Annotated in this window: 34 protein-coding genes and 21 pseudogenes; 35 read left to right on the top strand and 20 right to left on the bottom strand. The window is 38.4% G+C overall.

Going from position 1 to position 57,671, the window contains the following annotated elements:
- Positions 1-151 precede the first annotated feature (151 nt).
- Positions 152-1,426, bottom strand: a pseudogene (locus AAZO_RS20375) (IS701 family transposase).
- A 417-nt stretch (positions 1,427-1,843) separates the two neighbouring features.
- Positions 1,844-3,082 carry a bifunctional sterol desaturase/short chain dehydrogenase gene (locus AAZO_RS20370; protein WP_013192665.1) on the bottom strand — a complete coding sequence of 413 codons (1,239 nt, stop codon included), beginning with the start codon at positions 3,080-3,082 and terminating at the stop codon, positions 1,844-1,846.
- A gap of 252 nt (positions 3,083-3,334) precedes the next feature.
- Here AAZO_RS20370 and AAZO_RS20365 point away from each other — a divergent pair, with 252 nt between their 5' ends.
- Entirely contained in the window at positions 3,335-3,529 is a 195-nt protein-coding gene (locus AAZO_RS20365; RefSeq protein WP_041641605.1) for a sensor histidine kinase, read from the top strand.
- Between the two features lie 46 nt (positions 3,530-3,575).
- Here AAZO_RS20365 and AAZO_RS39530 read toward each other — a convergent pair whose 3' ends face one another.
- From AAZO_RS39530 to AAZO_RS39520, 3 genes are read right to left on the bottom strand one after another with little or no spacing between them, the layout of a single operon-like run.
- A complete protein-coding gene (locus AAZO_RS39530; RefSeq protein ID WP_228371323.1) occupies positions 3,576-4,190 on the bottom strand; it encodes a transposase in 615 nt (204 codons plus the stop codon).
- Between the two features lie 57 nt (positions 4,191-4,247).
- Positions 4,248-4,457 (bottom strand): hypothetical protein, encoded by a 210-nt coding sequence (locus tag AAZO_RS39525; RefSeq protein ID WP_228371322.1) that lies wholly within the window; start codon positions 4,455-4,457, stop codon positions 4,248-4,250.
- Complete coding sequence (locus AAZO_RS39520; RefSeq protein WP_228371321.1) at positions 4,458-4,865, bottom strand: IS110 family transposase; 408 nt, start codon at positions 4,863-4,865, stop codon at positions 4,458-4,460.
- 483 nt (positions 4,866-5,348) lie between these two features.
- Here AAZO_RS39520 and AAZO_RS20355 point away from each other — a divergent pair, with 483 nt between their 5' ends.
- Complete coding sequence (locus tag AAZO_RS20355; protein WP_013192664.1) at positions 5,349-5,606, top strand: hypothetical protein; 258 nt, start codon at positions 5,349-5,351, stop codon at positions 5,604-5,606.
- A 451-nt stretch (positions 5,607-6,057) separates the two neighbouring features.
- On the opposite strand, the pseudogene glsA reads toward AAZO_RS20355, so the two are convergent.
- Positions 6,058-6,992: pseudogene (glsA, locus tag AAZO_RS20345) on the bottom strand (glutaminase A).
- A gap of 775 nt (positions 6,993-7,767) precedes the next feature.
- Here glsA and AAZO_RS20335 point away from each other — a divergent pair.
- The 5 genes and pseudogenes from AAZO_RS20335 to AAZO_RS31590 form a co-directional block, all read left to right on the top strand.
- The gene (locus tag AAZO_RS20335) at positions 7,768-8,871 is read left to right on the top strand and encodes a septal ring lytic transglycosylase RlpA family protein (protein WP_013192661.1); all 1,104 of its coding nucleotides are present in this window, start codon (positions 7,768-7,770) and stop codon (positions 8,869-8,871) included.
- Positions 8,872-9,125: 254 nt separating this feature from the next.
- Complete coding sequence (locus AAZO_RS20330) at positions 9,126-10,745, top strand: bifunctional pantoate--beta-alanine ligase/(d)CMP kinase (RefSeq protein WP_013192660.1); 1,620 nt, start codon at positions 9,126-9,128, stop codon at positions 10,743-10,745.
- A gap of 730 nt (positions 10,746-11,475) precedes the next feature.
- Positions 11,476-12,075 (top strand): superoxide dismutase [Fe], encoded by a 600-nt coding sequence (gene sodB / locus AAZO_RS20325; protein ID WP_013192659.1) that lies wholly within the window; start codon positions 11,476-11,478, stop codon positions 12,073-12,075.
- A gap of 349 nt (positions 12,076-12,424) precedes the next feature.
- Positions 12,425-12,505: pseudogene (locus AAZO_RS31595) on the top strand (element excision factor XisI family protein); the annotation flags it as partial.
- A 79-nt stretch (positions 12,506-12,584) separates the two neighbouring features.
- A pseudogene (locus AAZO_RS31590) lies at positions 12,585-14,859 on the top strand (efflux RND transporter permease subunit); the annotation flags it as partial.
- Positions 14,860-15,159: 300 nt separating this feature from the next.
- Here the strand turns inward: AAZO_RS31590 and AAZO_RS20315 are convergent.
- Together AAZO_RS20315 and AAZO_RS20310 are read right to left on the bottom strand one after the other, a co-directional pair.
- Entirely contained in the window at positions 15,160-15,429 is a 270-nt protein-coding gene (locus AAZO_RS20315; RefSeq protein ID WP_081462843.1) for a helix-turn-helix domain-containing protein, read from the bottom strand.
- 620 nt (positions 15,430-16,049) lie between these two features.
- A complete protein-coding gene (locus tag AAZO_RS20310) occupies positions 16,050-16,457 on the bottom strand; it encodes a universal stress protein (protein WP_013192658.1) in 408 nt (135 codons plus the stop codon).
- A gap of 87 nt (positions 16,458-16,544) precedes the next feature.
- On the opposite strand from AAZO_RS20310, the gene AAZO_RS20305 reads away from it, so the two are divergent.
- From AAZO_RS20305 to AAZO_RS39515, 3 genes and pseudogenes are all read left to right on the top strand, one after another.
- Complete coding sequence (locus tag AAZO_RS20305; protein ID WP_013192657.1) at positions 16,545-17,747, top strand: phosphoglycerate kinase; 1,203 nt, start codon at positions 16,545-16,547, stop codon at positions 17,745-17,747.
- 661 nt (positions 17,748-18,408) lie between these two features.
- A pseudogene (gene hpnA, locus AAZO_RS20300) lies at positions 18,409-19,392 on the top strand (hopanoid-associated sugar epimerase).
- A 310-nt stretch (positions 19,393-19,702) separates the two neighbouring features.
- Positions 19,703-19,930, top strand: a complete 228-nt coding sequence (locus AAZO_RS39515) for a helix-turn-helix domain-containing protein (protein ID WP_228371749.1) — start codon at positions 19,703-19,705, stop codon at positions 19,928-19,930.
- On the opposite strand, the pseudogene AAZO_RS31580 reads toward AAZO_RS39515, so the two are convergent.
- Positions 19,878-20,981 (bottom strand): annotated as a pseudogene (locus AAZO_RS31580) (IS630 family transposase). The gene AAZO_RS39515 and the pseudogene AAZO_RS31580 sit on opposite strands and share 53 nt — an antisense overlap.
- On the opposite strand from AAZO_RS31580, the gene AAZO_RS34325 reads away from it, so the two are divergent.
- Both AAZO_RS34325 and AAZO_RS34320 read left to right on the top strand, forming a co-directional pair.
- Complete coding sequence (locus AAZO_RS34325) at positions 20,975-21,175, top strand: hypothetical protein (RefSeq protein ID WP_144031342.1); 201 nt, start codon at positions 20,975-20,977, stop codon at positions 21,173-21,175. The pseudogene AAZO_RS31580 and the gene AAZO_RS34325 overlap by 7 nt on opposite strands.
- On the top strand, positions 21,145-21,297 hold the full coding sequence (locus AAZO_RS34320) for a hypothetical protein (protein ID WP_144031415.1): 153 nt from the start codon (positions 21,145-21,147) through the stop codon (positions 21,295-21,297). The genes AAZO_RS34325 and AAZO_RS34320 overlap by 31 nt, the downstream gene beginning before the upstream one ends.
- 503 nt (positions 21,298-21,800) lie before the next feature.
- Here the strand turns inward: AAZO_RS34320 and hemW are convergent.
- Positions 21,801-23,006 (bottom strand): radical SAM family heme chaperone HemW, encoded by a 1,206-nt coding sequence (hemW, locus tag AAZO_RS20285; RefSeq protein WP_013192654.1) that lies wholly within the window; start codon positions 23,004-23,006, stop codon positions 21,801-21,803.
- A 261-nt stretch (positions 23,007-23,267) separates the two neighbouring features.
- On the opposite strand from hemW, the gene AAZO_RS20280 reads away from it, so the two are divergent.
- Positions 23,268-24,344 carry a PIN/TRAM domain-containing protein gene (locus AAZO_RS20280; protein WP_013192653.1) on the top strand — a complete coding sequence of 359 codons (1,077 nt, stop codon included), beginning with the start codon at positions 23,268-23,270 and terminating at the stop codon, positions 24,342-24,344.
- Between the two features lie 485 nt (positions 24,345-24,829).
- On the opposite strand, the pseudogene AAZO_RS20275 reads toward AAZO_RS20280, so the two are convergent.
- The 4 pseudogenes from AAZO_RS20275 to AAZO_RS39490 all read right to left on the bottom strand — a co-directional run.
- Positions 24,830-25,072: pseudogene (locus tag AAZO_RS20275) on the bottom strand (response regulator); the annotation flags it as partial.
- Positions 25,070-25,282: pseudogene (locus tag AAZO_RS35740) on the bottom strand (C4-dicarboxylate ABC transporter); the annotation flags it as partial. The pseudogenes AAZO_RS35740 and AAZO_RS20275, both read right to left, overlap by 3 nt.
- A 115-nt stretch (positions 25,283-25,397) precedes the next feature.
- Positions 25,398-27,028: pseudogene (locus AAZO_RS44115) on the bottom strand (IS1634 family transposase).
- A 509-nt stretch (positions 27,029-27,537) separates the two neighbouring features.
- Positions 27,538-31,127: pseudogene (locus AAZO_RS39490) on the bottom strand (response regulator).
- A gap of 335 nt (positions 31,128-31,462) precedes the next feature.
- Here AAZO_RS39490 and AAZO_RS31555 point away from each other — a divergent pair.
- From AAZO_RS31555 to AAZO_RS20205, 8 genes and pseudogenes are all read left to right on the top strand, one after another.
- Positions 31,463-32,256, top strand: a protein-coding gene (locus AAZO_RS31555; RefSeq protein ID WP_085940219.1) for an IS5 family transposase whose coding sequence is annotated in 2 segments (ribosomal slippage) — positions 31,463-31,811 and positions 31,811-32,256 — 795 coding nt in all. Because the reading frame shifts where the segments join, the coding sequence is not laid out codon by codon here.
- A 496-nt stretch (positions 32,257-32,752) separates the two neighbouring features.
- Positions 32,753-32,956 (top strand): universal stress protein, encoded by a 204-nt coding sequence (locus AAZO_RS42840; protein WP_338026947.1) that lies wholly within the window; start codon positions 32,753-32,755, stop codon positions 32,954-32,956.
- A gap of 131 nt (positions 32,957-33,087) precedes the next feature.
- Positions 33,088-33,540: a bidirectional hydrogenase complex protein HoxE gene (gene hoxE, locus AAZO_RS20225; protein WP_013192650.1), complete on the top strand. Its 453-nt coding sequence runs from the start codon at positions 33,088-33,090 to the stop codon at positions 33,538-33,540.
- A pseudogene (locus AAZO_RS20220) lies at positions 33,527-35,134 on the top strand (NADH-ubiquinone oxidoreductase-F iron-sulfur binding region domain-containing protein). Before hoxE ends, AAZO_RS20220 begins: the two are co-directional and overlap by 14 nt.
- Positions 35,135-35,171: 37 nt before the next feature.
- A complete protein-coding gene (gene hoxU, locus AAZO_RS20215; protein WP_013192649.1) occupies positions 35,172-35,852 on the top strand; it encodes a bidirectional hydrogenase complex protein HoxU in 681 nt (226 codons plus the stop codon).
- Positions 35,853-36,137: 285 nt separating this feature from the next.
- Positions 36,138-36,440: pseudogene (locus AAZO_RS31550) on the top strand (DUF3122 domain-containing protein); the annotation flags it as partial.
- 39 nt (positions 36,441-36,479) lie between these two features.
- Positions 36,480-37,036: pseudogene (locus tag AAZO_RS20210) on the top strand (NADH-quinone oxidoreductase subunit B family protein).
- Positions 37,037-37,077: 41 nt separating this feature from the next.
- Positions 37,078-37,662: pseudogene (locus AAZO_RS20205) on the top strand (CP12 domain-containing protein).
- Positions 37,663-37,841: 179 nt separating this feature from the next.
- Here the strand turns inward: AAZO_RS20205 and AAZO_RS31545 are convergent.
- Positions 37,842-38,650, bottom strand: a protein-coding gene (locus AAZO_RS31545) for an IS5 family transposase (protein ID WP_228371318.1) whose coding sequence is annotated in 2 segments (ribosomal slippage) — positions 37,842-38,314 and positions 38,314-38,650 — 810 coding nt in all. Because the reading frame shifts where the segments join, the coding sequence is not laid out codon by codon here.
- 91 nt (positions 38,651-38,741) lie between these two features.
- Here AAZO_RS31545 and AAZO_RS20190 point away from each other — a divergent pair.
- Both AAZO_RS20190 and AAZO_RS20185 read left to right on the top strand, forming a co-directional pair.
- Positions 38,742-40,115, top strand: a pseudogene (locus tag AAZO_RS20190) (Ni/Fe hydrogenase subunit alpha); the annotation flags it as partial.
- A 271-nt stretch (positions 40,116-40,386) separates the two neighbouring features.
- Positions 40,387-41,292, top strand: a pseudogene (locus tag AAZO_RS20185) (IS701 family transposase).
- Between the two features lie 669 nt (positions 41,293-41,961).
- On the opposite strand, the gene AAZO_RS20175 reads toward AAZO_RS20185, so the two are convergent.
- The gene (locus AAZO_RS20175) at positions 41,962-42,357 is read right to left on the bottom strand and encodes an Alr5209 family pentapeptide repeat protein (RefSeq protein ID WP_013192644.1); all 396 of its coding nucleotides are present in this window, start codon (positions 42,355-42,357) and stop codon (positions 41,962-41,964) included.
- A 646-nt stretch (positions 42,358-43,003) separates the two neighbouring features.
- Here AAZO_RS20175 and AAZO_RS20170 point away from each other — a divergent pair.
- From AAZO_RS20170 to AAZO_RS35730, 3 genes and pseudogenes are all read left to right on the top strand, one after another.
- The gene (locus AAZO_RS20170) at positions 43,004-43,525 is read left to right on the top strand and encodes a hydrogenase maturation protease (protein WP_013192642.1); all 522 of its coding nucleotides are present in this window, start codon (positions 43,004-43,006) and stop codon (positions 43,523-43,525) included.
- A 21-nt stretch (positions 43,526-43,546) separates the two neighbouring features.
- Positions 43,547-46,321: pseudogene (locus tag AAZO_RS20165) on the top strand (bifunctional acetate--CoA ligase family protein/GNAT family N-acetyltransferase).
- A 107-nt stretch (positions 46,322-46,428) separates the two neighbouring features.
- Complete coding sequence (locus tag AAZO_RS35730; RefSeq protein ID WP_013192641.1) at positions 46,429-46,575, top strand: hypothetical protein; 147 nt, start codon at positions 46,429-46,431, stop codon at positions 46,573-46,575.
- Positions 46,576-46,754: 179 nt separating this feature from the next.
- On the opposite strand, the gene AAZO_RS20160 is transcribed toward AAZO_RS35730, so the two are convergent.
- The 4 genes from AAZO_RS20160 to AAZO_RS39475 all read right to left on the bottom strand — a co-directional run bounded on the left by AAZO_RS20160 (position 46,755) and on the right by AAZO_RS39475 (position 51,113).
- A complete protein-coding gene (locus AAZO_RS20160; RefSeq protein WP_013192640.1) occupies positions 46,755-48,014 on the bottom strand; it encodes a dihydroorotase in 1,260 nt (419 codons plus the stop codon).
- A 173-nt stretch (positions 48,015-48,187) separates the two neighbouring features.
- Positions 48,188-49,531 (bottom strand): histidine phosphatase family protein, encoded by a 1,344-nt coding sequence (locus tag AAZO_RS20155; RefSeq protein ID WP_013192638.1) that lies wholly within the window; start codon positions 49,529-49,531, stop codon positions 48,188-48,190.
- A gap of 717 nt (positions 49,532-50,248) precedes the next feature.
- A complete protein-coding gene (locus AAZO_RS42835; RefSeq protein ID WP_476691484.1) occupies positions 50,249-50,437 on the bottom strand; it encodes a WCX domain-containing protein in 189 nt (62 codons plus the stop codon).
- 391 nt (positions 50,438-50,828) lie between these two features.
- On the bottom strand, positions 50,829-51,113 hold the full coding sequence (locus tag AAZO_RS39475; RefSeq protein WP_228371317.1) for a hypothetical protein: 285 nt from the start codon (positions 51,111-51,113) through the stop codon (positions 50,829-50,831).
- 504 nt (positions 51,114-51,617) lie between these two features.
- On the opposite strand from AAZO_RS39475, the pseudogene AAZO_RS44110 reads away from it, so the two are divergent.
- The 9 genes and pseudogenes from AAZO_RS44110 to AAZO_RS44660 all read left to right on the top strand — a co-directional run bounded on the left by AAZO_RS44110 (position 51,618) and on the right by AAZO_RS44660 (position 57,513).
- Positions 51,618-53,251, top strand: a pseudogene (locus AAZO_RS44110) (IS1634 family transposase).
- A gap of 115 nt (positions 53,252-53,366) precedes the next feature.
- Positions 53,367-53,582 (top strand): annotated as a pseudogene (locus AAZO_RS42830) (C4-dicarboxylate ABC transporter); the annotation flags it as partial.
- A gap of 739 nt (positions 53,583-54,321) precedes the next feature.
- Positions 54,322-54,606, top strand: coding sequence for a hypothetical protein (locus AAZO_RS41695; RefSeq protein ID WP_266886399.1), 285 nt, complete (start codon positions 54,322-54,324; stop codon positions 54,604-54,606).
- Positions 54,524-54,886: a type I-D CRISPR-associated protein Cas7/Csc2 gene (gene cas7d, locus AAZO_RS41690; RefSeq protein WP_266886396.1), complete on the top strand. Its 363-nt coding sequence runs from the start codon at positions 54,524-54,526 to the stop codon at positions 54,884-54,886. Before AAZO_RS41695 ends, cas7d begins: the two co-directional genes overlap by 83 nt.
- Before the next feature lie 38 nt (positions 54,887-54,924).
- Positions 54,925-54,993, top strand: a pseudogene (locus tag AAZO_RS42825) (hypothetical protein); the annotation flags it as partial.
- A gap of 117 nt (positions 54,994-55,110) precedes the next feature.
- Positions 55,111-55,275: a hypothetical protein gene (locus tag AAZO_RS39440; protein WP_228371313.1), complete on the top strand. Its 165-nt coding sequence runs from the start codon at positions 55,111-55,113 to the stop codon at positions 55,273-55,275.
- Between the two features lie 56 nt (positions 55,276-55,331).
- Positions 55,332-56,755, top strand: a pseudogene (locus tag AAZO_RS31530) (IS66 family transposase).
- 303 nt (positions 56,756-57,058) lie between these two features.
- A complete protein-coding gene (gene cas5d, locus AAZO_RS39435; RefSeq protein ID WP_228371312.1) occupies positions 57,059-57,391 on the top strand; it encodes a type I-D CRISPR-associated protein Cas5/Csc1 in 333 nt (110 codons plus the stop codon).
- Entirely contained in the window at positions 57,364-57,513 is a 150-nt protein-coding gene (locus AAZO_RS44660; protein WP_476691483.1) for a hypothetical protein, read from the top strand. The genes cas5d and AAZO_RS44660 overlap by 28 nt, the downstream gene beginning before the upstream one ends.
- Positions 57,514-57,671: the final 158 nt, after the last annotated feature.

The raw sequence follows: 57,671 nt of genomic DNA, 5'->3' as shown, positions 1-57,671 counted from the left end.
GTCTCATATTTTATAACACCCTGTGTCCCACCCTCAACTTTTTCTTTTTTTCTCTTACCCCTACTTATTCCGCCGATAGATACAATATTTTATTGAACAATTTTCTAAAAATGCTGAAGGACAATGGGTATTAACGGGACGTAAATAAAAATCAAGGCCAAATGTAGCCCAAACTGGCTCTATTAGAAGGAAACACGTCCGGATTCCAGTTGAACCAATCAATAAATAGAAAAGATATGGCTGTTCTCAACCCTTCTAAAGCTGCAGTAAAAGTATTCAAAGGTTTCTTAGCCCACCTTGGTCTTAATCCTCCAGTCCACTGATGGCAAATAATAAAAGTGTAGGCACAGAAAACCAAAATAAAATGGCGCAGTCAACTGCTATTATCTCCAACTTGATCTTCTTTGAGTCCTAACCGTCCCTTGGCTTCCCTGTAAACAAGTTCTACCCAATTTCTTTGACAATATGTATCAACTATCCATTGGGGTGTGACAATTGATGAAGAAATATTGGTAATCAAGTAGTCAATATCAGTGGCTTGAGAGAAAGTAGAAGCCTTGATGACGATAGCAATATTTCCCTTTCCAGTTAGTTAAGGCTGATATTTCTACTTCTTGAGTTACTACCCATAATGTTTTGGGTTTATCTAACTCCAGTTGAATTTCTGTAACAGCCTCTTGGGGTAAACTTTCTGCTAATTTATCTAACCTAATTATTTGTGGACTATCCTCTTGGTCACTGGCAAGGACTTTGGGATTTTTAGCTAATCCTCCTCAATACTTTCAATTCCGATTTTCTATCTTTAATAAGAAAGATGTATCTTAGATATGTGGCCATATCCAGGATCTATAATTACTATTCCTGGTTGATAACTACGGCTTAAGGTCAGATCTATTAATTTAATTCCTAACTCAGGATTTATTCTCAAATAGAGGGTCTTGTTTCCCTTTGCGTCAAGAATCACCGTGGTGATATAACTCTATATGTAATGGTAAGCTTTTACTGCCATCATATAGATGTGTTGTTACTACTACTATTCCATTATCCGTGTTCCCAATTTCTCCAATATATTGTCTTCCTACTCCATCCCTAAAATTCCCCCTTTTTCTATGGACAGAATCATCAATTATTAAGCTAAATCCTCTGGTGACTCTCCTCTGACTACACTTGTTCATAATCTCTAACCGACGGTCATTGACTTGGGAACTGGACCAAGGTACTGCAGTTAAAAAGTGGTGTAATCGCTAGTACGTCACCCCTAGGGCATTCTCTGCCATTTGAAATAGGTTTTTTCTCTGACTTTCACCCAATCATCCCCCTAAATAATGTCTAAACTCTCTTTTTTCTGCTTGATGAGTAAATACATCATCAAATGACACCATCTTTCAAACCATGGTCCCATTGCTGGGGCAGTGGTTTCTTTCATCAGCTTCTTTGAACGTGAAAGCTACACCGAAATCCCATTATACTCCTCTTTACTCTTAACTTTTGTTTAAGTCCCGTTAACTGAGTATTAATCAGTAAATGATATTTTATCATTAAAATCAATAAATTTTCAAATTGCCTTTAGTGATATTTATGAAGGTGTGGATTTTAATTCGCAAGTATGACTCAAGTAAGGAAATACACTATTATTTCTTGTCTCTGAATCAGGATTTGCAGGACTAAAGGATGAACAAGATGAATAAGAAAATTTATCAATCTTGTAGACTTTGCTCATGGAAAGTGTCTGAAATCAGGACGGAAAAGATGAAAAGATGAACAGGATAAATAATCGAGTTAATTTCTTCCATCCTGTAAATATTCAAATCCTGTAAGTCCTGATTCAGTCAATAAAAGACTTTCAACCCTGTTCCCTATTCCCAGCTATAACTGATTTACTAAAAATGTGATAATACAGCCATGTACTAAATTCCTTGATAGGAAACACTAAATAAATTAGCGGATTCATTGTGACAATAATATTTCTAAAATCCCTTTTAGCTAAAAACAAGATTCCTCTTGCAACTTGTGTTGCAGACATCACACCATAAGGATTTAGTGGACTCTTAAATGGACCTAAAATTAATTTGCGAATTACACAAACTTTATCTAAACGATTAAGGGTAATAATATTACCTAAAGCTCTTTTGCTGAGTTCATACAAAGGACTCAATGCTGGAAAAACTTCTGCTTCTGAGGTGTTAACCCAAATTTCCTTTGTGGCTTTGGCATTAGGTCCTGTGATAGTTGCACAGAACATATCTATCAATCGCAATGCTGAAAAAGTGTTAACTTGGTAGGAATTGTTAATTGCGTCTGTAGTGCGATCACTATAAACATTCACTCCATGATTGATAATTAAAATATCAACTTTCTTGAGGCTTTCTTGCAGATTATCTTCATTCCCTAATTCCCAATAAAGCACTTTTAATCCATTTTGTAACCGTATTTTATCAGGATTGGTGCTTAATGCAATCACTTTGGTATCATGCTTGAGTAACTCTGCTACTAATGCTTGTCCTAATGCCCCTGAAGCACCAGTTACAGCAACAGTTTTACCTTTGAGAGATAGTCCTGTTCCTAGTATTTTATCTACAAAAGAAAAGACACCACTATAATAAGCATTAACATCATCAAAATGATGTCGCCAATGATAAGTTCTATTCACAAACCAAACAGAAGGAATAGTTTCTAATGGTCCTGGTAAATGGTTATAGTCTGTATCAACAGTCCCTTGGAAATAGCGCACAGATGCACCATACAAAAAAGTAACAGCATAGATGACTCCCAACCATAGGCCCCATTGATGAAAAACTAAGGCTACTATTGTTAGTAAAACCACCAGTATGACCGATTCAACTATGTCGTGATACAACTGGGAATCTAAATAAGCTTGTTGGGAAACTAAGGTTAAATCCCGCCGATAGGCTCCATGATGTTTATTATGCCATTTAGCCAGCCAATTGATTTGGTGACACAATGCATGATAGGTATCTCTAAGGATTTCCGCAAGTAACAGTGAACAAAATCCCCAAGTAGCAAACTGTAAACAGGTTTTTATTAAAACCCAATCAATTGTTAAGTTTTCAGCAAGTCCCATTACATTTTCAATCACACGACTTAGTAAAAATGGTATATTACTAAACGGCTAAAATCCAGAAAACTCTCAAAACTTTAAAGAACTAAAGCGGGGAAAATTAGAACCATGTTGGGTTCAGTAGAAGTGATTGAACTCAATGGACAGTGATGCGCCATAATTATTGCCAATAATATCACTGAACGCAAACAAATTGAAGCTTCTCTTCCTAAAAGTGAACAAACTACCCGCGCTAAAAGTGAATTTTTAGCAAAAATGACTCATGAATTGCGAACACCCCTGAACGCCATTTTGGGATTTACTCGACTAATGCAGGGAGATCAGACTATCAACACTGAACAACAAGAGAATTTAGATATTATTATTGCCAGTGGTGAACACTTACTGTCTTTAATTAAAGATGTTTTAGAGATGTCAAAAATTGAAGGAAGCAGGAGAAATCACATTTAAGAAAACTAATTTTCATCTTCTGACGCTGCTTGATTCCCTTCAACTCCTAAGAAACACATTGCGTTGAGTCAGAAATAGGGATGAGTTCTAAGCCAAAAGCTTGAGCTTTTATCTTCAGGTTTTTAAGTATCCGGTCTCGATACTGTTGTTCGTAAGCATCAATACCAGGGTCAGTATAGTGTTCGCCAGATGTCCAAAGGCGATAAAAAATACGTGCCAATTTATGAGCGGTAGCAGTAATGGCCTGGAGAGCGCCCATTCGTGATTGCATACGACGGTAATATGCACCCAAAGCAGAATGACTGCGACATAGAGTTTGTGCCGCCATGCGAAAAGCAGTCGCGCTGCGACTGGCAATAGGGCGAGTTTTGGAACTTTTAACTTTACCGCCAGTAACACGACTACCAGGACATAGGCCTAACCAAGAGGTAAAGTGCTTAACACTCTTGAAGCGTTTTGGATCTAAACTAACTTCAGAAAGCAGTACCAGTACAGTTAAAGCACCCAAACCATCAACAGCAGTAAAATCTACACCACTGATGCGATATAAATGTGTACGTAAATCAAACTGTGGTGCATTACCTGGTTGCTTTTTCCCCCGACGCTTGGGTTTAGCTAAAGGCTTTTTTTCAACATCAACTTTATCAGTAAATGAAGCCAAACATTGCTCAATTTGGTTATCGCACTTTTGGATTTGAGCTTGATAAAACTCGTAAAGTTATAATTCTTGCTCAAGGATAAAAACTAATTCTGAACGATAGTCTCCAGTTAAAGAAGCAGCTATTTCTTCCAAGCTGGCTTTAATACGCCCATCCTTCAAACTGGCCAATTTTACTGGGTTTCGTTCCCCAGATACAATTTCTCTAATAATGCTCAGTCCAGTAGTGCCTGTAATATCATTGATGAAGCAATGTAATTTTATATTCATCTATATTAACGCTTTTTGCATCCTCTGTACATGGATGGAGTCACTTTTAATCAGATTATCCCTTTGACGTATGTAACTGCGAAGCTTACATATTTGGTCTTCGGGACGGAATGAGCCGGACAGTAAACCGTAAGTATGTAATTGTTGTAGCCACTGACAATCTAATACATCGGTTTTGCGACCCGGTACAGTTTTAACATAGTGAGCATTGACGAGTTTAACGTCAAAACCACGACTCTCCAAAATCTGGAATACAGGTATCCAATAAACCCCTGTAGATTCCATTGCCACGGTCTCAACACCGTACTGCTTTAACCATTCTGCCATTGCATAGAGGTCGCCAGTAAAACAAGCAAAACTGCGTATATTTTCCTCTTTAAATTGGGTGTACCATGCCTGGGTGGGCAAGTAAATCTAGTCTCCTAAAAGGCATAGTAGCTTTAACTACTTCACCAATACCATTGCCAATAACACCCAGAACCACGCTCACATTCGGATGAATACTGTACCGGTGTAATAACGGCTTTGACTGTCATGATACTTTTTCAGTGTATAAGTTATTAGTCGTAGAAGTCTTGTTAACTGTGTTTCTTTCATTTATTACGGGCGTGTAATCGCGCCCAAGGGGCGCTCACATCTTGCACCTACCGAATAAACCCAGAAATAGGAGATACAGATTACAAAGAAATAACACTATATAAATGGTAAGTATCGAGAAGTCTGTAGTAATTAAAATAACGAATTAAATAGTAATATCACATAAGGGAAATAAAATGTGGAGCGCAGCGCCTTCTTGCGATCGAGGACATTGAATCAATGTCAGGGTTTGCAGTTAAGACTCAAAACATGAGAGAAAGGGCGTGAAATATCATTCGTTTAAAAGCTAGAACAATGCTTGCCCACACCCAGGAGCTAGTCTACACCCTATCTGAGTTGATGCCTACGCATTATGAAAAACAGAACCAAGAAGCGATGTTTGGTTTATTCTTGGAGGCACAAGGACATCCGTTACCAGAACACTCAAAAACTAAGTCAGCAAGCGCCGGACAGCCGATTTCTCAACATTCAACCCTAGTCAACAAGGGAAAAGATACGGACAGGTCTATTATGCAATTAAACATGAAGTTAGTAAAGGAGAATGTAATATAGTTGCCCAACATAAAATTCTCACAGTTCCATCTGACATTTCAGTTAGATTAAATAGTAGTTAAAGAGTTTTTTAAAAATTTCAAGCAACTTATAAAATTGCTTTTACCTGAACTATTAGACCCTATAAAAATATTGAGTTTATCTAACTCTACTGGCTGAGGTGGCTGAGGTAAAGACAAATCTTTATAAGTTTGAGTAACGATAAATTGCAGAATAGCTTGATTCATAATTTTTTAAACTTATCTCTATCTCAATGTACTGATCTAACTACTTACCTAACTACTTGTACACAAACTTACCTCTTATCTGCCTTTCTCCCTCTAGAATATGGTAAATAAGGCTGGTTGTTTCCGTCAAAGATATCTCCTTTCAGATAGAAGCACGGGAAATCTTTAGTTTCCTTGCCCATCCTCCCATCCCCATCTCTATCTATATAGATGTAATTTCCCCTTCACCCCTTGGAACAGTTAAATAGATGTAACCCCAAGCGTTGCGACAACTCCTCGTACACCTTCACCCCCCGTACACTGTTACCCCACCCACACATCTAATGGCCAGGAACAACAGCAATAATTCCCCCACAAAGGCCGCTTTTGGCTGGAATTCCCACTTTATAAACCCATTCACCTGCAAAGTTATACATCCCACAGGTGTACATCACACTCAATATATCTTTGATATAACAATTATCCACCGCTTTTTCCTTTGTAATGGGGTTAATCCTTTTATTAGCCAGTGTAGCTGCCATAACTGCCAAGTCTCGACAATTAACTATTACAGAGCATTATTGAAAATATAAATCCAGATATTCTTCTATATTTTGGTCAATCATGCCAAAATTAAGCATCAAATGGGCTGTAGCACGGTTACAGTGTCCTGTGCTGCGTTCGGAAGTATATACCGAAATATCCACAAACACATCCCGACCAATATAGCGCGGATACATATCTAATAACCAATTCAGTCGTTCAGTAGGACCCAAAGCTTCGATTAAGCTGGTAATAGCTATAGCCCCAGCATTTACCATTGGATTATATGGGCGTTTTGATTGTTCATTAAGGATAATGGGGTTAAATGCGTCTACTGTCCGTTCTATCCCTACTCTAGTTAACACATAATCCCGTCCAGGATCTTCTAAAACTTGTCTATATACAAATACTTTGGAAATTGACTCAATTGTAAATAGTTGTTCATAATCGCCAACTTCGTAAATTTGACCATCTACTGTAACAATACAAATGCTAAATAAGTTGGGGTTTACCTTAGCTAGTTCAGGAATATAGTTCGCTACTGTACCTGCTTGCAGAGATTTGTACTGGTATGCAAATCTTTGAGAACTTCTGAAAATGGTGGTGAAACTATTTCTAAGTCTCCTGAGTTTACCATGAAGCTGATAACTTGCTAATAAATAGCATACTTGATCGATGAGTGGGGGCACAAGGACTACTGAGTTATATTTATACAGAGACGAATTGCTCTTTCAAGTTTGCGAGTCTTTTTTATTGTCTCATGAATTATTTTTTTGTGAAGAGATAAAATGCTAATGGGGATAAAGACTGATTTGGCAATAGAATAACTACTACAGTAAAAACTATTTTCTATACAAAAGTTCTGCGTAACTTCCATAAACCTAACTAAATTCTACTTATTCAAAAATCAATGCTTTTAAAATTGGATGATTCTGCCCATAAATCAATTAAATATGATTATTCTGGGAATTGTAATAAGTATTTTTCAACTCTCTGAAATCGGAAAAAAAGTTAATTTTGACCAAAACAAGTATCAACTCGAAGTTAAATCAATTACAGAAGAAGTAGATCTCATTACTGAAATATCAAGATATTACTCACCTTAAACAAATCTGACTTTATATTAAACCTTCATAAAAAATTATTGATATCCCGAAAAAAAATGTTACAAAGCCAGAAACCTGATTTGAAAAAGCTTTGACCCTAGAAATGTGAATGGAAATTTGAGAGCCTGACTCAAGACTTACGCTAAAACCCTGATCCCCAACCCAAAAGGTTCGTGTTACTCTGTTGCAGTTATAAACAAAAAGTGAAAGCGGAACAAGTTCGAGTTTTCCGGGCTATCACTATCACTAGTGAAAAACCCACACATTATAAAACTTAAGTTCTACAGTCGCTTTAAAATCGGACGCATGAATCAAAGACATTTGTGGACTATTGTCGCCCTGTCTGTGGCTATTTCAGGTTTACCTTCAGTGGGTCGTACTCAAACCGCTAAGGACAACCCTCCCGTTTCCCAAGCATCTGTTATGGCTGATGCAGTGAAAGTAGGAGAGTATCAATCCCCTGAACAGAAACCTACCTTGGATGCTGTGAAGACAGAGATTCATCCTCACAGCGTTGAAGGCAATCAGGCCGCAACCCTTTACATCCGGGATATTCCCGTTCTCACTTTTCTGAGTTCTACCCCAGTTGCTAACACAGATACAAAAATGGCAGCAATTGGAAAAGCTGGAGGCGTAAATTCTTATGCCCTTGTTGCTAGTAATTCACCAAAGGCCCCAAGCATGGGAAATATCATGGATCTGGGCAAATCTTTCAGCCCCATTGCCAATGATCCAGTTCAAAGAGCCAGCGTAGTAGCGTCTAGAATTAATCAGCTGATTCGCGAAAACGCAGACGCAAGCCAAATTACCGTCAGCTGGAAAACAGAGGAAAAATCTTCAGTTAACAATAAAGCCCAAGATAAAGGCTCCTCTGTTATACAGCAATTAGATCGCTACACCATCAAAATTGACGGTAAAGAATTGGTGGAAGTCAATGAAGGTACGCGATTAGCAGATACTACCAGAAATCTTGCCCAAGATGCCCTGCAAGCAACTAATCGTCTGCGGAGACTGATAGGTAATGCATATCCCATCAGCGAAATTGCTAATTTACCAGCAAGTACATCAGGATCAATAACAAAGCTACCCCAACAGATTGCGATTGGTGGAGTAAAAATTAACTTCAAAGGCATGGCTTCTTGGTATGGCTATGATTGGTCTGGTAATAAAACTGCCAGTGGTGAGAGATTCAATCCCGAAGCAATGACAGCAGCCCATCGCAGTCTACCTCTGGGTACAAAGGTGCGTGTTATTAACACCCGTAATGGTCGCTCGGTAGTTGTGCGAATTAATGACCGAGGTCCATACATTGGTGGTCGAATTATTGATCTTTCTGCTGGTGCAGCACGACTTTTAGGGATTATTGGCAGTGGTATTGCGCCAGTGCGGCTTGAGGTGTTGGGAAGATAATATTCAGGAGTATGGCTTGCGCCACCCTGGGCTATCAGAAGGCAAAAGGCAAAAGGCAAGAGACAGAAGGTAATAAATACATTTTTTTCCTCTTATCCCCTACTCCCCCCCATACCCTACAACTTACACCCATACCCTTCTAAAATCTCTGCTCTTTTTTCGCTTTTCACTTAAATACCCCTAGTCGATTAATCCCTAACCCCAGTTTCAGATATAAACTAACGGGTGAGAGGATCAAGAACTAGGGGTATTTTGTGCGCCTGCTGACTACAGTTGCAGCTTTACGCTGTTATTTAAATCAACGTCGTTGGGAGAGCAATCTCAAGCTTTCAGACGAGTTATTATTTGACGATAACACTACTTGGTATCCCGCAGAGATTGGTCTAGTACCGACTATGGGAGGGTTACATCAAGGTCATCTTAGTCTGATTGAAAAGGCTAGGCAAGAGAATTCTACGGTGATTGTGAGTATTTTTGTCAATCCTCTGCAATTTGGACCGCAGGAGGATTATCAACGCTATCCCCGGACTCTAGAGCAGGATCAGGAATTGTGTGTACAAGCTGGAGTTGATGCGATTTTTGCCCCTACTCCGGAAGAAATGGGAATTCCTCAGAAGAATATACAAGAAACTCAAGTTACACAAGTAATCCCTCCATCTGGTATGATAAGTACCTTGTGTGGTAGATATCGGCCGGGTCATTTTCAAGGTGTGGCGACAATTGTCACCAAGCTTTTCAATTTGGTACAGCCTGACCGAGCCTACTTTGGTCAAAAAGATGGCCAGCAACTGGCAATTATTAAGCGTCTGGTGGCTGATTTAAATTTGCCAGTTGAGATTGTTGCTTGTCCAACGGTGCGGGAAGCGTCTGGCTTGGCTTTGAGTTCTCGTAATCAATATTTGAGTGCAACAGAAAAAGAGCAGGCAACAGTGTTATATAAAGGCTTGCAGCAAGCTGAAGCGGCGTTCCGTGCTGGCGATCGCAATAGCAGCCAGCTGATGGCATTGGTGTGGCAAGAAATCGCAAATATCAGCACTATCTATGTTGAATATATTGAATTGGTGGAACCAAATACATTGATGTTTTTAGCAAAAGTTGAGGAGGAAGGAATGCTGGCGATCGCAGCCCGTCTTGGTTCTACACGGTTAATTGATAATACCATTTTGTGCGATGTCTACGACGGGCTACGCCAACCTATCATCGCTATTGATGGGCCAGCTGGTGCTGGTAAATCTACGGTAGCTCGCCAAGTGGCAACCCAGTTAGGTTTAGTGTACTTAGATACCGGTGCTATGTACCGTGCAATCACCTGGCTGGTGCTGCAAAAAGGCATTGCTATTGATGATGAATGTGCGGTCGCTCAATTAGCCACTCAGTGTAAAATCGAACTTACTCCCAGTCATAATCTGGAAATTCCTGTGCGAGTGTGGATTAATGATACAGATGTGACTCAAGAAATTCGCACCATTGAGGTAACATCACAAGTATCTGCGATCGCTGCTCAAAGTGCAGTCCGCAAAGCACTGGTAAAACAACAGCAAAGCTGGGGTAAACGAGGTGGTTTAGTAGCTGAAGGAAGGGACATTGGTACTCATGTTTTCCCTGATGCAGAAGTCAAAATCTTCTTAACTGCTTCTGTTGGGGAACGTGCACGCCGTCGTCAGCAAGACTTTACAAAACAAGGTCAACCTGAAGTGAGTTTAGAGCAACTTGAACGGGATATTGCAGAACGCGACTACAAAGATAGCACTCGCAAAATTTCTCCCTTGCAAAAAGCAGCAGATGCGGTAGAAGTTGAAACCGATGGACTTAGCCCCTCTGAAGTAGCAATGCAAATTGTTAATTATTACCAAAAGTGTGTATCTCAGTTGTAATTGCAATAATTTCTTGTTGGTCTAAAATCTGAATAGGCAGGAAGCAGGAATTTTGAATTGTTCCCTATTCCCTGCTCCCTGTTGTAGATATTCAAATGGACATAATATCAGGTTAGAATTAGAAACATTCAATAGCCTATAAATAAGTGTTGTATTCAACAATACAGAGAGTTTGAATCATCCTTCATCTAACCAAAGATAGATGAAGAAAATTCCCAAAATCAGCAACTATAAATAAGTCTCCATCATATAAGTTGCGATTAACTATCAAACATTCAATTCCTTCCTAAAGTTGGTAAAATTCCAAAATAACAAGAATGTGTTTTTGCTCTTTAATTAATTTTTAACCTATCCTTGGGAAGAAGTGATTATACTGGATATGTGCATTTCTGGAAATCATTATTTATGAATAAAATCCTGCAAAAGGCTAGTTGACCGTGCCAATTTTGGATTCTATCCCAGCTGGAAAAAAGAGATCAGCAGATTAAAAACCGCCAACCCTAATGAAATCGTACTCTCTCAATCATTAAGGATGTAAAACTGCTTTTAATTTTTAATTGGTATTGAGATTTTAGATTGAGGTGGTTCAATTTAGTAGTAAAATAACCATGTTAAGTTTGATATCCCAGCATTCATTAAGGATGTAAAACTGCTGAATACAAAACCTGTAATTTCCTGAATTTCGACAATAGCTTTAAATTGGAAAACAGTAAAGAGAGGACTTCAAAACATGGCATTTACACAGCTTCCCCTACCCTTTGATTTTAATGCTCTAGAGCCTTATGGCATGAAAGGTGAAACCTTTGAGTATCACTATGGTAAGCATCACAAAGCTTATGTAGATAACCTCAACAAACTCACCGATGCTACAGAACTTGCTGATAAGTCCCTCGAAGAAGTAATCCAAATTTCCTTCAAAGACTCCTCTAAAGCTGGTATCTTCAACAACGCGGCTCAAGTTTGGAACCACACCTTCTTTTGGAACTCACTCAAACCCGCAGGTGGTGGCACACCCACAGGCGAACTGGCTGCTAGGATTGACAAAGATTTTGGTAGCTTTGACAAATTCAAAGAAGAATTTTCTACCGCTGCTACAACCCAGTTTGGTAGCGGTTGGGCTTGGCTGATTGATGATAGTGGCACACTCAAGGTGATCAAGACACCCAACGCAGAGAACCCCCTAGCCCATGGTAAAAAGGCACTTCTCACCCTAGACGTTTGGGAACACGCCTACTACATCGACTACAGAAATGCTCGTCCAGCATTCATCAAAAATTTCTTAGATCAATTGGTTAACTGGGAATTTGCTGCTGCAAATCTAGCTGGTTAATCCACTTTTGATGTAAGGCTATCCATTTACAGTCCCCATGTCTACCCAGGCAGGGGATTTTTCACTCTGGTACAATTTAGGAACTGCAACTATACTAAAAACGGTTTAAAAGTGTCATTCTGAACGTTTGCGGAGCGTCTCTGAAAGAGATAGTGAAGAATCTCCAAGATACTAGAGCCTACGGCACACTCCGCGTTCACGCACTGTCCCGAAGGGATACGCTTTAACCTCTGTGTTTCTTTTTGATTCTCTTCAATGTAGTTCAGTATAGCACTCATTTTTGGGTGTTAAAAATCTATCCTCATTTCCTTTTACCATAGATAGATTATTACTATTTTGGTGATGTCTAATGGGTGTTCCCAGAGAAGATATTGTATTGGGTTTACATCCACCTTATAAAGGTCCATACACAGATTATGGTGTGGCTTAAAATTTTTAAACTTGGGTCAATTACTGTAGCATGGATGACTAAATGATTGTGTCAGCCGCACCATAATGGAATTTCCAAGATGGTACAGACTAATAGCTCAAAATCCCCACGCGAACGTTTCAATATTTCCAAATTGGCTATTGACTTTTCGTGGTTGATGGTATATTTTTGGCTAGGTGTAACGGTAGCTGGAGTTTTGGCCTTCAGTTCCCTCAAATATGCTTTGTTTCCAGATATTACCTTTCCGGTGGTGGTGGTAAACGCCCAAGCACCCCTGACATCAGCCCTGCATACAGAGAACAAACTCACTAAACCAATAGAAGAAAGCCTAAAATCACTGGCAGGACTAGACAATATTCGTTCTTCAAATTATCCTGCTCAAACTGCCGTTAGCTTGTCATTTGCTGTAGGAACGAATTTAGAAACATCGACTAGCAACACTGAAAATATAGTTAAGCAGTTGAAATTGCCTAAATGGGCAAATTATAAAATAATTCCTCTGAACTTGAATGAGTCAGCAGCTGTTAGCTATGCGATTGAGAGTAAATCAGGAAATTTAAATGATTTACAGAAACTGGCAAAAGATAAAATAGTGCCAGCGATCACACAAATACCAGGAGTCCTGAACATCTTCACTGCTAGGAGATGGGAATAGCGCACCTCCACCTACAGCTACGGCTGGACTCCCATCAGTAGGTACATTAATCAGACTTAACACCAAAGATACCCTAGCATTTCAAGTCATTATAAAAGGTAATGCTAACACATTAGAAGTGGTGAGTCGGGTAGAGAAAGAAGTGCAGGAACTCAGGACTAGCCTCAAAGATTTCACCCTCACACTTGCTGCTACTCAAGCTAAATATATCCGCAATGCTACCCATTCCACCATAGATGCACTGATCGAAGCAATGATTTTATCTGTGGTGGTGATATTTCCATTTTTGTGGAACTGGCAAGCTACTCTAATTTCTGCTTTAGCAATTCCCATTTCTTTTATCGTCATGGCGATCTATGGCTTTAACTTAGAAACAATTACCCTTTTGGCTTTAGCTTTGGTGATTGCTTCTATTGTCAATGATGCCATTGTTGATGGGGAAACTCCGTGCCAAGCAGCCCTGATAGCTAGCTACTAATGAGATTAGCTTAACTGTCACCGGAGCCACTTTCACAGCAGTTGCGGTATTTCTGCCTATTCGTTTGATGGGTGGAGTGGTTGGCCAATTCTTCAAACCCTTTGGCATCAGTATTTCCGTAGCCATGCTCACCTCTCTATTAGTGGTGCGGACTTTATCCCCTGTACTGGCAATTTATTGGCTCAAACCCTCAAAATCTAACTCTCCTCGGCAGGAAAATAAGCTTGGGGTGCGATTTGACCAAATTTACTGCAACTTACTCCCCTGGTCATTAAACCACTGTTGGCTAGTTGTCGGTTTAGCCGTTCTCAGTTTAGTTGCTGGTTTAACCCTGATCCCCCTAATTCGTAAAGGCTTTATTCCCAAACTTGACCGAGGCGAATTCAATATTGTCTATACCTCTCCCTTGCCTAGTGTTCCTGATCCCCGACAATTGGCGCAAGCAGGACAAGGACAACTACCAGAACCAGGAAGGCTAACGGGACAAGGAGAAACGAACATAAGAGGACAAATAAATTCCTCTGCTTCTGCTGCTTTCGCTGCTTTATCATCTCCAATTCCTATTCCTAATCCTTTAAATCATTCTCTGGATGTTGCTAAGAAACTGGAAGGAGTGGTGAGAAAGTCTCCTGATGTGGAAACTGTGTTTACTACTGTGGGTTCTCGTGAAGGTGAGCGGAATAAAGGGACGTTGTATCTCAAGCTGAAAAAAGAACGTCAAATCTTGACTTCAGCTTTGCAGGATCAACTGCATTCTGATTTGCCTAATCTACCTGGTGTCACTACAAGTGTAGAAGATATTCAACTTGTTGATACTGGTGGGTAGAAAGCTTTACAGTTGGCTTTGCAAGGTGATGATCTGGCAGCTTTAAATAAAACCGTGAAGGAAATTAAAGCACGAGTGGAGAAATTACCAGGTTTTGCAGAGTGACTGTGACAGGTGAGGCTAATCAAAAACGTAATGTTTTTAAGATTGAACGGTTGAATAATCAAAGGGTCGCTTATATCAGTGCTAATCTGGGTGCAAATTTAACTTTGGGTGATGCAACTGATCAAGTGGTGGCTGAAGCTAAAGCTGTGATACCTGCTGGTGTTTCTTTGAATTTGGGTGGTGATTCTGCTCGTGACAGTGAGGTATTTGGTAGTTTTGGGAGCACTTTGGCTTTATCTGCTTTGTGTATTATCGGTGTATTAATTTGGCTGTTTAAAAGTTGGGTAGACCGATAGTTATTAGACACGTTCGAAAATTTAGAAAGGAGTATGTGTCTAGCTTTCCATAGTGTTAAGATGAGGAAAGAGCCAAGGAAAGAATCAGGGTTGGGAATAGTTACGGATAGTTCCTATCCATGAAGATATTGATGACTAATTCATAACTGACCTCATATCCATAACATTTATGAAATGGGCAACACTCATGAACCAGTTCTTAATGTGACTAAACCACAAATAGTAAGAATTACTTGTAAGTAAATTGGGTAATTCAGGGGAAATCTTTGTTTAGGTAAGGTACCCGGAATGTTTTTACAAGTCTAATGACCTATTCAACAAAAATACCCTTGGTGGAAAACTCTTTGTTTCCTGCCTTTTGTTCTGAGTGGCCATGGCATAATCGCTATCATGTTTTTCTACCTGTTCACGGAGACTAGGAGGGAAAACATCTCGTAATATTTCTAGCCAGTAATGAAATGTGTCCTTTGCTTCCGTTTTCCATATACCGAAATGCAAACCTAAAACCTCAAATGTTGGTATTTTCCTCCAATAGAACAAGGATAGACATATCTGTTCTTTTATCTCTAGTTTCCCTTTCCCCCCTCCTCCTTTCTAATTTAGACCTATGTTTTTACTTTCTATCTCCCCTTGCAGTTTTTTATGCTACATTTCAGTTCTGGCTAACAAGTCTTGAAACTGATAGTTAGTTATTCCCTGTATTTGCTTTGTAGGATGTGGATACTCTTGAATATAGTTAATTTAGTGGATTTTTCATTTTGGTAGACGGTCAAAATTTCCTTCTACCATTTTTTTGACACCAAGTTAATTTTCCTGACAGGTCTATTTAGTTGTGACACGGAACTACCATCGGTTTCATCATTCACAGCTAATACAAGCTACTAATAGTAGTTATGCAAGTATTTCGACTATATGGGATGTAATTTTTCAATCCCCCTATTATCATAATTTTCCACAAACTATAAAATTAGGTGTAGCGCAAGAAAATAGAGATTTTAACTTTATCAATTTATTGAAATTGCCATTCGTTACAGTAGGGAACAGGGAGTAGGGAACAGGGAGTAGGGGGAAAAATTAATTTTTTCTTCTGTTAGCGTAGGTTGGCCTAAGCCATACTCCTGTAACTCCTGTAACTCCTGTAACTCCTGTAACTCCTGTAACTCCTGTAACTCCTTGTTTGATAGCTAAGGCACAATCAAAACTGGACAAGGGGAAAGGTTAATGACGCGACTAGTGACGCTATCAGTTGCACCCTCATCAGTTAAGCCTAAACCCCGACAGCCCATAATAATTAAACTGGCCTCAATTTCATCAGCCACATCACAGATAGTAAAGGCTGGTTTACCTTGTCTTTCGAGGACTTCGGCTGTAATACCCTGGTGAGAAAATAGAGCTTGGGCATTTTCCAGAAGTTTAGCAACGGCCTCTGGAGACATCATGGGATCAGCATTAGGCGCGTCTGGGGCTGCTTCTTCCACAACAGACAGTAGAACCAAGCGACTGTTATATTTCTGCACGACGTTGGTAACTACTTCAGCAGCTTCCCTCGCGGCGCGACTTTGATCAATTGGAAACAGAACTGTTTTAAACATAGATCACCTCAGCACCCCTCACTCCGGTAAAATCTTGATAGTTATATTCCAAAACAATAACAAAAAGGCAATCAGGAGAGTTTGGCTGTGTCGAAAAAAAGTTTAGCAAGTTTATCTGCTGCTGATATATCTGGAAAACGCGCTTTGGTGCGGGTTGATTTTAACGTTCCTGTGGATGATCAAGGCAGTATTACTGATGATACCCGCATTCGGGCTGCTGTGCCAACTATCCAAGATTTGACCAAAAAGGGCGCGAAGGTAATTCTAGCAAGCCATTTTGGCCGCCCCAAAGGTGTAGATGATAAATTGCGTTTAACTCCTGTTGCTAAACGCCTTTCTGAGTTGTTGGGACAAGAAGTTGTCAAGACTGATGACTGTATTGGTGATGATGTAGCTGCTAAAGTTGGCGCGTTACAAAATGGCCAAGTGCTGTTATTGGAAAATGTCCGCTTCTACAAGGAAGAAGAAAAGAATGATCCTGAATTTGCGAAAAAATTGGCAGCAAATGCTGATTTCTATGTAAATGATGCCTTTGGTACTGCACACCGCGCCCATGCCTCAACTGAAGGTGTAACTAAGTTCCTCAGTCCTTCTGTGGCTGGTTATTTGGTTGAGAAGGAATTGCAATATTTACAAAGTGCAATTGAAGAACCTAAACGTCCTTTGGTGGCTATTATTGGCGGTTCTAAGGTTTCTAGCAAAATCGGCGTAATTGAAACCCTATTAGAAAAGTGCGATAAGCTGATCATCGGCGGTGGGATGATTTTCACTTTCTATAAAGCCCGTGGTTTAAGTGTTGGTAAGTCTTTGGTAGAAGAAGACAAGCTGGAATTGGCTAAGGCTTTGGAAGCTAAAGCTAAGGAACGCGGTGTGGCTTTGTTGCTACCTACAGATATTGTAGCGGCTGATAAGTTTGCTCCTGATGCGAATGCTACTACAGTCAGTATTGACAATATTCCTGCTGATGGTATGGGTTTAGATATTGGTCCTGATTCTGTGAAGGTTTTCCAAGCGGCTTTGGCTGATTGTAAGACTGTAATTTGGAATGGACCTATGGGTGTGTTCGAGTTTGACAAGTTTGCTGCGGGTACGGAAGCGATCGCACATACTCTAGCAGAAATCGGCAAAATCGGCACAACTACCATTATCGGTGGTGGTGACTCTGTAGCAGCAGTTGAAAAGGTAGGTTTGGCTGATCAAATGAGCCACATTTCTACCGGTGGTGGTGCTAGTTTGGAGTTGTTAGAAGGTAAGGTTTTACCTGGTATTGCAGCTTTAGATGAAGCGTAATTAATAGGGTGAAGGATGAAGTTTTAGACTTTGTCCTTCATTCTCCTAGAAGGGATACCCACGATAAGTTCCGCTAACTCACATTCTCGCAAAAATGAAAGATTGAACCCCTTCAAGACTCTCCCTCTATCTCTTCATCTTCCATATCTTTCGTCAGCCCAGTGATCGCAAAATCGCTAATTTATAGTCTCGCACAACAGGCTCAAAAAATATGGGTGCGGGTAAGGATGTCCAGGATTTAAGGATTTTTACGATGTTTGTCGTCAGATTTTCTTATCTGAATGCTGACTTTGGCGTTCTCAAGTTTCCAAGGAAATTTCAAAAATTAAAAAAAATTCGTTTTTTAGGGTCGAACCCCATTGATTTTTCCTTCTAAAGCTGATATTCTTATCATTGAAATATTATAGCTTAAAAAATTTTTTCTCACAGCCAATTTGATTTGATATAAATACTTTACCACCTTCGCCGCGAGCTCAATCCCAAAAACAAGATTTCTTTTGAAAAAAATTTATTTAAAATAGCCTAAAAAATAATTTTTAATTATTAATGACCGAAGACGAATCGGTTGTTTCAGGCATCCTGTAAATCCTGATCCAGACAATCATATTTGATCGGATGTAATCAGCAATAATCAAATATTGAGGAGTTAAGAGGTGATTAAATGCAGGCTTTTGTGACTGGTGGTACAGGTTTTGTTGGTTCTCATGTGGTGCGATCGCTATTAGAGTCAGGATACAAAGTTACGGCTTTGGTACGTCCGAGTAGTAACCTGGGAAATTTACGGAGTTTAGAGATATATATTGTCAAAGGCGATTTAAATGACCCGCATATCTGGAAACAGATGCATGGTTGTAACTACCTGTTTCATGTCGCTGCCCATTATTCCCTCTGGCAAAAAGACCGCGATTTGCTCTATCCTCATAACGTGGAAGGAACGCGCAATCTGTTAGCAGCAGCCCAAAAAGCGGGGATTTCACGGACGGTTTATACCACTTCAGTAGCAGCTATTGGATTGGGGAAATCTGGTCAAGTGGTTGATGAAACTCATCAGAGTCCTGTTGAAAAGTTAGTGGGAGACTATAAAAAGTCTTAGTTTCTAGCTGAACAAGTAGCGATCACATCTACAAAATAAGGTCAAGATATTATGGTAGTTAGTCCTAGCAGTCTGATTCGATCTTTGGATATTAAACCCACAGCAACCTGGGATATTATTCTGCGGTTTTTGCGGCGACAGATGCCAGCTGATGTGGATACAGGTTTAAACTTTATTGATATGCGAGATGTGGCCAGAAGACATTTGCTGGCTTTAGAAAAAGGAAGATCAGGCCCTCGCTATATTCTCGGACATCAAAATCTTAGCCTCAAACAACTTCTAGAAATACTATCTGAGATCACAGGATTGAAAGCACCGCAAATATCCGTTCCAGCTTTTTTACCATTAAGTGTGGTTTGTGTAGAAGAAAAAATTCTTGCACCTATAGGAAAAACCCCCAGAGTTCCCATAGATGGTGTCCGCATGGCACAGCAACCAATGTATTATGATGCTTCCAAGGCCGTCCGCGAGCTTAGTCTACCTCAGTCACCTGTGAATGTAGCACTAAAAGACACTGGTGATTGCTTTGTGTCTAATGGTTATGTCAAATAATTGCTAATGGGTAACGGAGAATAGGTTTTTCCAATCACCAATTACCAATTAGACCTGTCAGGAAAATTAACTTGGTGTGAAAAAAATGGTAGAAGGGAATTTTGAGGGTGTACCAAAAGGAAAAATCCACTAAATTAACTATATTCAAGAATATCCACATCGTAGAAAACAAATACTGGGGATAACTAACCATCAGTTTCAAGACTTGTTAGCCCAAGGTGAAATGTAGCATAGAAAACTGCAAGGGGAGATAGAAAGTAAAAACATAGGTCTAAATTAGAAAGGAGGAGGGGGGAAAGGGAAACTAGAGATAAAAGAACAGGTATGTCTATCCTTGTTCTCTTGGAGGAAAATGCCAACATTTGAGGTTTTAGGTTTGCATTTCGGTATATCCAAAACGGAAGCAAAGGACACATTTCATTACTGGCTAGAGATATTACGAGATGTTTTCCCTCCTAGTAGTCTGCCAAGGCAATTTTGCTGGGTTAAATACTCGGATATAAACGCTGCATTTTTTTACGTGCATCCTCGGTTTTAAAACCCAATAAACACTGGGTTTTCGTTGATTACGCTGTGACTCCGAAATAGCAATTTCAGAAGATAATATTTCTACATTAGGAATACCTAGTTCTAAGCATTGGCGAGATAAAACTGATAATTCAATTTCTACTTGATTCAGCCAAGAAGCGTGTTTAGGAGTATAGTGAAACTCTAATTATTGAATAATGCGGCGTGCTTCTTGTGGAGAGAAAACTTCATATAAAACACTTGGAGTATGAATATTTAGGTTATCAACAAGTAAAAATATCACATCAGCTTGGGGGTAATAAACATCTACTAAATCTTTTAATTGTTTAGCAAAATCAGCTTTTGTCCGACTTTGTGTAACTTCAATATGCCTCCACCCGGCTATTGGTTCAAAAAAGCCAAATAAATTTACAACACCATTGCGTTTATACTCACAATCATAACCTTCAGGCTGATGTGGTTCTGGTGGCAAAGGAAGTCTTACTTCTTCTAGTAATTGATATGGGCGTTCATCTAGGTAGAGTGTAGGTTTTTTCGGATCATATGGCTCATTGTACAAATCCAAAACATCTTCCATTCTTAACACATACTCTGGGTTAACTTCGGGAATACACCACTGTTGTTTTAACCACGGTTTAATTTCATTTTTTTTAGAGTTTGGCGTATTGTTTCGTCTGAGATTCAATCTATGATACCAACCTTCACTAAATGCTCCGCTAATAATTGCATTGTCCAACGCACTCTTCCCTCTGGCAGATTAGAACAAGCAGTCGCAATCAAAAATGCTTCTTGTTTTTCATCTAATTTTTTGGGTTTTGGTGGATTTTCCCCATCCTTTAAAGCAAACTCTAATCCACCAATTACAAACTTTTCTCTTGTCCTTTCCACCGTAGCAACATGAACTCGAACTGCGGCAGCGCCGTGTCCGTTTCTCCCTCAGATGCCATTCAAAGAATGTTTGCACGGGTTATACTTCTTGCTTTGTGCTTTCCTTTTTCGAGGATTGCTTGCAGTTGTAAAACTTCCTCTTCGCTTAAATCTACAACATACTTTTTTGCCATGGTCAACCCCTTTTTTGACTAGTTTATCAATTAGAGGGGCTTACCCAGCAACATTGCCTTGGTGGACTACTAGTCTCCGTGAACAGGTAGAAAAACATGATAGCGATTATGCCATGGCCACTCAGAACAAAAGGCAGGAAACAAAGAGTTTTCCACCAAGGGTATTTTTGTTGAACAGGTCATTAGACTTGTAAAAATATTCCGGGTACCTCAACAAAGATTTCGCCTGAATTCCCCAATTTACTCACAAGTAATTCTTACTATTTGTGGTTTAGTCACATTAGGAATTGGTTCATTATTTTTGCCCATTTCATAAGTGTTATGGATATGAGGTCAGTTATGAATCTGTCATCAACATCTTCATGGATAGGAACTATCCGTAACTATTCCCAACCCTGATTCTTTCCTTGGCTCTTTCCTCATCTTAACACTATGGAAAGCCAGACACATACTCCTTTCTAAATTTTCGCCCCTCTCTTTTGCCAATTGGCAATTCACAACTGCGGATGCCCGTATCCGTCTCCAGCGTCTTTATACACAAATAGAAAATTGACAAACCAGTACCTTTGCTTTGCTTGAGCAATCTCATAAAAATGGAAGATTGATCCCGATCAGAGTTAATCATATTGATAACAACTAATACTTCTGCTCCCGTAGACCCATGCTCATGATATTTCTTACAGAAATAATATTGATATAATTTATTTAGCTTTGAAGCTTAATTGCATATAGGTTGCAAACAGTGTTTTCTTTCTTCTACACCAAGGCTTGCAAGTTTTTCGGAAAGGTTACGTAAGAAAATAACTCAATAACCACTATTTATTCCCCCAACTTCTCAAACAAATGTGCCAACACCATATTAGAAAACAAAAACCCATCAGGATCAGTTAAACGCAACCTTTCCTCCACAACTTCCACCCAACCCTGCTTAAAATAAGGTTGCAAACATTGTGTAATTTCCTCAACCTTTTCTTTTCCAAACTTCTCCACCAACACCGTCAAACTCAAACCTTCTGCTAACCGCAACCCCAGCATTAAAGTTTCTAACAATTCATCCTCTAAAGGTGTGACTTCACAATCAATCAATGCACCATTTTGCAACCATTCGTAATATTCTTTAGTTTTCCGAGGACGAGTGAAGCGTTTACCATGCACATAACTGGCTGCACCCATACCAAAACCATAATAAGAGCGATTTTCCCAATAAACTCGATTATGTTTACATTGATGTCCGCTTTTAGCATAGTTGGAAATTTCATAATGTTCATAACCTGCGCCAGTTAAGACTTTTTGCCCTAGTTGGTACATTGTGACAGTGGTTTCATCTGTCGGTAGGGGATTATCTCCCGGTTTGTAATAACGACCAAAAGCTGTCCCTGGTTCAATGGTTAAATCATAGATAGATATATGAGTGGGGGCAACTTCTACCGCTTTAGTTAGGGAATCTTCCCACTGAACTAAAGACTGATGTGGCAACCCAGAAATTAGGTCTAAGCTAAATTGGGGTATCTCGACTTGGTTGATTAAATCAATAGCTGCAAAGATATCATTAACTGAGTGCGATCGCCCAGCAACTGTTAGTAATTCATCTTGAAAGGCTTGTACACCCAAACTTACCCGGTTGACACCTGTACTGCAATAACCTGCAATCTGTGCCAAATCATAAGTACCGGGGTCCATTTCCATGGAAATTTCCACGCCAGCCGCAATGCCAAAACGCTTCTCTAACGCTGTTAATATACATTGCAACTGTTCTGTCGATAACAGCGAAGGAGTACCACCACCAAAGAAAATAGTTGTTACTGGTTGACTAAAAGCTAGTGAGATGCTGATTTCGTGACACAGTGCGTCAACATATTGGGAAATTGTACCAGATGTTTTACCCTGTGAGCGGTAGCTTGGCTCGCCGTAGGTATCGCCCACCACAAACACCGGAAAGTCACAATAAAAACACCGCCGCCGACAAAAGGGGATATGTACGTAAGCCGCACTAGGAACTTGAACAGCAATATCTTTTTGACTCATTATGATCAAGAATTAAATTAATTGAATGGACAATTACAAATAAAGAAAATGAGTAGTTTTTTTACAACTTTCTATCTTTTTACAACAAAAATTAAGAATAATTATGCAGAGAAAATACTTTGGTTATAATGTTTGCATATAAAATTGTATTTATTACCTAAAGCCCTAGGGTAAGTCCATATTTCTTAATCAATCTGACCGTTGAAATAAAAAATACCTTACTCTATAGGGTAACTACAGTTGTAGGAAAACAGCACAATCATGCTTGATATCATCATCATTCTCTCGTTTATTTTGGCAGCATCGGGAATAGGTTACTTTAGTACCGATCTACTCCCCCCTGGAACACTAGACGGGGTAACAAACCTAAACGCATTGCGGTTAATTGTTGCTGTATTTGCCGCTATTATTGGTGGTGCAATTGGGCTAAGTTTCCAGACCACATACCGTCGCTTAGAAACACAAGTCCGAGAAATGCCCCTCGAAGTCATTTTAACTCGTGCCATTGGCTTAGTCATTGGGCTCTTACTAGCCAATTTAATGTTAGCCCCGCTATTTTTACTACCCATTCCCCCAGATTTTGGATTTATTAAACCTCTAGTAGCAGTTGTCGGCAGTATTATACTTGCTGTCACAGGCATGAATTTGGCAGATACTCATGGACGCGGTTTATTACGCTTAATTAATCCCAACACTGTAGAAACAATGGTAGTTGAAGGAACTCTTAAACCTGCAAACACCAAAGTTTTAGATACCAGTTGCATTATTGATGGTCGTATTGAAACCTTATTGGAAACTGGTTTTCTAGAAGGGGTAATTATTGTCCCACAGTTTATTTTACAAGAACTGCAACAAGTAGCGGATGCCAGTAAAGACCAAAAGCGAGTTAGAGGAAGACGCGGATTAGAAATCCTCAACCGGATTAAAGAGGCTTACCCAGAACGCATTTTAATTAACGCGGCTGATTACGAAGATATTGCTACAGTTGATGCTAAATTGGTGCGATTTGCCCAGGAAATTAATGGGACTCTATTAACTAATGACTACAATTTATCTAAAGTTGCTAGTGTGCAGAAAGTTCCAGTTTTAAATATCAATGATTTGGTAAATGCAGTTCGTCCATCTTATTTACCTGGTGATAATCTAGATTTGAAAATTCTCAAAGAAGGTAAAGAACCAAGTCAAGGTGTTGGTTATTTAGACGACGGCACAATGGTAGTAGTTGAGGAAGGAAGCAGTTATGTAGGTGGTGAACTGCGGGTAGTTGTCACCAGTGCTTTACAAACCTCAGCGGGGAGGATGATTTTTGCTAAACCCCAAGCTTCCGCATTAGCGTGAGGGAAATGTTGCGGAAAACAGAATCAATCCTGAAAATCGGTGTAGGAAACTGCACGGATTTTATATTGCGTTTGTATTGGGTGATTATATCTCTTGCAAAAGTCCGAAAATGATATTATTATATTATATTTCATTCTGAATGAAATGAAGAATCTTCAGGACCACATAACATACTCATTAGTTCAGATAAACTTTGTTGTTGCTCACTAGACCTATCTTTAAAATAAATTGTATGAGAGAATAAACAGATTAGATATAAATGTCAGTATCAATAATGACAAGCCCCTTAAAAAGAATAGAATCATACCCAGAGGAATCAAAAGAGTAGAGTTCAAGTAATTACAGAAAATACCACATCAGAATAGCGAGAAGATTTGTATCGAATGACTGCTACAAACTCCAACCTCAAACGGATGCAACTTGAGTAGCTAATTTAATTCGAGAGGATTAAAGGGTTTAGCGATCGCACTTTTCATTCCTAATTAGGCATAGCGACGAAGGTCAGCAGCTTGGATCTTGGCAGTTAATAAAACCACTGGAATCTCCTTTGTCGCTGGATTTGGTTGTAATTGCTCAAAAGCAAGAAGTCCATCCATATCCGGCATCATTACATCTAGTTGGTCATTTTCAGCCTGTATTATACCCTCTTTCCCAGAACTAGCAGTCAGAACTTCCCAACCTACAACAGTTCCCAAGCAAACTTTTTTTACTTCTTGAATATAATCCACATTCCGCACCCTAAACTGCCACAGAGATAAATTACGGAGAGAAAAAATCCAAGGGAGCATAAAAACAAACAGATGCAGTGAAAAAAGGCATTGGAGAAACAGTAAAGCACCAAAAATAGGATCAAAAGCTATTCTCAATAAGGAGCAATAAGAAAGAACACCGCCAAGAGAAGTCAACAGATAAATGAAGATATTCAAGAGATAAATCATAACTTAGACTAATAGATTGAAGTAAAAAAAGAGATTATGGACATAGTAAAATAGAGCTATAAATCAAAGACATTAGGTTATTTTCTCATAGAAATTAAATTAATAGAGAGAAAAATTAGGTAAGTAATTGATAGTAGGGAAAACAATGCTCTGGTAAAAGATTCACAATGAAATCTCTCTCTTGAGTCCAGTAACAGATATGTTTTTCTTGGTTAAGTGTAACTAAATAAATAGACTGAAAGCATGGAGAAATACAGCGTAAAGTGGGGCGGTCAGTTGGTTTACCCAATTGATTTTTACTGTTGATTTAGACTCTCTCGAAGGGGTTCTAATTTGTCGTTCTCCTAAAGTATAAACCAGCAGACATAAACCCATAATCATTCCCAGGGACTCTATTCTCTCTGGACTTTTTAGGAAAATACTGTCTGCAAACAATAATGGGTCTTTGACAAAAGCAAACCCTCTCTGGCAAGACTGTTGAGCTTTCTTTATATTCACTCAAGATGGAGTCATGGGTAAGTTCATTGGAATCCAAAAGGTTTGTAGCAAAAATAAAAGGACCTGTCCTCAGAAATTCTGTATTAATTTTACTTTCATTCTGGGAGAATGTAACTGATATCTCATTATGATATCTCTCCTGAACTATCTTTTTTCTTAGATTTGATTTGAGTAACGTTACTCTGGTTAATTCGGTGATATTTGAATTGTTTGAATAGTTTAGATAACCCCTTGATAGCATCAGCTTCACAAGCAAATTCTTCTGGTGATAACTTTTTCAAATCTTGCACAGCTTTTGATTGTGCCTTGGTAATTTTTTGTGAGAGTTTACCTAGGTCTGATTCTCTTCTTTCTTGACTGTCCACTACTAAGCATCTTTGTTCTATGCCTGCATAATTTACTGTTTTTGAAGCTAGTTTATATCCGGGTAAGTTACTATCAACAAATTCTGGTTCTGGTAATGTTGATATTAATGATTGTGCTGATTTTACGCTTAATGGCACTGGATATAACCAGCTTAAATCTGACATCATTTTCAGATTTGATTCTGTATATAAGGGCCAGTCTTCTACTATGAGACTGTTAACTTTTAATTGTTTTTGGTACTCTACTGCTATTTTACCAAAGCATGATGAATCTGCTTGGTTTCCCGATGCTAGTTTTAAAAATATATATTGGTATGTCTCCATCTCCTGAACATATCATTTCTATGATGAACTGTTTTAACTCCGGTCTATGGTCACCAGAATAACCGTAGGTGATGGTTATTTCTTTTGGTGATTTTACTGCTAATTCTTCTAGTTCTTGATTATTTCCTACTTTTTGACTCTCAAATATTACTTCTGGTAAGCTGGTATTATATTGCCAATGTATGTGCATTTATGATGAGTCTAGATACCCTACTCATAGGGATACTCCAAATTTTGGGGCTGCTTTTAAGGCGACAAGAAAAAATATTCTATCCAATCCTTTTATAAATAGTTTATCCATGACTCTCCCCAGTTTATCGTCTTTGAGATATTCTGGTGTTACTCCTGGTCCTATTAGATGCTCACAGGGGATTATTTCAAAATCTTGGGGAAACATATATAAGGGTTTTTATACAAATCCTAACCCGTTGATTATCATGGCTTTTACTACATGACCCGGACTTACTTTCTCTCCAATTTCAAGGATTATTTCTACTACTCCTATGGGGTCTATTATTCCTCCTACTATGCCTAAATGGTATAGGTTTTGAATTTCCATTTTTTGAAGCTTTGATTTCACAACAGAATTATCCAAAACTCCTGTTGTGATTAAATCATTTCTTCTTCTGTTCTAATTTAATTTTTAAATCATTAAATTTTCTTTTCTCTTATCTTCTTTACAAAACTTTATTCTCTCACTCTATTCCCATTTTAATGATACTATTCTCATTAAGCCTTTTCTTCCTTGCAGGAGCTTTAGTTATTGTGTACTACTATCTGTGACAGTAAGGGTACAGTTAGGGTGCGGAAGGTGGGATATATTGTTCATTATCAACTACTAAAATCCGCTTTCTTTCCATAATCCTATCCTCTCATTTTTAAGTTTTGTTTTTTAAGTTTTGTTTTTTAAGTTTTGGGGTAAGGATTCAGCTAATGCCTAACTGCACGCTAGGCCAACAGCAGTCAGCTTTTTTAGGCTAACTCCAAAAATACCTATTTGATAAATGACTAATTTCTCAAACATTCTGACTCCTAACTCCTGACTCCTGAATTATTACGTTTTAATTGCTAATTTTTATGAGTCATGGTTTTCAATGAAAACATCACTCTTTGTTCAAATTCATGAGTAGTTACTCGTCCTTTAGTCAAAAATTCTGTATGTCCTGATTTAAGTCTATGCCGTTCCGACGGGTCCAAATCTTTAGCGGAATAAACAACCACGGGAATACTACAAAGCTGATTGTGTTGCTTCAGCCAATTTACTACAGTAAAACCGTCACTTTCAGGCAAAATCAAATCAAGAATCAGTAAATCAGGATTAAGTTTTTGACTGATATGAATAGCTTCTCTACCAGTTCTAGCAATAAAGGTTTCAATATCATGCCTCTCAAACAAAGTTGCTAACAAATCAGCTAGATAATTATCATCCTCAATAATTAAAATTCTGATTTTTCCATAAGGTTCAGTGATGACTTTACTTAAAGAATGTAATAGGGATATCTCCTCAACTGGCTTACTTAACCAATCCACAAAATCAGCATTGCGTTGATGACTATGACTAGGTTGGTAAACACTACAGATGACAATGGGTATATTTTGTGTATCTTCTCGTTCTTTCAGAATTGCCATTGTTTCCCAACCATTCATTTTTGCCATTAGTACATCCAGGACAATGACATCTGGTTTTTCAGCAATTGCTTGTGAGATCGCATCTTCACCTGCTCCTACAGTTATCACTCTATATCCACCTTTCTCTCATAAACTTTGTAACTCCAAACGAATTAATTCATCATCGTCATAAACAAGAACTAAAGGAAAATACGGTTGAGAGATTAATGGTTTTTCCGCAGCACAATTTTCCAATTTCTCACCATAGCTAGGTTCTAAAACTGGCAGCGTAAAATGAAAATTACTACCCTTAACCAAGGTACTCTCTACCCAGATATTACCAGTATGCTGCTGGACAATACTCTTGCAAATTGCCAAGCCTAACCCAGTACCATCATGATTGCGAGAATCGGAAGAATCAAGTTGTTCAAATCGTTCGAAAATACCATTCAATTTATCATCTGGTATCCCCCTTCCAGTATCTTTTACTGTTAACAGTACTTGATCATTTTGTTGTTGTCCTATTAGCCAAATTGTAGAACTAGAAGTAGAAAATTTAATAGCATTACTCAACGAATTCGTTATAGTTTGCACAATCCGGTCTGGCTCAGCCGATAATTGCACAGATACACTAGAAATAGATAAAGTCACCCCAGCCTTATCAGCTACAGGCTGCATAACATTCACTGCTGAAACAATCAAATCCTGCAAATTATAGGTTTCTCGTTCCATTTTCACCTTACCAGACTCAATTCTTTCAATATCGAGAATATGGTTAATTAACCTCACCAATCGCTCGGTGGTATCAGTAGCAATTTGTAGAAAGCATTGACCTTGTTCTGAATCTGTCGGTAACAAACCACTTGCTAACTTTCCTAAAGAACCATGAATTGAAGTTAAAGGAGTACGCAATTCATGACTAACTACAGACATAAATTCATCTTTCATCCTTTCCACTTGCTTGCGGTCAGTTATATCACGCAAAATTACAGTATAAACACATTCATTACCCATATCTAATTTAGAAATAGAAGCCTCAGCGGGAAATTGATTCCCATCTTTATGCCGACCAAATATTTCTCTTCTTTCTCCCATTCTCCGAGCCCGACTAGGAGATTTACCAAAATCAGCGATATGATGACGATATTGTTCACTAAAACGCATGGGTAACAACAGATCTAAACTTTGTCCGAGAACTTCATCAGCAGAGTAACCAAAAATCTTTTCTGCACCTTGGTTAAATAAAGTAATCCGTTGACTGCCACCAATAGAAATAATCGCATCATCAGCAATACTTAAAATTCCTTCAAATCAAGTGTGAGAAATCCTTAAAGCTTCCTGTGTGCGTCGCCGTTCATCTAGTTTTGACTGTAATTGCTGATTAACAGTAATTAACTTGGCTGTGCGTTCTGCAACTCTTAATTCTAGTTCTTCATTACCTCGGTGCAAAGCTAACTCTGTTTGCTTTGCACCGAGGTAATGTCACGGGCGACAATTTGCGATGCTGGTTGACCTTGATAAGTAACAGCAGCAGCCACAATTTCCAGATCCATCAAACTGCCATCTAGCCGTAAAAACTGTTCTTCATGTAAAGGAATTGACTGTTTATTTGTTCTTAGATTCTGAAATTGTTCTGCAACTCCAGCCTATGAATTAGGAGCGACAAAATCAAGTAATGGTTTGCCTAATAATCCTGTTGCTTTTTTAGCACCAAACAAATTCACTGCTGCACTGTGAACAAAAACTACATTTCCTTCAGTTTCGATCAAAATTACTTCTGGAAAAAGTTCTACTAACTGTTGATAATTTTCCTGATTTTCTAGTGCTGTTTCTACTTTACTAATAACACTTACACCACTTTGCTCATCAATCATGATCAAGTCTGCGGATTTCACTTCTAGTAAAATCCCATCAGCATCTGTTAATTATTGCTTACTAATGGTGTTTTTCTCAGCTACCAGAACTAATGGTAATTTATTGGTAGTTGCAGATGAAGTAATATATTCTTGATTCTTAGCTTCAATTTCTTGACGCAATAACTTCACCCAATTTTGCAGGTTAGTCGTTTCTGTTGGGTTTAAAGTCTTACCAGATTTCAATAACTTTTCAATTTTTCTAGCTAACTCCGAACCATAGCCCAAACCAAAAGTACCTAAAGATCCAGCTAAGGTATGAGCTTCCCTAGTTGCTTGAAAACGCAATTCTGGATTTAAACCCTGTGCAGCTTGCTCGAATATACTTACTTGCTCATCTACCCGATCACGAAATCGCTGCCAAATATCTGCAATGGCTGTCAGAGTTTCTTGGAATTTTTGCTCGTCTAATCCCCCTGTAGCTTTACTTCCCCCAATCCCTGTTTCCTCTACCCCCTCTTCTTCCTGGGGTTTGAGACGATAACCAATCCCATATACAGTTTCTATTAAATCATTGTTAGCTCCCACGGATCTGAGCTTCATTCGCAAACCTTTAATATGGGTGCGAACGGCTTCTTCTCCTGGTGTGTCTTCATAGGACCAAAGATGCTCTAAAATCATCCCACAGCTAAATACCCGGCGATTATTTCTTAATATTAGTTCTAATAGTGCGTATTCTGTTGGTCTGAGCGAGAGTAAATTTTGATTATAAGTGACTTCACAGCTACTGGGGTCTAATCGTAAATTTCCCCACTCCAATATAGGTTGTGAAGCTACACCAGCCCGTCGTAATAATGCCCGTACACGCGCTACTAGCTCTTCCGGTTCAAATGGTTTTACTACGTAATCATGAGCACCTGCATCCAAACCGGTTGCTTTTTCGTGGCTGCTATCACATCCTGTTAATAATAAAATTGGCACAGGTCTACCACTGGAACAAATTTGCCTACATAAACTAATACCGTCAAGTTTGGGCAACATGACGTCTAATGAAATTAAATCATAATCGTAAGTTGCTACTAAATCCCAAGCTGCATTGTGATCAGTTGCTACTTCCACAGCATAATTTTGGTCTGTCAAAACAGCGGTGAGTGCATAAGCATTTAACTCGTCATCCTCGACAGTTAAAATTTTCATTTTAAAAGCTTCCCTGATATAGTAGTTTTAAAAGTTGGATACAAGGTAACACTTGTTGGTTCAGGGGAAAGGGGTTATGGAGAAAGGTAAAGAAAAAAACTTTAAGTTCTGACCTCAAAACCTTTTTCAACACCCGATTAAAATCTTGGGTACTTAACCAAGCAGTAGTGGCATACAAGGCAAAATAATTCCATATTAAAATAAGCTATTCAATAGCTGTAACGATTTATTATATGAAATTAAGAGGCTATTGATAAAGTAAATGTAAAGGGGAGTAGAAAAGGAATGTTGGAAGGATAGAATACATAAAATGTAGTGTATTTACATAGCTACTGATGGAACGAAAGTCTTACCCCACAGACTTAACTGATATGGAGTGGGAAATCCTGGCCCCATTGATTCCATCAGCCAAAGAAGGAGGACATCCACCCACAACAGATATGGGTGAAATATGTAATGCCATCTATTATCATTTGAAAACTGGATGTCAATGGAATATGCTTCCAGGTGACTTCCCGCCAAGGTCAACGGTATATAGCTATTACAGGAAATGGCAGGGCCAGGGGGTCTGGGAAAAATTCAACCATACATTGGGTAGTCAAGTTCGCTCGAAATTAGGTAAATCAACACAAACTACCGCGCTCGCTGCAGACAGTCAGTCGGTCAAAACTGACCAAAGAAAGCGGATGTGTATGGTTTTGACGGATGTAAAAAGGTAAAAGGAAGAAAGGGGCATACTTTAGTTGATAGCCTGGGACTTGTGTTGAAACTTGTTGTTAGTGAAGCGAATGCCCCAGAACGAATACTTGCTGCCTATGCACTAATGGAACTGCTAGAGGAACCCACAGAATTATTGGAAAAAGTCCAAGTTTTATGGGTTGATTCCGGTTATGACGGTGATAAATTTGCACTTGCAGTTTGGTTCCTGATTCAAGCTCATGTTGAAGTCATAGGACCTACTGAGCAAGAATTTAAAGTTTTACCACAACCCTGGGTAGTAGAAAGAACATTTGGGTGGTTTAACCAATATCATCGTCTAAGCAAGGATTATGAGCGTTTAACACAAATAAGGGAAGGAGCTATATATGCTGTTATGACTAGAATTATGCTACTTCCTCTTGTCTCCTAAACATTTACTTTATAAATCATCTCTAAGAATATACCTTAAGTATTAACTTAAGGGTAAAAAATCGGATTTTTCTTGATTTAGAAGGAGATTTTAGGTAGGACTCAATGGGAGTAATACCCAATCTAGAATTTTCATAAAAACCTGATTTCTGACTCCTGGTGTATGAATAATTGAACTGGTAAGCCTAATTATAGAGGTGTTCCATGTTTAACAACATTCTCGTAGCATTAGATCGCCCAGCAACGAATCAGCATGTTTTTGAGCAACCTTTATCTTTAGCAAAGTTAACATCTGCCAATTTAATGTTACTTCACCTTTAATCACCAGAGGAAGATACTATTACTGATGTGATGACTTTACCTAATACGGATTACTTACTATGCAGGTTGGGGTGATGAAAGTATGAAATTGTACTTAAAGAAATTGGAACTCCATAAAGACGAAGGTTTGCAGATGTTACAAAAATTCTGCGCTCAAGCCAACAATGTTAATATGAATGAATACCGAGTTTATCCAAAAAGTGGGCAGTCCCGGAAGTATTATTTGTAATTTAGCCCAAGAGTGGAATGCTGATTTAATTATTATGGGACGACGGGGACTGTCTGGGATAACGGAATTATTGCTTGATAGTGTGAGTAATTATGTGCTGAATTATGCATCTTGCTATGTGCATATTATTCATTTACCAATAACAGTATAAAGTGGTAAGTAATATTTTTTATTTGACGCAGTAAGGGATGTAGAAAGGTAATCCATAAGAGGTTATAAATAATCAAAGCTTCTGTTTAACCTCCTATAACTCATCCCAGTAGGGATAGGCGTTTTAAGCTGTTGGATGCAACTATTAAGCGTCATCAATATCAACAAGATACAGTAATTGAAATTCTCCATCGAGCTTCGGAATTATTCGGTTATTTAGAATTAGATTTATTGTTGTATATTGCCCATAAGTTAAAATTACCACCCAGTTGGGTGTATGGAGTTGCAACTTTCTATCATTTGTTTTTCCTTGCACCTAAAGGTAAACATAATTGTGTAGTTTGTACAGGTACGGCTTGTTATGTGAAGGGATCTCAGGCAATTTTAAGCAGCTTGGAAAATGTTACTAAAATTCGTGCGGGAGAAACTACTTCTTATGGAGAAATTTATTTAATGACGGCTAGGTGTTTAGGGGCTTGTGGTATTGCATCTGCGGTAGTTTTTGATGGTGCGGTTTTAGGTAATCAAACCCCGGAATCAGTTTGCGAAAAAGTGGGAGAATGGCAGGAAAATGGAACTAAATGAGTTATTAGAAATCAGTATAACTGAACGTTTTCATACTAAAGCTATACAAATTCGTTGTTGTACGGCAGCTGGTTGTTTATCTTCTAATTCGCAAGCGGTGAAAGATAATTTAGATGTTTCTGTGAAGGCTGCGGGTTTGGAAAAACGGCTATAGGTTGCTGCTGTGGGTTGTATGAGTCTGTGTTGCCAGGGTCCTTTGGTACAGGTGGATAATCAGGAAAATCTCACAGAGGCAAAATTGTATGAAAAAGTTATTCCAGAAGATGCCACAAAAATTATTTCTGAAGTCAATGGGGAAGTAACAGATTTACAAAAAGGTGATTTGCATCAGCCATTTCTTACTGGTCAATTACCTATTGTCCTAGAAAATAGTGGCAAAATTTACCCGGAACGGATTCAATCTTATATTGCTGCTGATGGTTATCAAGCACTTTACCAAGTGTTGCGAGAAATGAAACCCTCGGAAGTGGTAGAAACTATTACTAAAAGCAGGTTACGGGGATGGGGTGGTGCTGCTTATCCCACGGGTTTAAAATGGGGAACAGTGGCAAAATCTCAGGGTGAGAAAAAGTTTGTCATCTGTAATGCTGATGAAGGTGATCCTGGGGCTTTTATGGATCGCAGTGTGTTAGAAAATGATCCTCATAGAGTTTTGGAAGGGATGGCGATCGCAGCTTATGTGATCGGTGTAAGTCAAGGTTACATTTATGTTAGGGCAGAATATCTGGTTGCCATCAAACGCCTAGAAATCGCTATCCGTCAAGCCCAACGTCTAGGACTCCTGGGTACAAATATCTTTGAATCACCCTTCGATTTTAAAGTCGAAATCCGCATCGGTGCCGGTGCTTATGTATGCGGTGAAGAAACGGCTTTAATGGCTTCTATTGAAGGTAAACGCGGTGTTCCTCATCCCCGTCCACCTTACCCGGCTGAGTCTGGTTTATAGGGCTATCCGATGTTAATTAACAACGTGGAAACCTTTGCTAATATTTCGCCAATTATTCGTAAAGGAGCGGATTGGTTTGCTAGTGTCGGTACGGAAAAAAGCAAGGGAACTAAGGTTTTCGCACTAGCTGGCAAAATCCGCAACACTGTTTTAATTGAAGTACCAATGGGAACAACTTTACAAAAAATTGTAGCGGAAATGGGCGGTGGTGTTCCTGATGGTGGTATTGCTAAAGCAGTACAAATAGGCGGCCCTTCTGGGGGATGTATACCTGCGTAGGCGTTTGCTACACCTGTAGATTATGAATCCTTGACTGCATTCGGTTCAATGATGGGTTCTGGTGGGATGATTGTCATGGATCAAACCACAAACATGGTAGATGTGGCGAGGTTGTTTATGGAATTTTGCATGGATGAATCCTGCGGTAAATGTATACCCTGTCGCGTAGGAATTTTGCAGTTACATCATTTACTCACCAAGATTAGTAAAGGAGAAGCCTCTAAAGCTGATTTACAACTGTTAGAAGAACTGTGGGATATGGTGAAACACACTAGTTTATGTGGTTTAGGTCAGTCTGCACCAAATCCAGTTTTTAGCACTTTGCGATATTTTCCAGATGAGTATTTGGCATTAGTCATTAGTCATTAGTTGGGTGTTTACCAATCACCAATCACCAATCACCCTTATGTCTGTAAAAACTTTAACGATCAATGGTGAATTAGTTAGCGCCCGTGAGGATGAAACTCTGTTAGAAGCAGCAAAAGGAGGGGGTGTACATACTCCTACATTATGTCATTTAGATGGTGTGGGAGATGTGGGGCCTTGTCGTTTATGTTTGTTAGAAATTGCGGGAAGTAATAAATTGCACCCTGCGTGTCTGAGGAAAGTTGCTGAAGGAATTGAGGTGAATACTCATAGCGCTCGCCTACAGAAATACCGTCGCACAATTATTGAAATGTCATTTGCAGAAGGCAATCATATCTGTTCTGTTTGTGTTGCTAATGGTAACTGTGAATTACAAGATTTAGCAATAGAAATGGGTATGGATCATGTGCGGATAGAATATCAACTTCCTAACCGTACTGTTGATACTTCTCATGATCATTTCGGCATTGGTCACGATCGCTGTGTGCTTTGTAATCGCTGCGTTCGCGTTTGTGATGAAATCGAAGGCGCACATACTTGGGAGATGGTGGTAAGATGGTCAAAATCTCACGTAATTACCGATTTAAATCAACCTTGGGGAACTTCTCAAACTTGTACTTCTTGTGGTAAATACGTTAATGCTTGTCCCACAGGTGCAATTTTTTATCAAGGTTCAAGTGTCGGTGAAATTAAAAATTATCGCAGTAAAATTGACTTCTGAGTAAATGCCAGGGAGAAAAAAATGGAATTTTTAGCTGTTAATTCTTGGGTTGATTACTCGCTGATTTTAGGACTAAAATTTGATGTTATTTGAAATTGGGGAAATATGGCGATTTTTATCAATAACAATATTGATAACATCAATAACATCTATATTATATTCCTGAGTTTAGGAAGTTTAATCTCTAAGAGTGCCATTGCTGTTGTCACACAAATCGAATAAACTTCAGGAGAAGTTCTTTATCGCTCGCAAGTAAAATTAGATGAGCAATTAGGAAAAGTTCGGCAAGTTGTTTTATTTACACAAACCTATCCTCATCAAACGTCTAACATCAATCTTCGCTTAGTTGGTTTTCCTGGTTGTGCGGAATTAATTCACCCCCAACCATTAACAATTACTTCCAACACAGGCAAAGTTTGGAATGCTGCTGATATCTTGTTGGATGAAGCACCAGCCCCCACAATTGGACAATATGATTTCACTAAAATTTTATTCCAATTACCTCTAGGATCTTTCACTTTATCGATACATTTACCTGGTACGAAATTCATTAATATCTCAGTTCCTGCTCATGTTGTGAAAGAATAGCAATCATTAATTACAAATAACAACTGACAAGACAAAAAAATGACGAAACTTAAATTAGCAACGGTATGGTTAGGTGGCTGTTCTGGCTGTCATATGTCTTTCCTTGATTTAGACAAATGTTTAATAGATTTAGCCGCCAAATTTGATTTAGTTTATAGTCCAATTTCTGATATTAAAGCATATCCAGAAGGTGTAGATATAGTTTTAGTAGAAGGTGCGAGCGCTAATGAAGAACATTTAGAATTAATCCACATCATTAGACAAGGCACCAAAACAATTATTGCCTTTGGAGATTGTGCTGTCACTGGTAACGTCACCGCCATACGTAACCCCTTTTTTAGTGCAAATATCAGCCTCCGATTAGCTTATATTGAAGGTGCAGATGTGAACCAACAAATTCCCCATGCACCGGGTATATTTCCACCCTTACTTGATAAAGTTGTACCCGTCCATTATATTGTCCCAGTTGATATTTGCTTACCCGGTTGTCCTCCTTCAGCACTAAGTATTTGCGCTGCACTAGAACCATTAATAAAAGATTAATAAAAGGAGAAATACCGCGAATAGAAGGACCAGAAATGATTAAATTTAGGTAATTTATTTTGATTGAGATTTTGAATTATTTACGAGATAAGTTATGCTAAAACTAGCAGATGTCATGACACAAGATGTCGCCATAATTAGCAGTTCTGCAAACTTATCCTAAGCAGTAAAATTAATGAAAGCAAGAGATTGGCGTGCTTTAGTTGTTCGTCGTCATCCACAAGATGCCTATAAGATTGTGACTGAAAGTGATTTTGTTTATAAAGTCATAGGTTATGGAAAATATCCAAATAAAGTCCGTGTTTATGAAAACATTACTAAACCTTGTATTGTTGTCAATCCCGAACTTGCTTTAGAATATGTAGCGCGATTATTTGCTGATCATCATTTGCGTCCTGCGCCTGTAATTAGTGGTGATTTATTAGGAATTATTTCCCTCACAGATATTTTAGCTAGAAGTAGTTCTTTAGAAAAACTCCGTACAATTCTATTAAAACAGGAATTACAAGATGAAATCAAAAAAGCCCGTATTATTTGTACCGAAAAAGGAGTTAATTCTTCTGAATGTTCATGAGCTTGGGATGTAGTCGAAGAAGTCCAAGCAATTGCTCACCAACGGGCTAAGAAACCCCTAAAAAGCGCCTTTGAAGAATACTGTGATGAGTATCCAGAAGCCTAAGAAGCAAGGGTTTATGATTTATAATTCGTAAGTCGTAATTCGTAATTAGGGATTGAGAAAATAGTAATTCCAGTTCCCAGTCTTTATATGATAAAAATTGTTATTGATCCGGTTACTCACATTGAAGGACACGCGAAAATTAGCATCTATTTGGATGATGATGGAACTTTAGAGATGATTTATAAAGTAAATGTTGAGGAGACAAGAGGAAGTAGCATAATTCTAGTCATAAGAGCATATATAGCCCCTTCCCTCATTTGTGTTAAACGCTCATAATCCTTGCTTAGACGATGATATTGGTTGAACCACCCAAATGTTCTTTCTACTACCCAGGGTTGTGGTAAAACTTTAAATTCTTGCTCAGTAGGTCCTATGACTTCAACATGAGCTTGAATCAGGAACCAAACTGCAAGTGCAAATTTATCACCGTCATAACCGGAATCAACCCATAAAACTTGGACTTTTTCCAATAATTCTGTGGGTTCCTCTAGCAGTTCCATTAGTGCATAGGCAGCAAGTATTCGTTCTGGGGCATTCGCTTCACTAACAACAAGTTTCAACATAAGTCCCAGGCTATCAACTAAAGTATGCCCCTTTCTTCCTTTTACCTTTTTACATCCGTCAAAACCATACACATCCCCTTTTTTTGGTCAGTGTTGACCGACTGACTGTCTGCGGCGAGCGCAATAGGTTGTGTTGATTTACCTAATTTCGAGCGAACTTGACCACCCAATGTATGGTTGAATTTTTCCCAAACCCCCTGGCCATGCCATTTCCTGTAATAGCTATATACCGTTGACTTTGGCGGGAAGTCACCTGGAAGCATATTCCATTGACATCCAGTTTTCAAATGATAATAGATGGCATTACATATTTCACCCATATCTGTTGTGGGTGGATGCCCTCCTTCTTTGGCTGGTGGAATCAATGGGGCCAGGATTTCCCACTCCATATCAGTTAAGTCTGTGGGGTAAGACTTTCGTTCCATCAGTAGCTATGTAAATACACTACATTTTATGTATCCTATCCTTCCAACATTCCTTGTCTACTCCCCTTTACATTTACTTTATCAATAGCCTCTTAATGATGCGCATTTTCATGTGACAGAATTTTGTGGATTTGAAAAATTCTGTGTAGGTCGTCCTTTGCCGGAAATGCCAGGAATTACAGCCAGAATTTGCGGTATTTGTCCAGTCAGTCATTTATTAGCATCAGCAAAAACAGGCGCTCGCATTCTAGCTGTAACTATCCCCAAAGCAGCTACAAAATTACGCCGTTTAATGAATTTGGGGCAAATTGTTCAATCTCATGCGTTAAGTTTCTTCCATCTTACCGCCCCAGATTTTCTGTTAGGAATGGATAGCGAACCAGCTAACCGCAACCTCTTTGGTTTAATAGCGGCAGATCCAGAATTAGCTAGAGGTGGAATTCGTCTCCGTCAATTTGGACAAGAAATCATTGAATTATTAGGAGGTAAAAAGATCCATCCTTCTTGGGCTGTTCCTGGTGGAGTCAGTAATCCTTTAACATCAGAAAACCGCATCCACATTCAACAACGAATACCTGAGGCTAAAGCCACTATAATTAGTGTGATCCCTTTGTTTAAAACCCTGTTAAAAACCTACGAAAAAGAAGCAAAAGCCTTTGGTAATTTCCCCAGTTTATTTATGGGGTTAGTGAGTCCTGAAGGTTTATGGGAAACCTACGACGGACATATTCGTTTTGTTGATAGTACTGGTAACATAGTTCCTGATAAACTTGACACTGCTAATTATCATGAATTGATCGGCGAAGCAGTGCAACCAGACTCTTACTTAAAATCACCTTACTATCGACCTTTAGGTGATACCGATACTGCAGATAGTTGTCGTTTAGATAGTGGAATGTATCTCGTTGGACCACTAGCTAGATTAAACATTTGTAGCATTATTGTTACAGATTTAGCTGATAAAGAATTAAAGGAATTTCGCAGTTATCCTAAAGGCACTGTTCAATCATCATTTTTCTATCACTATGCACGATTAATTGAAATTTAAGCCTGTATTGAACACATTGAAATTTTGCTTGATGACCCAGACGTTTTATCAACTCTTCTCCGTGCTGAGACTAGGATTAATCAATTAGAAGCAGTTGGTGTCAGTAAAGCACCAAGGGGAACTTTATTCCATGATTATCAAGTTGATGGAAATGGTTTAATGGAGAAAGTTAATTTGATTATTGCTACAGGTCAAAATGACTTAGCCATGAATCGTACAGTTGCCCAAACTGCCCATCATTTTATCCAAGGTACAGAAATCAAAGAAGGAATGTTAAACCGTGTTAAAGCGGGGATTCGGGGTTTTGACCCTTGTTTAAGTTGTTCAACTCATGCCATGGGACAAATGCCTTTATTGATTGAATTAGTCGCTAAAAATGGAACTGTTGTTAATCAAATTCACCGGAATTATCATTAACATGATAACAAACTTGCAAGTAAGAATTCAGAAGTCAGGAGTCAGGAGTCAGAATGTTTGAGAAATTAGTTAATTATCAAATAGGTATTTTTGGCGTTAGCCTGAAAAAGCTGATTGCTGTTCGCCTAGCTTGCCGTTAGGCATTAGCTGAATGATTACACTTGCAATAATCCAGAATCATAATTTTTTAGATCTATAGGAGTTACACATTGATAAAGTAGCAAAATAGTGTAGTTATAAAAAATGTCATCTACTTAGGAGGTATGGGAGAATTAGAGAAATAACCAAACCTTCTACAACAGAATGCAATCTGGAACATTACACTCTGTTGTTGCTATCAGAACTAAAGCATGGGGGATGTTGTAGATTGGCAGAGATATTGGAAAACGTTTCACATGACAGTGTGAATAAATTATTGCTCAGAGAGACATAGGAAACGAAAGATTTATTCGATACAGTAAGGAAAATCATAAATAGAGTAGGAGGGATTTTAACTGTAGATGACACAGTAGTATAAAAATTGTATCGTGACACAAAAAATGCAGAATTAATCAGTTATTTTTGGTCTAGGAAATATCATAAGACCATGAAAGGAATAAATTTAATTACACTGTACTACAGTGATGTGTATGGAAATTCAGTACCAATAAATTACAGAATATACGAGAAGAAGGAGGAAAAGACGAAGAACGATTGTTGTCGGGAAATGCTCAAGGAAGTGATTGATTGGGGTGTAAAACCAAGAATAGTTACAGGAGACAGTTGGTATTCAGGGGTAGAAAGCTGAAAATTTTCGAAAAACCAGAAATTGGGTTTTCTATTTGGGATTGACAAAAATAGAACCGTATCAAATAAACTGGAAAAGTATTGTCTATTAAGGAGTTTAGAAATTCCCGATGAAGGTTTGATAACTCATTTGAGAGCATTTCGATTGATCAAACTGTTTAGACAAGACTTCAAGAAAGAAGACTCTAGAGACTATATAGTGTATCTACCAGATCAAGAAGCTCTCAATCAAATCACCAAAAGTGAATTTGTGACAATTCATAATACTCATTGGGGGATTGAAAGTTTTCATAGAGCTATCAAACAAGTATGTGGAATTTGTCGATTTATGGTTAGAGATAGCCAAGGAATTGAAACACAGAACTTATTCACTTTAGTTGTGCGCGACTAAATTGTGGAAAATCTTATCAATGCTGGTGCTGGTTAATACCCATGAATGAGTTTGTTTGTCAATGCGTAACTTCTAATCTATTAGATTCAATGTTATCTTGGTGCTGGGACTATTATATAATAAAGAAATACCCTAACCTACAATAATTGGATAAAGGTTAATATCAACAAATTTTCGATATCTGACGCACCCTACTAATATACCAGTTGCGTAAGTTTTGTAGTAATTAGTTGGTTAAGTTGGTGATGATTATCTAATCAATGCATTCTCATTATTGGATTCTCCATTTAGTCGACTATTATTTAGAATGCTACAATCAACCATACCAAGATTTACAAGGTAAGTTTGGTTATCGTCACAGATCGATTTTACTGCCTAAAGAGGGTGTGGAATTACCATCTTTCCCTGAATTAACCTTAGATTTAACTAAAGTATTTCCCAAGTAAAAATCAGGTTGTAAAACATAAATTTCCTATTTTTATAGAAAAACAGCAGATTGCAGATCAATGAGGTACAGAATCTAAATTGAACCCTAGACAGCAAGAGAGTTTTACTCCTGACTCATACTGTATGCTATTTTTATATGTCAAGTGATAGAATGGGTTGCCTATAACTCTTGTATTATTGCTGGTATAAATACTAAGGCGGACTATATCACAGCCTTAGTATTTATACAAATGAGTTACTCATGTTTACACCTGCTTTGATAGGGTCAAAATCCGGAGGAAAATGGGTGTTATGGTCACAATCTGCTTTTTCTAAATGGGTTCCCTGTAAATTAGCTTCACGGAAATTAGCAGAAAACAACATTGCTCCTCGCAAATCGGCATTTTTTAAATTAGCCTGACTTAAATCAGCAAAACTCAAATCACAGCCCCGCAGATTAGTACCGCTGAGATTAGCTTCGCTCAAATCAGCATAGCTGAAGTCAGCGCCTTTTAAATCAACACCTTGCAGATTAGCATTACCTAATTCTGCTTTTCCAAAGTCTCTTTTTCCCGCCCCATACTCCTCTAGAATCTTAGCAGTGGTATTAATGGGCTGTTGAAAATTCGCTTCCGGCATAGAACAGCCTCACCTATTTATCTAAATTTTTTTAACTGGGTTTATTCCACCAGGTACATTGATCATACTAACCAAATAATCCCGACGATGAACAAATTTTTAACATAAATTTGTCTAATGACAGCAAAAAGTCCAAATTTTTGTATTTCTTCACAAGTTTCTCAAATCTTTGCGTTAATTTTAAATATGGAATTGATAAACCTATAAAAACCAACCATAAAGGAGTATAGAGGTGGTATTGTACCAGAATTTCTTAGATGTATCCAGTCCATCTAATCACTAGTACCGCCGTGAATTCAAAATCCTTCTTTCAGAAGAGCTACGCTAACAAAATAGTGGTTCCAGCAGGCTGGGCAACAAAATTCAAAATGAATACGGCGTCAGCTTTTCAGTGATTTGGAATGAATGGTTGGTTTATTTACGCCGTACTGTACTAGCGTGCGGGATATATATATGATTATACCTTGGCAAATATGCCAAATGTTTGTACTTGTTCATGTGTAGTCAAACAGATGGATTCAATGCCAAAGTCCCTAGGCTATGAATTAAATTATAAAGCGCTTATAGCCGGAATAAACCATGATACTCAATTAAAAGAGCAAGGTGAAAATCAATAATTACTTACTTCTCACAGGGTGATGAAATAATGCCTAAAACTGCAATGGTCATTGGTTATGGGAATGAACTGCTTGGTGATGATGCTATTGGAAATCGGATAGCAAATGCTATTGAGTCTTGGCATTTATTAACTGTCAAGTCTCTTGCAGTCCATCAATTCACACCGGAACTGGCTGAAAATTTAGCAAAGACTGATTTAGCAATTTTTGTAGATGCTTGTATTAATTCTGAACCTTTAGATATACAATTAAGATCATTACTACTAGATATTAGTAATGCTGTCAATGGACATATCGGTAATCCGCGATCACTTCTTGCTCTCACCGAATCTGTCTATGGTCATTGTCCCCCAGCTTGGTTAGTCACTGTACCAGGATTTAACTTTGAAATGAGCGATTGCATCTCACCATCAGCAGAAAAAGGCATGTTGATCGCACTCATTAAAATTATTCAACTTCTTCCTAAATGTGACAAGTTATGGATGCAATGTGAACAAAAAACAGGTGACAGTGGACAAGTGACAGTCAACAGTGAAGAGACTGATAACTGATAACTAATGACAGGAGTCATTATGCAAAAATCTATTAAACTAACCAGCGACCGGGCTGATGATATCTTACAAACAGAGATAATAAACCCCTTAGATGTTATTTTTACACCTAAAACTGTAGCAGTAATTGGTGCAAATGAAAAACTAGGAAGTATCGGACGTACACTCCTTTGGAATTTAATTACTAATCCCTTTGGTGGTACTGTTTTTCCTATCAATCCTCAACGACACAGTGTATTAGGAATTAAAGCCTATCCTACTATTTTCGATGTTCCTGAAAAAATTGATTTAGCTGTTGTTGCCATACCAGTACATACAGTCCCACAGATTATTTCTGATTGTGTTGATGCAGGAATTCAAGGAGCAATTATTATTTATGCTGGTTTTAAAGAAGCCGGTGCAAAAGGCGTTGTTTTAGAACAGGAAATACTCCAACAAGCACACCGAGGAAAAATTAGAATTATTGGACTAAACTGTTTAGGAGTAATGAGTCCAATTTCTGGTTTAAATGCTACCTTTGCTAGTAAAATGGCATGTCCGGGAAACGTCGGTTTTCTCAGTCAAAGTGGGGCATTATGTACAGCAATTCTGGATTGGAGTTTGCAGGAGAACGTCGGTTTTAGCGCCTTTGTTTCCATTGGTTCAATGTTAGATATTGCATGGGGAGATTTAATTTATTATCTCGGAGATGATCCCCATACAAAAAGTATTATCATTTATATAGAATCTATTGGGGATGCGTGTTCTTTTCTCTCTGCGGCACGAGAAGTAGCATTAACAAAACCAATAATTTTCATTAAAGCAGGTCGTAGGACAGCGGCAGCGAAAGCCGCAGCTTCTCACACAGGTGCATTAGCTGGAAGTGACGCTGTTTTAGATGCAGCTTTTCATCGCTGTGGAGTATTACGAGTTAATAGTATTTCTGATTTATTTGATATGTCAGAAGTATTAGCAAAACAACCACGTCCCCAAGGATCAAAATTAACTATTTTAACCAATGCTGGTGGACCAGGCGTTTTAGCAACAGATACATTAATCGAAAGTGGGGGATAACTGGCACAAATTTCTGAAGAAGTCATTAATTCTTTGAATGAAATATTACCACCCCAATGGAGTCATAATAACCCCATTGATATTTTAGGAGATGCTGATCCCCAACGTTATACAAAAGCTTTAGAAATTGCCGCCAAAGATCCCAATAGTGATGGTTTATTAGTAATTTTAACACCTCAAGCTATGAGAGATCCCACCCAAACTGCTGAACTTTTAAAACCCTACGCGCAAATGTCAAATAAACCAATTTTATTGAGTTGGATGGGTGGTGCAGATGTGGCTGCTGGAGAACAAATTCTCAATCATCAAGGTATACCTACATATCGTTATCCTGATACAGCAGCGCGGGTATTTAGCTATATTTGGCGATATAGTTATAACTTGCGGGGTATTTATGAAACTCCAGTATTACCAAACTTAGAAGCCAGTGCTAGTTTGCCTAATTGTGCTTCAGTAGAAAATATTATTCAAAAAGCAAGACAAGCAGGAAGAACAATTCTTACAGAATTTGAATCTAAAGAAATATTAGCAGCCTATGCTATTCCTGTAGTTGCTGGTAGCATTGCTAAAAGTGCAGAGGAAGCGGTGCAATGTGCAGAAAATCTTGGTTATCCTGTAGTGTTAAAATTGTATTCCCAAATCATTACCCATAAAACTGATGTGGGTGGTGTGCAGTTAAATCTGCGAAATGAGGAAGCTGTAAAACGCGCATATCATCTAATCGAATCCTCGGTGTTAGAAAAGGCAAAACCTGAAGATTTTTTAGGGGTAACTGTACAAGCAATGGTAAAAACCAGCGGTTACGAATCGATTGTTGGTAGTAGTTTAGACCCGCAATTCGGTCCAGTATTATTATTTGGCGCTGGTGGACAATTAGTAGAAGTTTTCCAAGATAGTGCGATCGCACTTCCTCCTCTAAATACAACCTTAGCACGCCTGATGATGGAACAAACCAAAATTTATACAGCGCTCAAAGGTTTGCGCGGGAGAAAAAGTATAGATATGGCAGCTTTGGAGGAGTTGTTAGTTGTATTTAGTCAATTAGTTGCGGAACAACCAGGAATTGAAGAAATTGATATTAATCCTTTATTAGCGATTCCTCCCACTCCTGATCATCCTGGTGGTCTAATAGCTTTAGATGGGAGGATAGTTTTGCATTCTACTGATGTGGAAAATCATCAATTACCAAAATTAGCAATTCGTCCCTATCCTCACCAATATGTTAGCGCTTGGCAATTAAAAGATAGTACACCAATTACTATCCGTCCCATCCGTCCTGAAGATGAACCATTGATAGTAAAATTTCATAAAACACTGTCAGAAGAAAGTGTTTATTTACGTTACTTTCATTTAATTAAATGAAGTCAACGTATTGCCAATGAAAGACTTACGAGAATTTGCTTTATTGATTATGAGCGAGAAATGGCATTAGTGACAGAGTATGAAAATCCAGCAACTAAAGAAACAGAAATTTTAGCAGTAGGAAGGTTGAGTAAATTGCATGGTAGTGATGCTGCGGAATTTGCTATGCGGGTGAGCAATCGCTTTCAATGTCAAGGCTTAGGTACAGAAATACTCAAAAGATTAATAGACGTTGGTAAAAACGAGAAAATCTGCTCTATCTATGCCTATATTTTGGCAGATAATTTAGGGATGCAGCGAGTGTGTGAAAAACTTGATTTCAAAATTTCACCCACAGCACATGCAACAGTATTAAGGGCTGAAATTGAACTTAGCAGGTAAGAATTCAGGAGTCAGGAGTCAGGAGTCAGAATGTTTGAGAAATTGGTTAATTATCAAATAGGTATTTTTGGTGTTATCCTGAAAAAATGGTGACAGGGGTTAAATAAATGTCTTATTTGATAGATGTAAATATATTATTACCTAATGTAGATTTATCTCATACTCATATTCTGACTTTTAACACCAAGGATTTTGCAAGTTATTCGGAAATTACCGCTGTTCATCTAACAGCTATCGCTTCTAAATCAATGTGAAATCTTTATTACTTTTCCAACTCTTGAATAAGAGATCATGTATATTACAGAAGTTTTCAAGTATTTAGACCACATCTTGAATTGATACCTCTTTTTTTCCTATGTACGAAACAAAAACAAGATATGATTTATATACCTGAAAACAGATATAATTTTTCCAAACCCATCCCCTCAAAAAATTAACACCAAGTTTGTAAAACCCGACCTTTAATTTCTTGCCCACACCAAGGTGTATTATTAGAAAGCGTATAAAGGTTTTCTCTATTTACAGTCCAAGTATGTTCAGGATCAAATAATGTTAATTCGGCTTTTTCACCGACCTTAATAGCTTTAATTTCCTGTTGTAAACACGCTGCTGGTTGATTACTCAAAACTCGCCATAATTCTAAAGCCGTGAATTCACCAGTTTCTACCAGATTTTGCCACAATAAAGCTAATGCTAACTCTAAACCAATTGCCCCCGGTGGTGATTCCGCAAAAGCCTGGACTTTTTCCTCATAGGTGTAGGCTGCATGATCAATAGCGATCGCATCTATCACACCCCCACGTACACCCCCACGCAACGCCGCTACATCATTGGGATTACCTAAAGGCGGGTCTAAATGCAAGGCTGTGTGATAACTTTTAACATCACTCGTATCTAGTAACAGGTGCATCCAAGTAGTGCTGGCTGTCACTGGTAAACCTTGAAACTTAGCAGTCGCAATCAGTTCCACACTCCGCGCTGTAGAAACCCGCATAATATGTACAGGAGTTCTAATAGCAGCCACCAATTCTAACAAAGCTGCGAGCGCACTAGTTTCCGCACTAGCTGGAACAGGGGGTAAACCGATACGCAAAGCCTCCGCACCTTCTCGCATCATACCATTAGCTGATAAAGAGCGATCACAAGGCCAAAACGCCACAGGTTTACCAAAAGGTTGCAGATATTCTAAAACCCGCCTTACTATACTCAAATTTTCCCAAGGTTTACCATCCGTAAAACCCACAACTCCAGCAGTAGCTAAATCACGAAATTCCGTTAATTGCTTACCAGCTAAATCTAGAGTTATTGCCCCCCAAATTTGCAGATAAGCTGAAGCTTTCTCCCCAACTCTCTTTTGCTGCAACTGTGCCACCAAAGCCGGATTATCAATAGGTGGACAAGTATCAGGCAAAACAGCAAGCCTAGTAAAACCACCAGCAGCAGCAGCTTGCAAAACAGAAGCCAAAGTTTCTCTGTCTTCAAACCCCGGTTCACCGGAATGGCTATATAAATCAACTAAACCAGTACCCAGAACCAAACCCCGACAATCTTGAACAAAAATATCAGCACTAATATCAGAAATTTGTGATCCCATTGCTTGGATATAACCATCAATAATCAACACATCAGCTATTTCATCAGTTCCCGAAACTGGGTCGATTAACCGTACTTGTTGCAGCAATTCCTTTGTCATTGTATCTATCGGCTATTACGTATAAATGCGTCAGTCCTGTGTCTATTCTATTTCTTAAATACGCAAAAATTAAACTTAGGACTGGGGATGAATGGAGAAATCCAAAATCCAAAATCTCAAATTCCATTACCGACAGCCGATACCATAGAGTGGTGTAAGCCTACACCAGAATCCTACAATGCTCCTGCTGCCGTTTTATCTAATACACCACCACTCAAATGACTAGTAATGTTCATCGCTTGCAGTACTGGTAAACCACTAGCGCCTAAAGGGTAGTCAATAACACTAACTGCCCCATTACCTTGACGGAAATTCCAGAAATTTTCTGGAGATAAACCCAAGATATTGCAGAGTAAAGTTTTATTAGTAGCATCGTGAGCCACTACCAACCCAATTTGCCATTGATTTACCTCAGCCGATTGTAATATTGACTGCCAAGCAGCCACACTACGTTCCCATAGCTGTTGTAAATTTTCCCCTTGCGGCATTTGTACTTCAGCAGGTACAGTACGCCAGCGTTCCAACACTCCGGGAAACTCTTGTTCTATTTCTGACTCAAACTTGCCTTCCCAACTGCCGTGACTGATTTCCCGTAAACCATCTAGTAATTCCAACTTTATATCAGCATGCTTCTGAAGAATAATTTCCGCTGTTTCTTTTGGACGCGCCATAGTGCTACTAAAAGCAAAATCAAGCGCCACCTCTTGGAGAAACTCCCCAGTTTTTCCTGCTTGCGCTCTGCCATTATCATTCAGAGGAACGTCAATTTGGCCTTGAAACTTACCTTGACGATTCCATTCTGTTTCCCCATGACGTACTAATAATAATCTAAATCCTTGATGATTTGGTCGCAAAGTGGGTAAAGTATCTTCCAAATGTTGCGTCTGATTCATTGAATCTAGCTGAACCGTATCACCCAAACCACCCGCAAAATTTAAAACGCTAATCGCGCAATTAGACTGTTGTAGTCCGTGATAAACACTGGGAGGAATACCCAAAGCCGTACTAATCAGAGCGCGGTTAATACCATTATGTCCAACAATGAGAATAGTTTCCCCTTGATGACGAGATAACATTTCTTGCCAAAACTGCTTGGCTTGTTCATATAAAGCCAGAACTGGGAAAAGTTCTCGTGTCCCGTGTGCGTCACTGACAATCATATGCAATTCGTGGGGACGTTTTTTCCAAATACTATAGTCATCAGGAAACTTCTCTTTCACATCAAGAGATAACATTCCTGCCCACAAAGGTAAATCTACTTCAACCAGATGTTCAGAAACCTGAATCACGGACGAATGTTCAACCAACTCACTGCGAATAATTTCCGCTGTCGTCTTCGCTCGGTTGAGAGGACTGCTATATATTGCTGTAAATGCTATATTACTCAGGGCTTTACCCACTTTACCAGCATCGCTCCGACCTTTATCCGTTAAAGTTGACGCATCAGTACGTCCTTGGATACGTCGTTCAACATTATATGTACTTTGACCATGACGCACAATGATGACACGAGTCATTCAAAAACCTCTTCTCTCCAAATTTCTCATTGTACTGCAAAACTTTGGCAGAATAATTGTTTAGATTGGTTGAGTTTTCGAATTAAGAATTATATTTTTGTCTTGACATTCCCATTTTTATCAGAAATTGGATATGTATCAGATTGGGAAGCAGCTTAAAGCTGATCGAAGTTATAGAGCATCTTAGTAAGAAGTTCAAGGGAGAATTTAAGTATTCGTGTATCCTTTATCCTTAATCTAAGGTAGTAATATTTACGACTATCCAGTGTCCTGAATTGCTCAAACTCCACTGACAAGAATGCTCAAAGTCCCAACCCTCAATGACTATCTAACAGACTTCATTCGTATATTTAGACTTTGGCAACAGATCACTGGAGGTTCAGGTCTTGATTTATTGAAGAATTTTGTAAAGGCCAAACAGGGTAAAATAGAAATCTATAGCCAGGACTCCAGCAAGGAACTCTATCAAAGCACACCCACTTTTTTTGAGGGAACCTTGATAAACATCACAATAAACACCACAATTAAATGTGAGGCGAACTACTACTAATTTTACTAGATATGAGTTGTACTTTTAGGACAAAGGTTCTAATATATAAACACAGTTACAGATGATGGTGATTTTGTGACAGTACCGGGTATTTAGATATTGACTGCTAATCCTAGAGCAATCGCATCTGCTAGAAATCACGGTAAGTTAATACCTAGATAATTAGTTTATATTTTTGTCGATGATAATTTTCCCCAGATTTTTTTATACTCTTTTTTAATTTCATCTGTCAACATTTGGGGAGTTAAAATCTCAGCATTTGCCCCATATTTCAAAATCCGCTGACGAAACCAAAACCAATAATCTATAGTTGCCTCAATGTCACAGTATTTTCCTTCCGGATCACGGTCAACGATTTCTTCATCTTTGCGTCGGGGGTGATAATTAGATAATTGTCCGCTTGTCCGATAGCGAATTTTTAATGTGGGAAAGTCGCAGGATAACCAATGAGTAGTAGATGCAGCACCAACATTGACAATTTTATCTAGGCGAAGAATCTGATTTTCATCTATATTAGGCCAATAATCAAATCGGGAAGAACGCCAGTCAGGTACAAATGCAAATAAGTAGAGAGTACTCTCATCTAGTCTTAATTCTGACCTGTCAATATCCCAAATGCGTCCTTATCCTAGTTTGCTTTCATAGCGAATGGTGTAGCGACATCTTTGTTGAAACCGTGCTTTGAGTTGGGAAGCGATGGTATCTAAATTGTGATCGGTATAATCCACCGGAGGATTAAAATCAACTTTAATAGACGGTGGAATATCCTAATTCTGTTAAATTTCCAATACGTTGAATTTGGCTTGCTTGTCCCGAAAACCCCATATTAGAAAGGAAATATCCGGCTATAGCCAGGGCTTCTCGTTGTTCAGTTGACAGAAGCATGGGAAAATTTGACTCAACTAATTTATAGGGACTATAAGTTACGCTGTCTATTTTAATACCGCCGTCTCTAATTTCACGAATAGGACCAGTGAGTTTTTGCTTAACATCAGCATGATCAGCAGATTTACCATGCTGTTCCATAAACATTGAGAGTAACTCTTCTAATTCTTTGCGTCCACGTGGTTTTTCGGCTAGAAGTCGCAGTATTTCCAGGATAAAAGCGATTTGGTTGTAATCAGAGTAAAGGTAATAGCTACCAGTAGTTTTATGACAATTTATAACAGCGATAGTGATTTTAAAGAGTCTGTTATTCTCGATGCACCAGCATTATTTTGGAACTTATTAGGATCGTCTAATTCATTCCGAATTCAGGAGTTTAAAAATGCAATGCAGCGACTCTTGATCCCACCTTCCGCACCCTAACTGTCACAGATAGTAGTACACAAGAACTAAAGCTCCTGCAAGGAAGAAAAGGCTTAATAAGAACAAGTATGATTAAAATGGGAATAGAGTGAGAGAATAAAGTTTTGTAAAGAAGATAAGAGAAAAGAAAATTTAATGATTTAAAAATTAAATTAGAACAGAAGAAGAAATGATTTAATCACAACAGGAGTTTTGGATAATTCTGTTGTGAAATCAAAGCTTCAAAAAATGGAAATTCAAAACCTATACCATTTAGGCATAGTAGGAGGAATAATAGACCCCATAGGAGTAGTAGAAATAATCCTTGAAATTGGAGAGAAAGTAAGTCCGGGTCATGTAGTAAAAGCCATGATAATCAAAGGGTTAGGATTTGTATAAAAACCCTTATATAGGTTTCCCCAAGATTTTGAAACAATCCCCTGTTGGTATCTAATAGGAGCAGGAGTAACACCAGAATATCTCAAGGACGATAAACTGGGGAGAGTCATGGATAAACTATTTATAAAAGGATTGGATAGAATATTTTTTATTGTCGCCTTAAAAGCAGCCTAAAAATTTGGAGTATCCCTATGAGTAGGACATCTAAACTCATCATAAATGGACGTACATGGGCAATATAATACCAGCTTACCAGAAGTAATATTTGAGAGTCAAAAAGTAGGAAATAATCAAGAAATAGAAGAATTAGCAGTAAAATCACCAAAAGAAATAACCACCACCTACGGTTATTCTGGTGACCATAGAGCGGAGTTAAAACAGTTCATCATAGAAATGATATGTTCAGGAGATAGAGACATACCAATATTTTTAAAACTAGCATCGGGAAACCAAGCAGATTCATCATGCTTTGGTAAAATAGCAGTAGAGTACCAAAAACAGTTAAAAGTTAACAGTCTCATAGTAGCAGACTTGGCCTTATATACAGAATCAAATCTAAAAATGATAAATGATGTCAGATTTAAGCTGGTTATATCCAGTGCCATTAAGCGTAAAATCAGCACAATCATTAATATCAACATTACCAGAAACAGAATTTGTTGATAGTAACTTACCCGGATATAAACTAGCTTCAAAAACAGTAAATTATGCAGGAATAGAACAAAGATGGTTAGTAGTGCAAAGTCAAGAAAGAAGAGAATCAGACCTGGGTAAACTCTCACAAAAAATTACCAAAGCATAATCAAAAGCTGTGCAAGATTTCAAAAAGTTATCACCAGAAAAATTTGCTTGTGAAGGTGATGCTATCAAGGGGTTATCTAAACTATTCAAACAATTCAAATATCACCAAATTAACCAGAGTAACGTTACTCAAATCAAATCTAAGAAAAAAGATAGTTCAGGAGAGATATCCTCTGAAATATCAGCTACAGTCTCCCAGAATGAAAGTAAAATTAATACAGAATTTCTGAGGGCAGGGCCTTTTATTATTGGTACAAACCTTTTGGATTCCAATGAACTTACCCATGACTCCATCTTGAGTGAATATAAAGAAAGCTCAACAGTCTTGCCAGAGAGGGTTTGCTTTTCTCAAAGACCCATTATTTTTTGCAGACAGTATTTTCCTAAAAAGTCCAGAGAGAATAGAGTCCCTGGGAATGATTATGGGTTTATGTCTGCTGGTTTATACTTCAGCGCAACGACAAATTAGAACCCCTTTGAGAGAGTCTAAATCAACAGTAAAAAATCAATTGGGCAAACCAACTGACCGCCCCACTTTACGCTGGATTTTTCCATGCTTTCAGTCTATTCATTTAGTTACACTTAACCAAGAAAAACACATCTGTTACTGGACTTAAGAGAGAGATTTCATTGTGAATCCTTTACCAGAGCATTGTTTTCCCTACTATCGATTACTTACCTAATTTTTCTCTCTATTAATTTAATTTCTATCAGAAAATAAGCTAACGTCTTTGATTTATATCTCTATTTTATTATGTCCATAATTTCTTTCCTTACTTCGATTTATTAGTCTCAGGTATGATTTATCTCTTGAATATCTTCATTTATCTGTTGACTGGTCTGGGTGGTGTTCTTTCTTATTGCTCCTTATTGAGAATAGCTTTTGATGCTATTTTTGGTGCTTTACTGTTTCTCCAATGCCTTTTTTCACTGCATCTGTTTGTTTTTATGCTCCCTTGGATTTTTCCTCTCCGTAATTTCTTTCTGTGGCAGTTTAGGGTGCGGAATGTGGGCTTGATTGCTTATAGTCTCCATTTATATAATGGCATTTCTCCACCAGATGCTAAATGGCGAGATTTGATTAAAACAGTTTGGGAAGTAACAACAAATGTTCTCAATGTTTTTTCTTTAGCACAGGAAGGTTTACGACGTGATAAACGAGATAATCCCACCGCAGATGACGTTAAACGTTATTGGCAATATGCCCAACTCTGGGTAAAACAAGACCAACCAAAAACAAATAAAGGAGTTTATCTAATGATATTAGTTGAGAAATTACTACAAGAATATCGTGTATTCTATTAAGCAGGATCAGGTGAATCTAGCCACACAAGTTGAATGCCACTCTCTAAAGATTTAGACAAAATTTTCTCAGTTCCTCAACCAGTGGAAATCAATGATTTAATTTGCCAAGTTTCTGGACAAATTAAAGATGCCCTAGAACGGTAATAAGTCTATAAACGTCCGTTAATAATGGATAAATCAATAGTGCCAACTGTAGGATAAGAACAAGAATTAACTGCAATTCACGAATTTATAACAACCTGCGTCCGCAAACTATTTCTAGAGCTTTAGAAAGGAGATAGACCTTTATTGAGAGAAAATAGTAACTGCATTAAATCCGGTAGTTTGCATACCCTTGGTTACCTTTGCAAGAAAAATATGCAAAATCATCCTAATTTATGCCCTTTAAAACCTCTTTGCGTCTTTGGGTGATACAAATCATCAAAATCTACAACACAAAGGGAAAATCATGAACATTCTCACAACCTTAAAACCCGAATTTCAAACAGCATTTCCCCATTTAGCTTCTGGAAAATATATCCACTTCATCATGTTGCGTCACAGTCAATCATTCCCCGTATTTCAAACAGGTGGAATCCTCAACACTGCAGGCACTCAAGCAGGGTTAAAAAATAAATACAGATTAAAGGAAAAAACAAATCAGCCGTTTAGTGTTGTTCAAGCGCAAACAAAATACCCCAGAAAGACTTGCTGGAAGGGAATTACTCAGGGTTGTCAATCTGACTACTGCTGATGAGACTAACAAAGATAAATACTGCGAATATAACGGCGAAAAATCCTGGAAAGAATGCCCTGATTGTATTATCTATGGATTTACTGGTGATAGTGGTTCTGAACGTTCTAAAGTCTATTCTGATTCAGCTTTTTCTCTGAGTACTTACGAAGAATTCCATCGCAGTTTTACATTTAACGCAGCTTATGAAGGGGGGATAATGAGTGAAGGAGGAGTCACAAGAAGTTCTATTAATGAATTAGATTATGTAATTATTGAACTCACATTTCCCACTGTATAAACCATCTGTGATGCCACCTATGAAGGCTTTATCTATGTTTAGGGAATTTACTGATTAATAAGCGTTATGGCGCTCAAGAATCACGCACGGGAACAATGCGAAATTAAATTGCTGGAATTGTATTTTGCGATAAAGAAATATTTAGTAATTTAAACTTCGGCCAGGCACTTTTTGATCCTTTAAAAGGAGATATAAATGCTCCTATTGATGTTATTTTATAATAGGTGGAAAAGGTAACAAAGAATTTATTAAATAATGAATTTGTCCGCCAAAACGAGATACTATCTGGTACGAAGTTGGATGATTTAATCTGTGAAATCAATGCAATTTATCAAGATGAATCTCTGTTAGCTGAAACCATGACTACAAATCTATATGGGCAAACGTAAGGATTCAGGTGGTGGGGTATTGACAAGTGTGATAGGTGAGGCAGAATATAGCAGTTATGGAAAAGAAGCTAGGACCAAAACTAGACAGAGAGATATTGAAGCAGTTGGGAACAGAGCAACTGGTAGAAATCATTATTGACTAGGCGAAAAGTATAGAGAAGCTAACAAATAGAGTAGTAGAACTGGAAAAAGAAATAGAGAAACTCAAAGTCAGTAGAGATTTAGAGACCATAACATGATCCAAACCACCCTTGGGAGACATCCTCAAAGAAACCGAGAACAAACAAGAAGAGAAACCAGAAGAAAACCAGACACGAAAACGGAAACCAAGAGGACAACCAGGGCATAGGGGAAAAAGGAGAAAGGTGTTTGGTGGAGTAGATAGAATAGATTTGAGATAGTGGGAGGGCAAGTGTGTGGATGGTGAGCTCAGGGGGAATTATTTGGCGAACTAATAATAAAAATCGAAACACAACAAGTAGGGGAGTTGGTGGACAGGCCAATGGAAGTGGATTTGCAGTGTGTGTGCGGAAACACAAAGGGCACACTGGTCAGCAGAGATAGTACCGGGACAAGATATAGGAATCACACTACAATCTTGTTTGGGATGGATCAATAACTAGGGCCATTGACCCTATGAAAAAGAATACTTCTTGTTGTGGGAACTGGGTCCAATAGAAATTGGAGTGGGAACATTAGTAGGTACCAATGAAGGAATAGATGGTCCAGTGGCTCAAAGTATTCATAGCCTCAAACAGTGGATAAAACAAACCCAGCCTCATATCCTTGGGGATGAAACACTCTGGGTAGTCAAAGGGGTGAAACAATGGTTATGGATTTTTGCCAATAGTGACTTCCCTTTATTTCATGGGCCTGATACTCCTTGTCCTGGCGAATTAGAATCCATTGTGGGTTCAAGTTACTCTGGTGTAATCAGTTCTGATGACTTTACTGCCTATAACGGTTATGCGGTCACAGCTCAACAGAAATGTCAGGCACATCTACCCTACCCCGTCACTTCAAGATACTAATCAAGATTCCTGGCTTCAATCACCAAGAAATTGGCACAAAATTCATGGACCTCATAGATGAAGGTTTTAAAAACTACCCTTTATTCCAACAAACCCAAAACCTTCATGAGTTCTTGACTTGGCCATCCTAGTTTCAACCAAAAGTTGAATCTTCCATTCATTCATTGATCAAGCCCCAGGGGAACCTGGTAAACTTTTACCTTCCTTAGGCAATAGACCTTGATTATAATTTAGCTGAACCAAGGTTAGGTTTAGCACTGACACAACAAAAAGTCTGTGGTGGTTCTCTTTCTCTGGAGCTATTCCAACATACTGCCAATTTATTGACGGTTATACAAACTTGTCGCCGTCAAGCACTTTCTCTAATTGAGTTTTTTGACCAACCTATGAAAGCCATGGTTCACTCTGCTTTCCATACACCTTCTTTAATCCCTCTTCCTTACACCTGAATCCTTAGGGGCAAACTAAAACCTATGCAGAATCTTTTGGTGCATTAAAAAAGAAAGGTAAGAAAGATTAATGTTCACTTCTTGGGGTTGGGTTGCCCACCTTAACCCCTATTTTAAATTTCATCAAAGAAAATTCTAGTTTGGGTTGAGGAACGAAACGCAACAATGCCTCCAAAATCCTGGTTTTCCTTGCGTAAAATCAACCTAATTAGAGATATTTTAAAGGTTGAAAAAGGATTTTATTATGCCTCTATATCATTGTGAATTGACTCTACATGATAATGTTTTATCGCCAATCGGGAAATGGGAATTCTCTATGCAACTGGAAAATATTTACATAATTGGGGACTAAATTTTGCACTATTTTCTATTGATTACATTTCTCACCCGTATCGTATACAAGGAGAAAAGGCACAAAAGCCAACATATTTAGATACAAGTTATGAACGAAATCTTTTACATCTCAATAAATTTGGAATTTATGTATTTCCGGCTCAACCTATTACTTGGTCATATCAAATTAATACCTTTAAAGCTGTTCAAGTTAACTATTATATTATGGTAAATCAAAACAGTTTAGTGATAAAGGTGCGGATAGAAATTAACCAATTAATTATGGACGGGCTAAAGAATTAGCTGTTGGTAGTCAATATCGGACTTATATTATTGCTCCTGAATCTATCAAAATACCCCAGTGGATTGGATTGGCGAAATGGGCTGGTAAAGTTAAGGTTGAATTGATAAAAAGTCCTGAGTAAGCTTTACGAATTAAATCTGATAATTACAATTGTGTGCATCCTCTACATCCTTTAGATTTGCCCAAGGATTCTCGAATTATACTTTATAATATAATCCCATTGTGGTGCCTCCTATAAGTTTAATCACTCAGGCACAGTTACATGGCGAATATTTAGCC

Origin of the sequence: 'Nostoc azollae' 0708, assembly GCF_000196515.1 — a bacterium.
In the GTDB taxonomy this organism is placed as follows: Bacteria; Cyanobacteriota; Cyanobacteriia; order Cyanobacteriales; family Nostocaceae; genus Trichormus_B; species Trichormus_B azollae.
The sequence above is the reverse complement of the archived record's forward strand: the minus strand, read 5'-3'. Positions and strand labels throughout refer to the sequence as shown.

Coding starts and splice junctions, on each gene's coding strand:
- AAZO_RS20370 (WP_013192665.1), bottom strand. CDS start 3,082: ATGGGACTTGCTGAAAACTTAACAATTGATTGGGTTTTAATAAAAACC.
- AAZO_RS20365 (WP_041641605.1), top strand. CDS start 3,335: ATGACTCATGAATTGCGAACACCCCTGAACGCCATTTTGGGATTTACT.
- AAZO_RS39525 (WP_228371322.1), bottom strand. CDS start 4,457: ATGAATATAAAATTACATTGCTTCATCAATGATATTACAGGCACTACT.
- AAZO_RS20355 (WP_013192664.1), top strand. CDS start 5,349: ATGCTTGCCCACACCCAGGAGCTAGTCTACACCCTATCTGAGTTGATG.
- AAZO_RS20335 (WP_013192661.1), top strand. CDS start 7,768: ATGAATCAAAGACATTTGTGGACTATTGTCGCCCTGTCTGTGGCTATT.
- sodB (WP_013192659.1), top strand. CDS start 11,476: ATGGCATTTACACAGCTTCCCCTACCCTTTGATTTTAATGCTCTAGAG.
- AAZO_RS20310 (WP_013192658.1), bottom strand. CDS start 16,457: ATGTTTAAAACAGTTCTGTTTCCAATTGATCAAAGTCGCGCCGCGAGG.
- hemW (WP_013192654.1), bottom strand. CDS start 23,006: ATGAGTCAAAAAGATATTGCTGTTCAAGTTCCTAGTGCGGCTTACGTA.
- AAZO_RS20280 (WP_013192653.1), top strand. CDS start 23,268: ATGCTTGATATCATCATCATTCTCTCGTTTATTTTGGCAGCATCGGGA.
- AAZO_RS42840 (WP_338026947.1), top strand. CDS start 32,753: ATGAATACCGAGTTTATCCAAAAAGTGGGCAGTCCCGGAAGTATTATT.
- hoxU (WP_013192649.1), top strand. CDS start 35,172: ATGTCTGTAAAAACTTTAACGATCAATGGTGAATTAGTTAGCGCCCGT.
- AAZO_RS20175 (WP_013192644.1), bottom strand. CDS start 42,357: ATGCCGGAAGCGAATTTTCAACAGCCCATTAATACCACTGCTAAGATT.
- AAZO_RS20170 (WP_013192642.1), top strand. CDS start 43,004: ATGCCTAAAACTGCAATGGTCATTGGTTATGGGAATGAACTGCTTGGT.
- AAZO_RS35730 (WP_013192641.1), top strand. CDS start 46,429: ATGTCTTATTTGATAGATGTAAATATATTATTACCTAATGTAGATTTA.
- AAZO_RS20160 (WP_013192640.1), bottom strand. CDS start 48,014: ATGACAAAGGAATTGCTGCAACAAGTACGGTTAATCGACCCAGTTTCG.
- AAZO_RS20155 (WP_013192638.1), bottom strand. CDS start 49,531: ATGACTCGTGTCATCATTGTGCGTCATGGTCAAAGTACATATAATGTT.
- AAZO_RS39475 (WP_228371317.1), bottom strand. CDS start 51,113: ATGTTTATGGAACAGCATGGTAAATCTGCTGATCATGCTGATGTTAAG.
- AAZO_RS41695 (WP_266886399.1), top strand. CDS start 54,322: ATGAACATTCTCACAACCTTAAAACCCGAATTTCAAACAGCATTTCCC.
- cas5d (WP_228371312.1), top strand. CDS start 57,059: ATGGGAATTCTCTATGCAACTGGAAAATATTTACATAATTGGGGACTA.